Origin of the sequence: Prosthecobacter gellanilyticus (assembly GCF_007992435.1) — a bacterium.
In the GTDB taxonomy this organism is placed as follows: domain Bacteria; phylum Verrucomicrobiota; class Verrucomicrobiia; order Verrucomicrobiales; family Verrucomicrobiaceae; genus Prosthecobacter; species Prosthecobacter gellanilyticus.
Genome location: NZ_BKAG01000039.1, coordinates 1 through 57671, shown reverse-complemented (window position 1 = coordinate 57671; position 57671 = coordinate 1). Strand labels below are relative to the sequence as shown.

Sequence of the window (57671 nt, the reverse complement as noted above, 5' to 3'; positions counted from 1 at the left end):
GCGCCGAGCTTTTCATCTCCCGTCTTCTGCCAGGCGAGAAGCGCGGGATGCAAAGCACCGACATTGGCGATGACATCAAAGGCGCGATGCGGCTGCGGAGCGGCCTCGGTGGCGCTGAAGTAGAAGCTCTTGAACTGTAGATGGCCGCGCTCATTGCGGCCGGTCCAGACATCCCGCATGAAGTCTCCCATCTTCAGGCCCCACTGCGTCCACTTTGGGTTGTCCGGTTCCAGCACCATGAGGGGAACGAGGTTGTCCGTGGTGTCCTCGGCGGCATGCTCCACATCCGTGATCTCGGTGTTGAAGCCGCCTTTCAGATGCGGACGCGTGACGGCGGAGCGGGAGAACTTCAACTGCGCGGCGGTGATCTGAGGGTCATCAAAGCCTAACAAGACGGATGACCACCAGCGCCACATCTCGCAGTCGTCACCCCAGCCGCCGCCGAACTCGCCATTGTCACGCTGACGATGCGTGATCCACCAGCGGATGATCTCTGCCATGCGCTCCAGTTGCTCGCGCTGCAGCGTGGCCCACTCAGGTGCTCCGGCGACTTTCTCCGGAATGCTGCCCCAGGGCTGCGCCTCGCCGAGATACATGCGTGCGGCTTCGTTCTTCGGGAAGGCTTCGGTCACACGTTTGAAGGAAGCCACGGACTCGTCCTTGAACCACTTCGCCTCCTTCGGGTTCGTGCGCACGTTGCTGTTCTCGATCAAGTTCCAGGCGAGCATGCGGCCGCGATAAAGCTCACACAGAGGCTTTAAAGGCGAGTCTGCCGCCACGCCGAAATCATAGTCGCCAAGCGCGCGATAGGGCTTCCCGCGCATGGCCGCGCCGTAGAACTTCAGTCCGCTCTCATTCCAGCGGCGGGCAAAGTCCGCGAGTGACACCGCTTCCTTCTTCTGGGTGGCATCGAGTGATGGCAGCGCGGCCATTTTCTCCAACGTGGTCTGACGTTCGCGGTCATCATTGGCATTGCCGGCCTGTTTCAAAAGCTCCGCCGCGTCCTGCGGCAGACCTGCGAACACGGGGGACAAGAACAAGGCAAGGCAGGGGAGGAGTCGACGCATGGCTCGATGTGGGGGAGGAGGCATCTCAAAACGAAGCGAGCAGGGAATGTCCTTCCTGATCCCGGCATTTCGTCACCGTGGCAGGGGCAGTTCTGCGTTTGCAATTTCATCGGGCAGGAGCGACGCAAGTCCCATGGCCTTTCTGAAACGAGTCGAAGTCTGGGTGCTGCTGCTGCTGGGAGCCGGGGCAGCCGTGTGGGTGCTCATAGACCAGCCCAAGGTCGAGGGTGATCCTCTGCCGGTCGAAGCGCTGGACAATGTGGATCCCGCGCCGCTGGTCACCATCCACCGCTGCACGCTGGAGCGTGACTTTGGCAATGCACGGCTGGACATCGAGCTGCGTTACCGGAACACCTATCCGCGGGATCTGGTGCTGCAGCCGCCGGACGTGAAGCTGCTCACGGCGGACGGCAAGGAAGTGCCTCCCTTCATCCTCCCCGTGGAGAAGCCGCCGCAGATCCCCGCGCACACGGAGCAGAGCGTGAGGCTGCGCTACTGGCTGGAGGCGGCCCATCTGAATGGGGCGCTGACGCTGGACATCCGTGGCAGCAAAGCCGAGGTGAAATCCGCCGCGCCTCTGGACCTGCAAAAGCTGGAGAGCCATCAGCCCAAGGTCTGGCAGGGTGCCATCAAGTAAGACGGGCCTACTTCAGCATGGGCAGGGCCTGCACGAAGAGGGAGTAGAACTCGTTCTCCTCAGCGGTCTCACCATCCACTTCGAGGATGGCCTTGAGGATGTCACAGGCCTCCTGCTGCACCCCTTTGGAGGTGAAGAGGGCGGCGCGCTCATTGAGGTAGTCAAACATGGCCTCGTCACTGTCGGCGGCCTCACGGGCACGGGCGAAGGATTCGTCGATGAAGAGGTTCTTGGGATACTCGGACTTCCAGCCCTTTTTGACAAAGGCCTGCTTGAGAAGGTCCTCCTCAGCCAGCGAGACATGCGCGTCCGCATAGATGGAGAGGGAGAGGAGATCGAAAAGCGCTTCGCGTTGCGTCTGGGTCATGATGGGAGATATTTCATTCGAGCCGCTGCCAATTGTCGATGCCGAAAACATGACGTTTTTTAGCTACGGCAAGGCGGCGGCTGGTTTGCCGGCTCACTTTTGCCGGAGGTCACGGCGGAAGTCGGTGATGCCGTCCCGCAGGGAGAAAAGCTCCTTTTGCCATTCATCAAAAAGAGGGTGATGCGCCTTGAGGTCCGGGCATTCACAGAGCTGGTTGAGGCAGATCAGGGCCTCGTTCGCCCAGTTCAGGCAGCGCTTGGTGAGGGCCAGGGAGTGGCCGGTCTCGATGTCGATGCCCTCCGAAGGGCGGCGGCAGGCCATGGAGGTGGCGGAAGCCAGCTTGCCCGAGATCTGCAGCACATGGGTGATGAACCGGTCCAGCGGATCATCCGGGTCATTGCCCCGCGCCTGGCTCAGGCCCGGGGTGCGGAGCTGGTCAAAGAGGGTGTGCAGGAATTTCCGGGACTGGACGTTCAGCGGATGTTTATCGAGGGCATCGAACTCGTCACTCACGGCGTGCTCGGTCTCGCTGGCTGAGCCGGCGAAGGGATCTTCATGCATCGCTTCGCTGCTGGCATCGTCATCGCCCTCGCTCTCGGCCTGCTCTTCGCCCTCCTGGAGGTCGTTGCTGATCTCGTTCATCATTTCGATCCAGCGGCGGCGGCGCTTCTTTTCCGGCGGATCATCTTCAGACGGCTCCACGCCTTCCTGCGCATCTGCCATGTCCTCGATGATGTGGTCCCAGCCCATGACGTAGGCGATCTTTTCCTCGGAGTCCTCGTCCTCCTCGTATTTGTCATGCGCCTCCATGCTGGCGTCATTGAGGCGGTCGGAGGCCTTCAGTTGTTCCTCCCATTTTTCCTCGGTGAAGTCCTCCTGGCGCAGCTCGTCATCGTATTCGCCATCGTCCTCACGCGAGGGGCGCTGGATGATGTCTGCCAGGTATTCGCGCATGGCATGCATGCTGGCCATTCTCTGCGCGGCCTCGTCGTCCTCATCCATCTGCCACGCGTGTTCCGTGACCTCGATCTCAAAGTCAGCGCTCTCGATGATGCAGCGTCCGTGCTCCGGCGTGAACCACTCCAGGTAAAGGCTGTTGCGCATCTCGGTGGGCACCTCGCTGATGCGGTCCTCCTGATAAGCCTGGCGCCACTCCTCTTCGGGCACGGTGAAGACCTTCACCTTTCGCGAGGCGGTGATGTCTCCCACCACACCCTTTTGCACGCCGTGAAAAGGCGGGATGCGGCTCTGCAGCTTGGGATGCGGGTTGGAAAAATGAAAGCGGCTGCCTGCGATGTCACGCCAGGCATCACCTTCCAGATCGAGCAGCAAAGGCTCATCATGTCCCACGAGCTCCAGCCGCACTTGGACATGTCCTTGCTCGGTGTTGTCGAGTTCACCTCGGATGACAGCTTGATCAAATCTCCAGGCCATAATGAATGATATGCCGGAAGCTTTGAACAAGGCAAGGCTCGAGGTGTTGCAACTTTCAGATGCAAGCCCCCGAGATGAGGCGAGATTTTCATGTGCCTGCCCGGATCGAGCCCTTTCAAGACAGCCCCGCCGCCCGTGATGAACTGGTGCCGTTTTTGATGTCACAATTTCAAGGCGAGGGTGCCTGCACTGCGGAGCAATGGCTGCGGCGGCTGGCCTTCTGGTGGGATGAAAACCCCTTTGCCCATGCGCACTCCTGCCGTGGCTGGATCATGAAGGATGCGGACCGCGTCACGGGATATCTCGGCGTGATTCCGACCTTGTATGAGGATGCCGCGGGCAGTCCGGTGCCGGCGCTGATCGCCACCTCATGGGCGGTGGAGGAGGACTATCGCAACGCGGCGCTGCCCATGGGCATGATGCTGCAGCGCCTGGGCAAGGAAGTGCCGATCGTGGACACGACACCGAGCCCGGAAGTGCAGAAGCTGCTGGCACGCTGGGGCTGGACCGCCCGCATGGACGTGCAGCATGGCCTGCTCATGCGCGGCGCGGCGGGTGACATGCTGGCGAATGTGATGAGCTTTGTGCCCCCGGTGCTCGGCCGCACGTTGAAGATCGTGACGGATGTGGGCAGTGTCTCCAGCATCCGCGCCGCGCGGCCCGGGCGATGCCTGCAAAAGCACGTCACACCGGAGTATCTGCGCTGGTATCTCACGTCTCCGATGCGTGAGCATCGCTTCATCGGTGTGGTCGGGCCGGGGGGCATGCTTTCCTCCTATCTGATGGTGTGTCAGCGCTCCCTGAAAGGCCTGGCCGCCTGGGCTGTGGTGGACTGGTTCACGACCAGCAAGACCACGGTGGAACTCCACGCGCTGGTGACCTGGCTTCTCGAACAATCACTGGGCGAGGAGAGCCCATGGGCGCCCTTCATCAGCCTCACGTCATTTCCGGGCGAGGATCTGTGGAGCGGTCTGCCGCTGGCGCACACGCGTGAGGAGAAGATCTGTCATCATCACTGGCTGCCTCCGGCGCTCAAGGACGTGCCGCTCCGGCCTGTGCTGGCGGAAGGTGACTGGGGACTGTGAGCCCCAAACCGGTTCATGTAGAAAGATTGAGGTAGAAAAATTTTCTGAAATCTTTCTACCTTCATTTTTCTACATTCCATTCTTCGGCTCTGCTCCGGCCTGAAGCTGCTTATTTCACCAGCTCCAGCACATGCGCGGGAGTGGAGAAGGATTCGACGGTGATCTTCTCATCCGGGATGGTCACACCGAACTCCTGCTCCAGCGCCATCAGCAGGTCGATGGACTGCAAGGAATCCAACCCCAGCCTGCCGAGGTCAGCATCCATGGGCAGTGCCGCATCTGGCGGAAGCAGCCGGAGAAAGGGACGTAGAAGAGTGAGGAGGCGGGATTCAGCAGACATGTCAGGGCCGAGGATACGAGGAGGGGAAATATGTTAGGCGGAAAGTCGCGCGTGACCATGACGAAGCTGCCAGACCTCGACTTCCTGCCCGGCTTCATGCGCCACCTCCACTGGCGGTGGATGGCTGAGAAAGCCCAGCAGGCTGGCGGTGATGCCATAGGCGCCGACATTCGGAATGCCCACCAGATCGCCGACCTGCACGGGTGGTATCTTCAAGCCGCGCGCGAGGCTGTCCAGAGGCGTGCATAGAGGTCCCACAAGATCGGCGATCATCGGCGGCTCCTGAGTGGTGTCACGACTGAGGTTGAAAAGGCTCACGGCTCCGCGTTGCACACGTCCCAGTCCAGCCATGCCGCCGAGGTGGTGGATGCCCGTGTCGAGAACCACGAAGGTGCGTGTGGGGAAGGGTTTCAAATCCAGCACGCGTGCGATGAGCCAGCCACTGCTGGCGCAGAGCCAGCGACCAGACTCAAACCATAACTCCGCGCCGCGTGCCTTGAAGGCAGATGCATTCCAGGCCTCCGTGAGCGGGGCACGCAGCCCCTCGAGAGACGGTGGGGTGTGATCATTCGCATAGGTCCAGGGAAAGCCGCCACCCGCATTGATGATGCGGCATTGGAAATCCAGCGCGGTTTCCACGCGCCCGGCACATTCCAGGGCGCGGCGCGTGTTCGTCACCAGTGCCTCCACACCTGCCACCTGAGTGCCAAAGTAGATGTGAACTCCGATGATGCGCAGCCTGGGCAGCATGACCTGGCTGCGCACGGATGGGTTGAGCAATATGGGTTCGGCAAAGCCAAACTGGCTTTCCACGCCGGTCATGGCCAGACGTGCGTCAGGCGCCTCCTCCGGATTCACACGCAGCAGCACGTCCACCTCGATGTCATGACGGGCGCAGGCTTCGGAAAGAAGGCCGAGATCACGAAGTGATTCGCTGGAAAACATGCGCACGCCTGCGTTGATGGCGGCATCCAGTTCCTTGGCGGTCTTGCCGGGGCCTCCGAAGAGGATTTGCTCACCGCTGAAGCCCGCGTTGAGCGCGGCGATGAGCTCGCCTTCCGAGGTGATCTCCGCACGGCCGCCGCATTCGCGCACACGCCGTGCGATGGCGGGCAGGGGATTGGCCTTGAAGGAGTAGCAGATGGACGATCCCTCTGGCAGAGCTCCAAAGAGGTCGCTGCATTGAGCGCTCACTGCGGCGAGATCATAGGCATACAGGGGTGTGCCATGACGTGAGGTCAGAGTCTGTGCCAGCGCTGAGTTCATGCAGATGCTTCGGAGGTCAGCAGGGCGCGCAGAGCTTTGCGGTCAACCTTTTGGTTCGCGGTGCGCGGCAGGTCGTTGAGGTAGATGATGCGGTCGGGGATTTTGGCGCGTTCCAGAGTCTCGGCCAGTGCGGCCAGGATCGTGGCTTCTTGCGGGCGCTCGGCGGTCGTGGTGGTGAGGAAAAGGCAGAGCTTGTCGTGAAGCTCATCCTTGATGCATCCGGCAGCCGCGATCTCTGGTGAGCGGCAGGCAGCTTCCTCAATCTCCACCGGACTCATGCGATGACCGCGATGCTTGATCATGAAATCACTGCGCGCCTGGAAATGCAAAAAGCCATCCGCATCCACGGAGCCATAGTCACCGGTGATGAGCAGTCGCTCGCCACCAGGGAGCAGGCGATAGCGCTTCGCGGTCTCTTCCGGAGCGCGCCAGTAACCGAGGCCGACATGCGGACCTCTGACAATGAACTCGCCGATTTCTCCGGGCGGCAGTCGCGCACCTTCCGCAGACTCAGCCCAGACTTCCGTGCCATCCAGCGGTCGTCCCACACTATGCTCATGGGCATCGATCTCTTCCGGCAGCATGATGGAGACACGCTTGCACTCTGTGAGGCCATACATGGGGAAGATTTTTGCCTCCGGCAGCAGCTTCTGAAGCTGGCGGATGTGCGGGAGGGGCAGGTGATCGCCGGTGTTGCTCAGGAGACGGAGCTTGGGCAGTTCCACCGGGCGCCAGGACTGCATCTTGATCAGCCCGGCAAAGAGCGTGGGCACGCCGGGCAGCACAGTGATCTCATGACGGGCCAGGATGCGCGGCAGCTCGGGGCCGGACATCTCGGGCCGCCCAACCAAAAGTGCGGCACCGGTCATCAGGGCGTAGAAGATCTGATAGAGACCGTAGTCGAATGAGAGCGGCAGGAAGACGCCGATGCGGTCGTCTTCACGATACTGAAGGCGCGCCATGATGGCCTTCGTGACAAAGGCGATGTTCGCATGACTGAGCATGACACCGCGTGGCATGCCGGTGGAGCCTGAGGTGAAGACCAGCAGGGCCAGCGCATCATCACCCTTAGGCTGCGGCAGGTCGAGATGCCGACTCTGGCTGAGGGAATCAAAGTCCTGCTCGATCACCACCACCTTCGCCGTGCTGCAAAGATGCGTGAGCTCAGCGCGCCGGGACTCGAGGATGATCAAGCGCGGCTCACACTGCCGCACGATGCGCTCAAACGAGGATTCGGTGATTTGGGAAGACAGGACGGAGAACACGGCTCCGACCCGGGCTGCGGCCAGAATGAAGAACGGCAGTTCCAGACGGTTTTCTGAGACAATCAGCACGCGGTCACCCGGTCTCACGCTGAGGATTTGCAGGCCTGAGGCCAGACGATCCACCAGCGTGGCTGCCTCCGCGAAGGTATGACTTCGGTCGCCCTCCATCAGGAACGTCCGCTGCGGATGGTGGGCGGCGGCCTGAGGGAGCAAATCTGACAGGTGAAAGGAGGGCATTTTTTCGGGAGCCGACAATGAACGCGCTGCCCATTTTTGAATCAAGCCGCACGATGTGGCGGCGACCACCACAGCGCAAAATGAGCCGCTAGACTATCATCTTAGACCTGTGGCCTCACAGGAAAACTTTGACGCCTTCTTTGTTCGGCAAAAACTCAGTGCCGGCGGGGGGCGCGCCTGGCTTCCTGCTTGACGAAAAGAGGCTCCAGGTGCTCGCGGATCCAGGCGAAGGCGGCTTCCAATCCGTCCCGCTGATAGATCACGCCGATGTCTGCCTCCACCTTGGTGGGATTGCCCACGCAGTTCAGGAACTGGTTGCAGGTGAAGCGTGTTTTCATCTCCGCGTCCATCTTGCCGTGATGCTCGAGCACCCAGGACCTAACATAGAGTTCGAGCACGGCATCACCCACCCAGGCATTCTGGCGGAGGGTGTCGAGAGCATCAGGGAGGTCGGCCATGGTGTGCGGGGAGGTGGTCAATACCAACGGGTGAGCTGGCGGATGGCAAAGCGGCGCAGGCGTGCGAGCAGTGGCCGGCGCACGGGTGGTGCAGGCAGCAGAGCTGCACGGAGTGACTTCTCCAAAAGGTCCCAGCCGAGGTCATGCGGGCCGCTTTCATGCATGAGATAGAGCCTGTAGCAATGACCCGGCAGCATCTGCCAGGGGCGCCCGGCTTCCTCATGGCGGCGCACATCCTCGGCGAGCTCGATCAGCGGTTCATCCGCCACGGGTGTGCAGGCCACGGACTGGCGGAAACGGGCGAGCAGGCGGTGCAGGCGCTGCAAGGCGGGATCACCCTCCTCCAAACGTGTCTCCAGGATGAAACGTGGACGTGATGCCCAGTGGAGCGCTTCTTCCAGACGCGCGCTGAAGCTCGGGATGAGCTGCTCCCAGGTGCGTGTGCTGCGCAGCAGCTCGGCATTGCGACGACCTGCGGCGCGCACGAGATCGAGGTTCGCCTCACACCAGTCAAAGGCTTCCCGGAAGGCGGCGATGCTGCGCTCCTTCACGATGAGGCCGTTCTCACGGTCCTTCACCAGCTCGGGCACGATGCCGACATCGGTGCAGACGGGGAAGCAGCCTGCGGCCATGGCTTCGATGAGCGTCAGCGGCTCGCCCTCATGCGCGGAGGTCACGGCGATGATGTCGAAACGATTGTAGAACTCGTTCATCGCCTCATGGCTCATGGTGCCCTCAGCGAGTTCGAACTGATGACCCTGCGCGGCAGGCAGCAGGATCTCACCGTAACCTTTGACGGAGTCACCCTGGAAGCCGGCGGCGCCGATGCGCAGCGGGCCCGAGCGCTCGCGGGTTCGGCAAAACCGGTTAGGCTCATAACCGTTCGGCGCGTGGAAGACACGCGGGCGCTCACCCTTCAGCAGGTTCAGCAAACGCAGGGAGGTGGTGAGCACGGTGCCGGCCTGGTGCAGATGACGCCAGATGAAGTCATGCACGCTCAGCGGACCATGCTTCCCCGGATGCTGCCAGCGGTGGCTGGAGACGTATTCGACGACGCGGTTCGGATCAAAACCGCGATGACGATGCGCGGTTTCGGCCCAATAAAACACAAGAGCGAGATCATACGGCTCTGGACGCAGCGCGGGATCATCTGTGGAGTAGCGCACGCGGATGTCATACTCAGGCTCCAGACGGCGGATCATGGACTGCGCGGAGAAATCATAGGCCCACTCACGGCGCGGCACCATGAAGAGCACGCGTGGCTTGATCGGCGCGGCAGGAGCCTCGATGGCGCAGGGCAGGCCATTGGCCTCCAGCACGGCGCGCATCTCAGCGGCCAGTTCGGACCAGCGTGCGCTGAATCCAGCGAAGTCGCCCATGCGCTGCGGGCCCCACTCATGCACGTCATTTCGCGTGGCCTGACGGATGTCGAGGTAGGGCAGGTCCATCAAGGAGCAGAAGCCTTCCACACGGGTGTCATGCCCGACGAACCATGCAGGCCTGCCATAGGAGAGAGACAGCATGCCGAAGTGCAGTCGGAAGCCGCCGGTCCATGCCTGGTTCTGCGCGAACCACTCATAGACCTCCACGGACTCATGATCGTCATAGACGTGATCGAGATCATGCTCCCACACCAGCCTGCGTGCCTGCGCGAAGTCCGCCGGACCTTGAGCGATGAGGGTGGGCCTGTGCTTCTGGCAAAGGACCTCCAGCAGCGCTTCCTGCTTCTTTTCCAGAGGTTCCGCACCATGCAAAAAGGTCTGGCGCAGACTGACGGTCACGGGTCCGCTTTCGCCGATCTGAATCTCCGGCCGCTTCAGCGCATGGAAGAGCACGGGGCAGCCGGTGAGGCGCACATTTTGAATGCCGAGGCCCTGAAGGAAACGCAGGGTGATCTCATCACGCACGGAGCTCTGCGCGCAGCGGGAGTGCAGGCCGCGCACGATGGCGGCATCCGCCTCGTTCATGTGCGGCACACTGCCGGTGGTGGCGCTGGCGCCCATGCCGAGCGGGATCAGCGGGATGCGCAGTTGATCCAGGAAGCGCTGGTCGAGCGCGCACTGGAGCTTGTCTTGATAAAGGTTAGACCCGCAGAGGATGGCGGCATCATAGGCATTCAGCGCGCGCATCTCCTCCTCTGTCAGAGCACGACGGATGGTGAAGCGCTCATACGCCGCCGCTGGCACGAGACGCCGGATGGCGGACTCGATCATGGCATCGCCGACATTGCGGCTGCCGATGGCGGGCGTGAGCAGGGCGATCTTCATGCGGCTGCCCCTCCATTCTCACAGACCCACAGGCCGCCGCCCTTTCCCCAGTCGCGATAAGCACGCACCTTGGCGCCGGTTTGAGTGATGATCTCCTCCACCTCCGACCAGGAGAGGCGGCGGTTCCAGCCCTCGCGGAAAGAGCGCAGCGGAGCCCAGCCGCAGACACAGGAGAAGACGGTCCAGCGAGCCTCGGTCAAGGCCTGGCGCAGCAGGCGTGCGGGATGGGGCAGATACTCCAGCACACCGAGCATGAAGATCGCGTCATGCCGGCAGTCGGGCACGGTTTCAGAGAAATCACAGATCCTGGTGTCGGCGCTGCGGCTGCGGTAGTCATAGGGCGCATAGCTCCAGCCCTGCGGCAGCAGATTGCGTAGTTCCTGCTGGCCGCAGCCGAAGTCAGCCACCTCCAGCGCGGGTTCATTCTCCGGCATTTCCGTGCGAAACATCTGCCACGCGGTCTGCATCCGCTCCGGCCATGTACCGATCTCGGCGCCCGTGTTGCGCGCGCGAGCGGCATGCACGTTTTGGAGCCAGGAGAAGATCATCATGCGGGAAGATAGCGGGAGGAGAGGATAAGCTCGTCCTTTTTGGCAAAGGGCGGAGGCAATGCAAGGTAGCATTTCCCTAATCACCTCAAAGTGGGTAGCTGCCATCCTCCGCCTGACACGGCTGGTCACTCCCCGACCACGCTGATGACGATGCTGCGGGTGTGGGGCGCGCGGCGGTGCTCGAAGAGGAAGATGCCCTGCCAGGTCCCCAGGGCCAGACGGCCGTTCATGACCGGGATGACCTCGCTGGTGCGGGTGAGGGCCATGCGCAGATGGCTGGGCATGTCATCCGGACCTTCATAAGTATGAACGAAGTAGGGGGTGTCCTCCGGCACGAGGTGGTCAAAGAAGGCATGCAGGTCGGTCCGCGCCGAAGGATCCGCATTCTCAAAGATCACGAGGCTGCAGCTCGTGTGCTGCACAAAGATCGTGGCCGTGCCCGTCTGAATGCCCGAGGCACGCACGGCCTGCTGGCAGCGGTCTGTGATCTCATAGGTCCCCTTGCCCCGGGTGGTGATGGAAAAGCTGTCGGCGTGTGCTGGCATGGTTCTGGGTATGCCAGCGCTTCGTTAGGGTGGCAAGCAATGCGAAGTCCACGCGGACAGGATCAAGGCTCCAGCTTGATGCCGATGCCTTTGAACTTCTCCGTCATCTCGGCGGTGAGGCGGTTGTCATCGCGACCACCGGTGAGTTGCTTGAGCAGTTGCTCGCCTCTCGCGTAGTTATCCGCATTGCGCTCGACCTTCGGGGCGCTGAAGACCTCGCGGCAGTAGCGGTGCCAGGCCGCGCCGCTGCCATCGCCCTCCAGGTAGGCGAAGAAATACATCAGGAGCTGGCCATCCAGACGGTCTTCGTGCTGCTTCTGAAGCACACCGCCCACCGTCGGCTCCAGCCAGGTCTGGCGCATGTATTTCAGCATGCGTGGCAGATTGATCACGGCATTCGCGCCGGCGCGGACCTTGATCTCCTTTTTCAGAGCCGACTCCAGGCCGGTGTATTTCAGCGTGCCATTGTCCTGATAGGCCAGATTGCGCGTGAACTGCTCCAGAGCCAGTCCTGACCAGGGGTAAAAGACGCGGTCGTAGCTCTCGAGCATCACGTGAACCACCATGTTCGTCACCTGACCCGGTTCCTTCTGCTTGGCATCGTATTGATAACGCGCGCCGACTTTCTTCAGGCCCAGCGTGCGGAAACGGATGAGGCTTTTGCCATCGCGCGAGGTCGTGGAGGCTGAGCGGTCGTCACCACCGAGGGCGATGTAATCCTCATCGGTCTCGGTGAGGTAGATCTGGAAGAACTCACCTTGGGCCGGTGTGGGTTTGAAGCCCCAAGGGAGGGCTTGAAAGGCTTTCTCCACCAGCACGAAATCTGCGGCGACTTCAGACATCACGGTGCCTGCGAGAGGTGCGGTGCAGATGTATTCAAAGGAGCCGGTGGTGTAGTGATAACGGCGGGCTTTTTCATCCTGCTGTCCCTCTTTGACCTCGATGGTCTTGGGATCCACGGAGATCGGTGCCTTCGGCCAGACGAGAGGACCCGAAGCCGCTGGCGTGGCCGCCGCGCCTGCAGGAGTTTTCGGCAGGGTTCGCACATAGTCCTGATCCGACGGCGAAAGCGTGGCGAGGGCGATGGGTGTCTTGGCGCCGTTCTCGAGCTGGATAACCACATTTGCTCCAGACATTTCGACAAAGGCTGCCTTCACCGTTCGGCCTTGCTGGTTTGTCCAGGTGCGGACGGGCTGGTTTTGAGCCATGGCCGAGACTGCGGAGAGAGAGAGAAGGACGAGAGGCAGCAGTGACTTTTTCATGCGGGACGAGGCTACCTTAAGAAAGACTGAGATGAGGTGACAAGACTAATCGTGATCACCTGCGTCAACTGGCGCGGGTCATGTCTTGCATGGTGGTGATGAAACGACTTATGCTCGTGGTGAATGGCAGAATCAGCTCCCGGACCTCCCCATGAATGGCTACAGCACCTCTACAGTGCGGGGCAGTGGGAGCGGCTGGACAAGGTGGCGCTTGATTGTCTTGCCGCCGATCCTGAGGACAGCGATGCGCATGAGTATCGCGCCTGGGCCTTGCTCAAAATGGATCGGCTGCGCGAGATGGAGCCTCATGTGACCTTCCTGCTGGATCGAGACCCTGAGAATCTGTCCACGCTGGAGCTGGCTGCGTGCTGGCACATCGCCAGCACACGTCCGAGAAAAGCGCTGCCGTATTTGCAGACGGCGCTAGAGCTCGACCCAGAGGCCGGGCGACTGTGGTTTCTCGCGGCGAGTGCCGAGGCTCAGCTCGGTCATGTTAAAAAGTCCCAGGAGTACAGCTCACGGGCACGCCAGCTGGATCCGGACAACCCGGACATCGCGCGTCTGCACATCTCTCTGGGAAGCATTGAGAAGACAGATGCCCGGTCGGCCCTGGCGGACATCTGGGAGTATGAGCGTGCGCTGGCCCTGGATCCGGAGAGCGACTCGCTGCTCGCCAGCATCGCTGACGTGTATCTCGACGAGCTGGAGATGCCAGAGCGTGCGGAGGAATACTACCGGCGTGCGCTGCAGATCGACCCGATGGACAAGGACCATCAGCAGGGTCTTTGGCGCGCCATCCAGAAGCAAAATATTTGGTTTCGCACCCTGCGTCTGCCGGTGTCCGGCATTGAACTGGTCGCCAATGTTTTCCGTGGAATGATGATCAAGCCCTCGCTGATCTTCTATTTCATCATCGGCATCAAGTTCGTGCTCTGCTTCTTCGTGTGGCTGGCGCTGGCCTTCGTGGTCTTTGCACCGGCGTGCTGGTGTGTGGAGTGGCTGGTGATGGCAGACATCCAGCGTGCCCACGGCATGGCGGACAAGCTGGGTGGCTGGTGGCTGCGGTTTCATCAGCAGCCTTTCTGGGTTCGGCTCTCAGTCTGCATCACGCTGAATCTGGCGCTGTGGTGGGGCATGTTTTATGCAGTGGGTGTGTCACCACTGCATGGCTTTCTGTTCATCGCCGGTTTCTTTGCGCTGAACTTCATCATGCTGGCCGCCAAGATCGCCTCGCGTCGCTCCGAAGTGAAAGCGCAAACTCGCAAAGCCTCCTCACCGCCACCCTTGCCGAAGATGTCGCAGCCTCCACCCCTGCCCAGCATGCCAGGGCAGTCCGAATCATGACATCTAACTGGTTAGGCCAACATGCGCCTGCAACTCTGGAAAGAAGGCGCGGAAGTCTGCGCGGAAGGAGTCGTAGTGTCGCTCTAATACATGAACTGAAGGCGCGAGATCCACGGGGCGGCGAAAACGGCGGCTCAGGCGCTGCAGGGCTTGGGTGATGCCGGAGAGATGGCGATATGAGCCGAGCAGGTCACCGTGGCGCATGCGCCTGAGATCGAAGTGAATGTCCGCCGGAAGATGGGGACGCAGGGATTCGATCGAATCATAAAAACCGTGGGTGAACTCGGGCAAAGGTTCGTCCGAGTATTGGCTCCAGTCATTCGCCAGGAAGTGATCATAAAACACATCACAGAGGATGCCGCCAAACCTGCGGAAGGGCGCCTCGAAGCGCTGGATGCTCTGTTTGACGATGGGATGAGAATCTGTGAAGGCATCGATCCGGCGATGCTGCTGGATGCCGGGTTGAAACTGCTGAGGCAAGGCAGCGAGGGCTGGCATGGACATGAAGTCAGGCAGCAGATTCCCCACGCGAAACGCGGGGCTCTGCTCTGACAAATACACATGGGCCAGCCAGTTCATGGTGAAGGGGAACGAGCACTGACAACGAAAGGTTGGACGAGTGCTCGAAAAAGATGTGATTTCGAAATGCATGACGCTCGCCAAGCACGGTTTTGGCGAGCCGGAGGCTCGAGAGAGATTAGCCGGTGGTGAAGCGAGGAACGAGCGAGAACCACCGGATATGACCGTCGATATTCACGCAATCTCCATGCGCTCCGGCAGGTGCGCGAGAAGTTGGCGATTTCACCCATGGCTAATGATCGCCGGCTTCTCGCGCCACCTTCGGGGCGCGTGACTGGTCGGGGGGATGTCGTGGTTGAATCCGGTGGTTCCCGCTGCACCGCTTCGCGGTTTCGCTTCACCACCGGCTATCTTCTTGCAAGCCTCCGGCTCGCGATTCCTAAAACCATGACTGGCAGTCCTCATGATCGCTAACCGGCATTGGGGGCTAGGTGTTTCAACTCTCGAGCTCGCCGGTCTTCGTGTCCGGGGCCCACCAGATGACGATGAAGCCCAGGCCATAGATGAGCGCGCAGAGCGTGCCGACGCGCGGATAGTCCGCGCCGAGAGCGCTGAAAAGAAAGCCGGCTGCCAGCACGCCGAAGGCGGTGGCGAAGCGGCCGGAGTTATACGCCAGACCGCTGCCGGTGGCGCGAACTCGCGTGGGAAAAAGCTCCGGCAGATACAGCGCCAGCCAGCCGAAGAAGAGTGTGGCCACGAAGCCCTGCGTGAACACGATGGCGTGAAAGCCGGAGGTGAGCGGCGCGCTCTTTTGAAACATGAAAACGGTGATAGCCAGCGTGCAGACACTGATCAGCGCGTAGCTGAAGCGACGCCCCAGCCAGCTCGCGAGCTGGGCTCCGGCAAAACTGCCCAGCGTGGCTCCGAGCGCCCACCAGCCTTGGGTCGCGGCTTTGTAGCCGACATTCGTCGCGCCTGCGATTTTGTCCGACCATGGGATCATCCATTTGCTCGCGGACCAGGCCCCGATCATGGGGATGGAGCTGAGCAGAATGCCCACCAGCGTGAAGCGGATGAGCTGGGGCTGGAAGAGCTCGCGCAGAGGTGTGACCGGACCTTTGGCGAGGCCGCGTGAGGCCAGCCATTTCGGTGATTCCGGCAGCACCAGTAGCACAAAGATGCCGAGCAGGGCAGGGGCGCCCGCAAATTGAAACACCCAGCGCCAGGAATCCGGCGTGATGGGCCACAGCCGGGCGAGCTGCGAGAGCAGCAGGATGCCTGCATTCAGCCCCGCCATCATGGCACCTGACACCAGAGGTCGCGAAGCTCCTGACCAGCACTCCGAAACCATCGCGATGCCATTCGGCCACAAGCCACCGACTCCCAGGCCTACCAAAAAGCGTAGAATAAGCATCTGCTCCTGCGTTTGAGCATAGGCCCCCATGGCCGCAAAGAGGGAGTAGAACAAGATGCAGATCCCCATCGCCCGCTTGCGGCCGATGCGATCTCCCAAATTCCCCAGTGCGATACCGCCGATGGCCGCGCCGAGCATAAGCGCGGCCGTGAAGCGTGCGAACCACTCGCCACCCAGCTCCGCGGTGAAAGCCGTGCCCAACAAACTTTTCGACACCGAAAGCGAGGCCACTGGCATGAGCCCGAGTTCCACGCCATCAAACACCAGCGCGAGGAAGGCGGTGATGAGCACCAAGTAGCGTTGCGCGGCAGTCATGGTTTTAAAATAGCTTGGATCACGGCGCTGTTGTCGGCCTCGCCAAAACCGAGCGCGACGGCTTTCTCGAGCAACTGGCGATGCGTCTCGCTCAAGGGCAGGGGAATCGAGCTGGCCTGCAGCATCAGCCGCACATCCTTCAGGTGTTGGGAGAGCTTCGCCTGCGGTTCAAAGTCCTGGTGGATCATCTTCTCCCCCTTCGTGTCCATGATGCGCGAGTAGGCCATGCTGCGGCGCATCACATCCAGCGTCAGCGTGAGGTCGAGGTCCAGTTGCTGCGCAAAAGCCAGCCCCTCCGCCAGTGCCGCGCGGTTCAGCCCCAGCACCAGATTCGTCACCAGCTTCATCCGCGCCCCGCTCCCCCAAGTCCCGACATGCATGGTCTCCCGGGCAAAGCTGCCGAGCAACTCCCGGCACCTCTCATAGACCTCCGCCTCACCGCCCACCATCACCAGCACCTCCTTCTTCAAAAGCTGCGCACTGCTCCCCGAAACCGTCGCATCCAGATAGTGCACCCCTTGCGCGTGCAGTTCCCTCCCCAGCCCCGCCATCTCCTCCGGCACGCCGGTGCTCGTATCGATGACGATCTGCCCCGGCCGCAAAGCCGCCGCCCGAAGCGTGCTGGCGGCGATGTCGGAGTTCGGCAGACAGAGAAAGACCACCTCACAGGCATCAAAGACCTCCTGGGCTGTCTTTGCCCCCACGCAGCGGGTCGCATCCAAGTCCCAGCCCCAGGTTGCGCCGGTCATCTGCTGGACCGCCGACCCCATGAGCCCCATGCCGATGACGCCGCAACGTTCGGGGGAAAGGTTGGCGGAGGTGGGCATGAGCAGGTGGTAGAAAGATTAAGGGTAGAAAAATTGAAATCTTTCTACCCTTCATTTTTCTACCAAAACAGCTCGGCTGGGAAGTGGTGAGACCATTTTCATCGACTCACCGGTTGTTTTCCGGTCCATCCGGGGCATTGCTTGTTCTTCCCCGCGTCATGGCCATCAAAATCGACCCCGCTCTGCATCTGGACAAGAAACCGGACTGGATCCGTGTGAAGCTGCCGCGTGATCCGGTGTTCTGGAGCACGAAGGCGCTGATTTCTGACCTGAAACTGCACACAGTGTGCGAAGAGGCCCAGTGCCCGAACCGCTGGGAGTGCTGGAGCCAGGGGACGGCGACTTTCATGATTGCGGGTGACCGCTGCACGCGTGCCTGTGGTTTCTGCGCGGTGAAGACGGCGAAGCCCTTCGCGCTGGAGGCGGATGAGCCGGAGCGTGTGGCTGCGGCGACGAAGCGTCTGAAGCTGAACCATGTGGTGATCACGGCGGTGGCGCGTGATGATGTGAAGGACGGTGGCGCGGAGCACTTTGCCCGCACGATCGAGGCAGTGCGCGAGGCGGTGCCTGGCATCACGATCGAGATCCTGGTGCCGGACTTCAATGAGAAGGACGACGCGATCGAGGTGGTGATGAAGGCGCGGCCGCATATTTTTAATCACAACCTGGAAACGGTGGAGCGCCTGACGCCGCTGGTGCGCAGCCGTGCGAAGTATCACCGCAGTCTGAACGTGCTGAAGCGTGCGAAGGCGCTGGCGAACGAGATGGGCTACAAGTGCGCGACGAAGAGCGGGCTGATGCTCGGTCTCGGTGAGACGGAAGTGGAGCTCTTCCAGGCGATGGATGATCTGCTGGAGCATGATGTGACGGTGCTGACCCTGGGCCAGTATCTGCGCCCCTCCGCGCAGCACCTGCCGGTGATCGACTACATCCACCCGGACACGTTTGAGAACTACAAGCAGATCGCCCGGAACAAGGGATTCCGCCATGTGGCCAGCGCGCCACTGGTGCGCAGTTCCTACCACGCGGCGGATTTCAAGCCGGAGCTGGATCTGTAACCTGCCATAAATAGTGCTGTTCAGGCGGGATTTGTCAGCCTGTAGCGCAGATTGTTATTTGCAGGTGGCGGGCTGTCGGTCATGATGGGGCTGTATTTACATGGCAAACATCACGAACGAAGAACTCCTGGCGCATACGCAGTGGCTTGAAAGCGACGGCAAGAAAGGGCGCAAGATCGATGAGACGGGGATGAACCTCGCGGGATCGATTTTGAATGACCTTAATCTGGCCAAGGCACACTTCGTGGGCACGACCATGAACAAGGCGAACCTGGCTGGCAGCAATCTGACAGGCGCGGATTTCAGCGGTGCGAATCTGGACAGTGTGAACTTCAGCGGAGCGAATCTCAGCGGCGCTGATTTTGCCGGTGTGTCCATGCGCAACGCGATCCTGACCGGTGCGAATGTGCGTGGCGCGGATCTCTCCGGTGCGAATCTGCAAGGCTCCAACCTAACCAACGCTGATTTCACGGATGCGGATTTGATCGCGGCGAATCTCACGGGGACGATCCAGACGGGATTGATCATCACGGGAGCGAAGCTGGCGGACACGCGCGGGCTTCAGGGGTGAGTTGAGATTGCATCGCTTCCAGCGTCCCTCCGGGACGCGGTGATGAACACATTATTGGTTCGCGGAGTCCGGTGGTTCCCGCTGCACCGCTTCGCGGTTTCGCTTCACCACCGGCTATATGCCAGCGAGCCTCCGGCTCGCAATCAGTCGAATTTTTGCATCGTTAGTTAGGTGAATGCCGTTGAAGGCAGTCACTCAAAACGATAACCCGCGCCGTGCACGGTGCGGATGATGCGGGGGCTGGCGGGATCTTTTTCCACGCGCTTGCGGAGCTGGGAGATGTGCTGGTCCAGCGCGCGGCTTTCGGGGAAGTAGTCGATGCCCCAGACTTCGTCCGCGAGCTGGTTGCGGTCCACCACCTTGCCACGCTTTTCATGCAGCAGGCGGAGCACTTTCAGATCACGCGGGCTGAGCTGGATGTCAGCTGTGCCGCGGTAGGCACGCAGCTCAGAGGGGACGACGCGGAGGTCGTCCATCATGAACTGGTCCTCACCCTCTTTCTTGGCACTGCGGGCGGCGGTGCGGCGGGTGATGGCGCGGATGCGGGCGATGATCTCCTTCACGCCGAAAGGCTTGGTCATGTAGTCATCGGCACCGAGCTCGAGGCCGAGCACGGCATCGATCTCCTCGGCCTTGGCGGTGAGGAAGAGGATGGGCACCTCGTCATCGATGCGGCGGATCTGCTTGCAGGCCTCATAGCCGTTCTGGCCGGGCATCATGACATCCAGGCAGACGAAGTCAGGTCGGGTGGCACGGAAGAAGTCCACGGCCTGGAGCCCATCGCTGGCAGTGACTACTTCATAGCCTTCCATGCTCAGCACTTCACGCAGGGCTTCGCGGGTATGTTCGTCGTCTTCGGCAATCAGGATTTTCATGGAGATGCGGGAGGTTGAAGGCGGAAGAGAGAATTGTCAGGATTTTTTTGCTTGAAGAGGCAAAGTCAGGATGAAGCGCGAACCTTCCTTGTAATTGGGGCAGACGTCCAGGCTGCCTCCATGAAGTTCGGCAAGTTCGCGGGAGATGGTCAGGCCGATGCCGGTGCCGCTGACGCCCTCATTGAGGTCAGAGCGCAGGCGCTCAAAGGGCTCAAACACCATGTTGCGTTTGCTGAGAGGGATGCCGGGACCCCGATCCTCCACGATGACACGGGCCACACTTTTCTCCACATCCTGCTCGGTGCGGACGGCGATGTATTTCCCGTAGGCGGCGTATTTGTCGACGTTGGAGATAAGGTTCCCCAGGATTTGCTCGATGGCGTCCGGATCTGCGGTCATCTCATTGGGGCCGACGAGACGGGTATCGAGCTCGAAGCCTTTGCGCTCCAGCAGGAGGCGCCAGTGGTTCACCGCGCGCTCGACCACATGATCCAGCGAGATAGGTCGCGGCTGGACGTTGAGCTTGTCCCGCTGCTGGCGGGCATAGATGAGGACGTTTTGGATGAGGCGGTCAAGCCGGGCGACCTCCGTCTCCACCACACCAAGGTGACGCTTGCCAATGGTGTCCCCGGCCTGCTCGATGCGGTGGGAAGCCATCTCGGTGTAGAGGCGGATGTTTGTGAGCGGGGTCTTCAGCTCATGGGAGATCTGATTTACAAAGCTCACGCGCTGCTGGGCCACGCGGATCTCGCGGGCATTTTCGCGGAAGAAGGTCCAGGCCAGAGCCCAGACCAGCAGGCAGCCCGAGCCGACACCGAGCATGATGGGGAAGAGGTAGGGCTTGGGGAACTCATGGAGCGTGGGCGTGTAGGAGAGCTGCCACTGGTTCAGCGGGGCCGAGCAGAGGCGCCGGGACGCGGCCAGTTCCGGACCCGCCAGGGAAAGCCCCCAGCCATGCAGAGGGATGCCTGTGGTGGTGGTCAGGGTGAGCCTGCCGGCGTAGTTTTCCATGCCAGGGAGGGGGAGCCGCGCGAAGAGGGAGGGGCCGAGCTTGCGACCGTCCACACGTGCGCAGAGGATCTCGTCCCCCACGAGACGCCAGTAAATGAAGTCGCCATCACTGACATGCCAGCCGCTGGCAAAACTCGCCTCGATCGGCAGGCCGCTGTCGAGGTGATAGTTCAGGGATTTGATGGCGGTCTGCCACACACCTTTGCTGATACGGGTGGAGCTTTGGTCGGGCGGTGTGTTGATATGGACAAAGGGCTGGGGATTGGTGGAGATGACCGGGCCGGCGATGTCGTTGATCCTGAGCTGGTCACGCAAGGCGGCTGAAACTGGAGCTGCCTGGGCTTCCGCCGTTGGCGTGAGGGTCTTCTTGTCCACGACCGTGGTGGGGACTGCGTCAGGTGCGCTGATCCACACTTCCGCCACCCAGGCATGCTCGCCAACTTGCCGGGCCGCCTCGGTCAGTGCAGTTCCTTCCGCCACGCCGAAACGGTCAAGCTCATCGGTGAAATGACGCAGGTCATGGAGAAGCTGATGGTCCGCCACGATCAGGCGTTCCTCCAGGATGGCCTCGCGAGCACTATCCGTGCTGCGTGCGGCATCCCGGATCAAATACGTCCCCAGCCAGACCAGCAACGCCACAGGCGTGATGACTAGCAAAAAGAGGGTGACAGAAGAACGGCGGGGCTGAAGAGACATCCTGAAGAAGGACAAAAGGTAAGCTTTCCCTGAATGCTAGCACTAAAATTTTCATAAAATCTATATTTCATGGATAATATGGGAAGGTCGGTCCATTCTGACCGCTCAGCTTCCTGATTACCTCGGAGGAGGAAATCGGCTTCAGCAGGGCTCTATTTGACACCATTAACACCTTCAAGGCTTGCCGAAGGGGGATTTTTGTGGCCATGCCAGCCATGGAGTGGCGTAACCGGCCCGCCGACACGACAAAGCTGCGCCTGCGGGGAAAATGGCCCCCCTGTCTGAGCTGCATCTGGCGACTTTGGTTGGTTTAGATTTAGATACTAATTCTAATCAAAAGTCTGTTATAAATATGGATTTGGATAGATTTGATGATTGAATCATTGATCTTAAGGGGTGAATAAGCTCGATCAAATGTGTTTAGAGACTGCCACTACTAAGAAAATAATGTGTAGCATATAGCGCCACAATGGAGGTTTGGATGAGCCTGACTCCGAGTCGCAATGGCGATCCTGACTTTTAATATGTCTAAAGTGATCGCGGCTGCATAAGCCCTTGATCTTCAAAGTTTCAGCGGTTGGGAAGTGTGGCGGTAAAACCGTGCCAGAGTGTAAGATTTTTCTTGGCAATTGCCCTTCACAGGTGTTTACATCTGGTCTCCAACCTTGAAATGACTTTAATCGTCAGCCGTCGCCCAACCAATATTGCTGTTGAAACAATCTCTGGCGCGGTCTGTGGAAATCCTTCCACCCTGTTGGTTATCCCCTGTGTATCAGGAGTTTATGACCTTTTCCAGCCGTAGGCCAGTCATCGTGAGACATGCGCTGCCGCCATCTGTTCAAGATGGCGGTTCGTTCGTTTTCGATTTTTCCGATTTTTTTGCCGAACCGATCTGCCGCTGAGTTGTTTCCCTGCCCGCTTTACCTTTCCCGCTATTTTCGTTCCCCTGACCCTTTTCCTGCCATGAAGAACAGTCACCCAACCAACTCCATTCCAGAGCGCCTGACACGGACCCTGCGCCAGCCTCTGTGGAAAAAAATGGTCTCGTCCGTTCTCCTGGCGCAGCTGGCGCTTTGGAGTGTGCAGGTCCGTGGTGCTGATTTCACCTGGGATGGCAATGCCGGAAACTGGAATACCTCCAGCCCACAATGGAATGGTGGTGGCCTCTGGACCAATGGCAATAACAACATTGCCATCTTCGGAGGCACTCCTGGAACCGTCACTTTGACCGAAGCGATCACGGCTGGCGGGCTGATTTTTAACACCACGGGTTACACCCTCGCATCAAACGTGCTGACCTTGGGCGGAATCGGGGAAATCAAAGTGACGGAACTGGGGGATCGGGCGACCATCAGTTCACAGATCTCGGGAACATCAGGTTTGTACAAGACGGGCAATGGTGTGCTAGTGCTCAGCAACAACTCCAATAATTATTCCGGCACCACGCTTGTGAACCAAGGAGGTTTGGTTGTCACCAATCAGTTACAGCTTGGCAACAGCAATCTGATTGCGGTCAATGGCTATGGCGCGGCTGGCTATTCGGGCGGGCAGTTGATTCTTCAGGGCGGTCTTGGGAGCATGACCTTCAATAAAAACCTCGCCCTTGCAGGCCGTGCGCTGAACTACGCGAACTCCTCCACGGCCGCACTGGTCAACATTGGTTACAACAACACGATTTCGAGCAACTTTGCCTTCGCAAACGGTTCGGCCGCCAACGTTGCCAACAACTACGGTAACCTGACCCTTTCCGGCACCCTGGGCATCCCCACAGGCAACTCTTTTGCCACGGTCGGCAATGGCAACTTTATCGTCAGTGGGCTGGTCACCGGCGGCAACGTGTCCACAGACCGCTTTATCAAGTCGGGGACTAACATTGGCACAACCCTGTGGCTGCAGAACCCCAACAACAACTATGTGAGCGACACCCGCATTGATTCCGGCACGATCCGTGTTTCAACGAATTCCGCGCTGGGCCTGAGCACCTCAACAACGGCGATCGACCTTGTGGGCGGCACTCTTGAAATCAACACCGACACCCCTGACTTCAGCACGCGCAACATCCGTTTTCGTGACAATAACACGGGCGGGATCTTTGTGAACCGTGCGCTGGGTGGCAGCGGACTGAATCAGACAGTCACTTTTGGCCGTGCCATCGCCAACCTCGGTGTGACATTCAACCTTTCGGGTCGTGACGGATACAACACGACGATGGGTGACGGCGTCAACACCTTCAGCGGCGGCGGCGCCAACGGCGTCACCATCAACAACAACTCCAGCGGCCTGCTGACGATCAACGCGCCGACCATGTGGAGCCAGGGCGACGGCACCACGCGAACCTTTGCGATTCAGGGCAATGCGGACTCGCTCCTGAGCGGCAACTTCCTGCGCACGGGTGGTGGCGCGCATATTTTCACCAAGGGCGGCACAGGAACGGTGACCCTTCAGGGCACAGCGGGCACTTTCACCGGCAGCGCGAACGTCACAGGCACGGCGATCATCAATTCTTACGGTGTCTTCAACACCACGACGGCGAGCGGCGCGGTGCAGCTGAATGCTGGTGCTGTCAGCTATCTTGGCACTTCCGGCACCGGTGCTGGTGAGACCCTGACCAAGGTGATCAATCTTAGCGGCACCACAGGTGCTGGCGTTCTGCTCGGCAATCAGGCTGGCACGGCGCCGACCGCGCTTGTCGTGAGCAGCAACGTGGCGGCCGGCGGAGCTGGCCTGAAGACGTTGTTCCTTGGCGGCAGCGCTGGCGCAGCCATTGTGAACACGGTCAATGGTGTCATCCAGAACAACACCACCGCCAACCCCACAAACTTGGCTAAGATTGGCAGCGGCACCTGGCTTTACAGCCCGGCAGCTGCCAACTACGCGGCGGGTGGTGCCATCAACAGCGGTGCCGCAGCAAGCGCGACGAATACCGGAGTGATCCCGATGTCCAGCACGACCGGGCTTGTTCTGGGACAGTCCGTCACCGGCACGAACGTTCCCGGCGGCTCGGTGATCACGGCCATCACTCCTGGTGTCAGCATCACCATCAACAACAACATCAGCACGGCTGTTGCAGCGGCCACCTCGCTCACCTTTGGCGCAGTGACAAATTTTACCGGAAATGTCACGGTTTCGGGCGGTCTTCTGCAGGTCAAGCCAAGCGCGGGGAGCGGCAATGGTCTGGACGTAATCAACAATGGAAGCGCGGTCGGCTTTGCTCCGGATGCGCTGAACTTGAATAACTGGGCTGGCGGCGTTCTTGAGTATCAGGGCTTCTCTACGGGAAGCACAGAGCAGGTCGGGCCTCTGAACTTGGTGGCTGGCCAGGGCACTATCAAGGTGACGCCAGGCGCGAGCGGTTCCACGATCCTGAACTTCGCATCGCTGGGTTCAAGTATTGCGACGACGGCGGCCTCCAGTGCCTCCAGCACGATCACCGTGGCGAGCACCGCAGGATTGTCAGTCGGCATGGTCTTGGGTGGCGGCAGCGCGGCAGCAACCATCACTAGCATCACCAACGGCACCCAGTTTGTGGTGAGTGCGGCGCAGACCATTTCGAGCGGAGCGACCCTCACGTTTTCCCGGCCGACGGGTTCGACGGTCAATTTTGCACCGGGCACTGGCACTGGCATCCAGTTTGCCACACCGCCTACAGGAGTGAACGGCATCATTGGTGGCTTCGCCTACATCACCGATCCGGTGAGCGAGGCAATTGACTTTGCCGCCACCCCTGCTGCCAACACGAACATCACGGCACTTGGTTCGAGCACAGCATTCCCGACGGCGACCGGTTCAGCGACCACCAACTATCTTCTCAATGCCAATACCACGACCACGGGAGCCGTGGCTGCGAACTCGATTCGTTTCGCGGACGGAGCCAGCCTGACGCTCGGCACCGGTAACCTGACCATCACCTCCACAGGAACGACTGCGGTGGGCGGCATCCTGCATGACAACGCCAATGGAGCCTCTGTCATCAGCGGCCAGAACATTCTTGTTTCCGCAGCGAATCAGGAGCTCGCCATCATCACCGGTGGCAAGGGTGCGGCAGCGAACACACTGACCATCAGCTCTGTGATTACCGGCAACAACACCACCACCGCCGGCACGGGTGGCGTAACCAAGGCAGGCACTGGAACTTTGATCTTGAGCGGTGCAAACACCTACACTGGCACCACGACCATCAATGAAGGCACCGTCCGGCTTGGCAACGCCAATGGCCTCGGCGGCACGAATGCAGGCCTGATGATGCGCCAGGGGACCACTCTGGATCTGAACGGCTTCAGCGTTGGCAGCGCAGGCGCCAGCAGCGGTCTGAACGCCTTCAACGGCGCCGGCATTATCACCAACAGCGCGGCCAGCGGCACAGCGCTTCTGCGTTTCGGCAACAACAACACGGGCGGTTTGTTCACCGGTCTGATCACAGATGGAGCCACCGCCAAGATTGCGCTGGTCAAGGCTGGCACCGGCACCTCGGTGCTTAGCGCGGCAAACACTTTCACCGGACCTGTGACCATCCTCGGCGGCAACCTGGACCTGCCAAACATCGCAAACATCGGCGTGGCGAGCGGCATCGGCGCTGGTGACGCCACCGATGCCACTAGCAACGCGGCAAGCCTTGTCTTCAATGGCGGCAATCTGCGCTACGTGGGTACAAACAGCGGTGGCGCTGTCACCGCCACGCAGACACCGTCGGTCAGCACCAACCGCCTCTTCACACTTGCAGGCAGTGGCGGCATCTACTCGTTCGGCAGTTATGGCAACATCACCGCTGCCCGCGCGGGCAACAACGCCGCTTTGATTTTCAACAACACGGCGGACCTGGCTTTTTCCGGTGCCGGCGTGCGCACCTTCACATTGGGCGGTGACTCAACCGGCGACAACGAGATCCGCATCCGTCTGCGGGATAACCCCAACGCCAACGAAGCGCTGTCGCTGACCAAGGCAGATGCGGGCCTGTGGATTCTGAATCCGCTGACCTCCAACACTTACTCCGGTGCCACCACCATCTCCGGCGGCGCATTGCAGGTGGCGCCGCAGGGCGCGGCTGTCCAGGGCTTCTCGGCCAACAGCAATCTTGTGCTCAGCGGTGGTGTTATCCAGACCAGTGGCAGCTTTACCAAGACCATGGGCACCGGCGCCAACCAGGTGCAGCTCACAGGTGGCGGCTTTTCCGCCAGCGATTCCAAGCTCACCGTCAACCTTGGCGGTGGCACGATCAATCTTGGCACCGCTCCGACAGCCGGTAGCACCATAATCCTCAGTTCCACCTCGGCCTTTGCGGACGTGGAACTGCAAAACGCAATCAACCTGGGCACTGCGGCGCGCACCATTCAGGTGGATGACAACGGCAACACCGGGCTTGATTTCGCTTACGTGTCCGGCGTGATCAGCGGCGGCACAGGCGGAACGCTGAACAAAACCGGCAGCGGAACGCTCATTGTCGGCGCAGCAAACACCTACGTGGGCGGCACCACCATTACTGCCGGTAACCTCTTCGTGCAGTCCGTTGGTGCTGCTGGCGACACAGCCACCAGTCTGGGCACCAACGTCGGTGGCGGCGCGCTCACCCTTGCGGGCGGCCAGTTGTTCTATGTGGGCACGGGTGAGCAGACCACCCGAAGCATCAGCCTCACCGCTAGCGCGACCATCGACGCCGGTGGCAGTGGCCCGCTTGTCCTTACCAATTTCTCCAATGGCAATACGACGGCGAAAACGTTGACGATCCGCGGTATCAGCATTGATGGAAACACCATCACCAGCAATTTGTTGGACAATACCGGGGCACTCTCCGTGACCAAGGCCGACGGCGGCGTTTGGGAACTCACCGGCAACAACACCTTCACCGGCAACCTGTCCATCAACGGCGGTCTGATTGGTGTGAACGCCGCCTCCGGCCTGGGCGCGCCCGGCACAGGAGCCATTGTGGTTAGCAATGGTGGCATTTATTCCACCAATGCTTCCTCGACACTCACAATCGCGCGTGCGCTCCAGATCGCCTCAAACACGCAGGTGGCTTTCACCGGCTCCAACCCGATCTCGGTGTCCTCCACCATCACGGGTAACACTGGCAACCCGTGGACCATCAACAACACCATCACCAATCCTGCCGGGCTGACCATTTCAGGAGCTTTCAACAGTGCTGAGACCAGCACAACACGCACATTGGCGATCACTGGCACAGGCAACACGACCGTGAGCGGCATCCTGCAGGGAGCTGGCGGCGGCGGCGGCACGGTTGGTTTGGTGATCAACACCGCCAGCTCGGCCACCACCACGCTTACGGGAGGATCGCCAAACCTTCTCGCGGGCAGCGGCGAGCTGCGCCAAGGCATTCTGGTCTTGGACAAAGCTGGCGCCTTGGGCACCGCTCAGACATTTGACCTCAATGGCGGTGAATTGCGTGCCACAGCGACAGTGGGAAGTGGAACCTTTGCCGGCACAGCCCGTGTGAATGGTAGCACAGCCATTGTCAATGGCAGCAACCCGATCACTTTCTCCGGTTCTCTGGGCCAGTTGGGTGGCAACCGCACCCTCCAGAATGACATTACAGCCGGAACCGGCCTGACCATCTCTGGTCCAGTCAACCTCTCAGTGGACGCCACTATCACAGCCCGCACCCTGACTCTCAGTGGTATTGGCACCACAAACATCTCTGGCATCATCCGCAACGATGCCGCTGCTGGTTCCACGGCGAGCAATGTGACTTACAGCGGCACGGGCGCGCTGAACCTGAACGGCGCTGCGGCGAACTCCTGGACAGGCACGGCGATCTTCCAGGGCGGCACTACCACAGTGAGCAATGGGGCTACCATCGGCACCACTGGCGCGGCAACCGTCAGTCAGGCGATCCTGACACTGGACAACGTTGGGACGAACGTTCTGAACCGTCTCGGCAACCGTGCACTGACACTCAACGGTGCTACACTGAACTTGACTGGCAACACCGCCGGCACCGCAGAAGCTAACACCAGCGGCCTGACGATCGGATCGGGTGGCAGCACCATCAACATCACCAACAACGGCGGCACCAGCTCCCTGAGCTTCAGCACGCTGACGATGACGGCCGCCGGTGCCGCGCTCGATGTCACCGGTGGAGTTGGCACGGCGACCACTAAGCTGCTGTTCACCACGGCCCCGACTTTGCTTCCGGCGACCACAGGCATCCTCCCACGTGTGACGGTTAGCGGCAGTGACTTTGCCACCTACGGAGCGAATGGCATCGCGGCCTTCACCGGCTATGTGACCCCGGCCAACATCAATTCGGCGGGCACGACCGACACGCTGAAGCTGGACGGCACCACGACGGTTGGTGCTCTCACCGCGAGCAGGACCATCAACGCCCTGGCGTTTGACACGGGCGCTCCCACCGTGAGCAATGGCGGCAGCAGCAACGGCTCCGTGCTGACCATTACCTCGGGCGGGCTGCTGGTGAAAGCCGGCACGCAGACCCTTGCCGCCCGCACCGCGCTTGGTGCGGAAGGCCAGTTCCATGTGGCCAGCGGCACGACTTTGAATGTCACCGGCATTCTCACCGGCACTGCGGGCCTGACCAAAAACCTGCCCGGCGCGATGAACATCACAACGCCGCAGTTCTACGCTGGCACGACCACGTTGAACGGAGGCACGACCACGCTCAGCACTAGCAACAACACCCTCTTCCTGAACCAGACGCTGGTCGTCAACCCAGGCGCCACTCTCGACCTCAATGGCGGCAACCAGGTGGTCGGCGCCTTTGGCGGGGGGAACATCCCCGGTTCCGGCGGGACCATCACCAGCGCGGCTGCGGCGGTCTTCTCGAACAACGGCAACGTGGCCTACGGCGGTGGGATCACCGGTGCGATCACGATGAACAAGTTCGGCGGCAACACGCTGACGGCAGAAAGCCCTCTGGCCTACACCGGCGAAACCTGGGTGACGGGCGGCACGCTGACCCTGCGTGACAACGCCACGCTACTCAACACCTCGGCCATCAACGTCAATTTCGCGACCCTGAACCTCGACAGCAATGCGAGCCTCCAGATGGCGAATAACAACCGCGTCAACGACGCGGCACCCATCACGCTGCGTGGCGGCACCATCACCTACCAGGCACGGTTCGGGGTTGGCTCGGAAACGCTTGGCGCCATCTCGCTTGTCGAAGGGGCGTCCACCATCAACGTCAACGCTGCGAACAATGCGGGCAGCAACTTGTTCAACCTGGCGGCGGATCTCACGATCGCAAGCCTGACCCGGGCGGCCGGCACAACGGCCAATTTCACTGTCAACCAGGGCTTCGGCACCAGCGGTAATAACAACCACCTTTACATCACGAGCACGCCGACCACGCTCTCCAATGGCATGCTTGGAGCGTGGGCGATTGCCAACGCGACGGACTTTGCCACCTATGATCCGATCACGGGAATGGGAGCTTTCGGCTACGCGTTGGCGCGTGGTTACGACACCACCTTTGCTCCGGGCAACGTCACGCAGTTCATCAACAATGCTGCGCCGACCTCGCAGCCCATTTCCGCCAACACCACCACCGGCGCGCTGCGCCTCGGAGGTGTCTCCAACAATGACATCACGTTTGCAAGCGGCAGCACCATGCTGACCTTGGAAACCGGCGGTCTCCTCCGCAGCAACCAGGCGGCGGCCACCACCATCGGCAGCTTTGCCACCCGTGGCGTTCTGACCGCCGGGACCACGGCCAGCCCTGCAGAGCTGGTCATTTACAGTGCAAACACTACGGCTACCGCTCTGGCTGCGACGGGCTCTACAACGGCGGGATCTCCAGTCGTCACCGTGCCCTCCAACGCGGTCTTCTCCCCCGGCATGACGATCACAGGCACCAACATTCCCGCCGGCTCCTATGTCGTGTCGGTTGACAGCGCAACGCAGGTGACGATCAGCCAGAATGCCACAGCTACCGGCGGCAGCATCGCCTTCACACCTGGAACGGCCAACGTCATTGTCCACTCGGTAATCACCAACAACGCCGCCGGCGGCGCGGTGACACTGGTGAAATCTGGCGCTGGCACGCTCAATCTCTCCGGCAACAACACCTACACAGGCGGCACCATTTTCAACCAGGGCACCGTGAACTTGGTGGGCTCGGGCGTCGTCATTCCGACGGGCGGCGTAACGCTAAGCGGCGCGACGCTCACGATGAACACGAACGCGGGCCAGATCGCCGCGGGCAACTCGGTCACCCTGAATGACAGTTCGACACTGAACCTTGTTGGCAACAACTCCCTCGTCAGCCTGAACTTTAACAACACCGGGGGCACCGGCACGCCTACGGTGAACACCGGCGGCAGCCTGACCCTGACCGGCGCCACGCCGGTCACCGTGACGAGCAACAACCTCGGCTCGGTGCCCACGATCGCAGGCACGGTGACGCTGTCCGGCACCAAGACCTTCAACATCGGTGCCATCCAGGTCGGCTCTGAAGTGCTCAGCAGGATTAGCCCCTCGATGAACATCTCCGCCGTCATCAACAGCACCGGCAGCACGACCCTCGTCAAGACGGGAGCTGGTTTGCTGCAGTTGTCAGGTGCCAACACCTTTTATGGCAGCCTCGACCTCCAGAACGGCGGGCTTCTTGTGGGCACCAGCAGTGCTCCGACCCAGGGCGGCGCAGGGCTGACAAGCGGGCCTTTCGGCAATGCTTCAATCACGGCGGCCGCAGGCACCTATTTCGTCACGGACGCCAGCCGCAGCTTTGGCAACAATGTGGCCTTTGCAGGCACTCCGATCTTTGACAGCACCGCCAGCACCGTGTGGACGCTGACCCTCAACGGCACGCTCACTGGCGCCGGTCTCGCGGGCCCCACCCCGACGATCCAGGTGGACAATCCGTTCCTGACCGTGGCCCTGCTTGGCAAGATCCCGAACATCGGCAGCATCACCAGCTTTAACAAGACCGGCCCCGGCACGCTGATCTTCAACGCCACTGGCTACACGGGTGACTTCAATGCGTCCGCGCTGGGCAACCAGAACCAGGTGCAGCTGCTCCACGACGGCGATGGCACTGGCTCCGTGCAGAACATCGCGCTCCCGGGCAATGTGATCTTTGATGCCGGCATCGTGCCAAACATCGTGGTGAACCGTGCGGGTGGCGCGATTCCGTTCCCGACTCCGGCGAACAAGATCATCACACCGGCCAGCATCTCCAACATTGGCACCGGCCTCACTGTGACGAACACCAATGGTTACGGCCTTGGCTACGCAGGCGCGGTGGCCTTCGGCAGCTCCCCGGTCTTCAATGTGGTGAATGCCACGAACTCCAACGTGACGCAGGGCCTCTACCTGAGTGGCAACCTCACGGGCACCGGCTTCACCAAGTCCGGCGCTGGCACGATGGTGATCAACAACGCCACTCCGGCCAACAACACGTTCACCGGCAACATCAACATCACCCAGGGCGTGGTTTCAGTGAACGCTGACGCACAGCTTGGCAATGCCGCCAACCTCGTGGTGCTGAATCCCTCCACCGGCACCTCCACACTGCGTGCCACGGACACCTTCACCCTGAACCACACCATCCAGTTTGCCGGCACGGCGAACACCCGGACGATCGAAGTCAGCAACGGCAAGACGCTGACGATTGGCAGTGCATTCGACCTGAACTCCGGTGCGGGCAACGCGGCTGTGCTGACCAAGGCGGACATGGGCACCCTGGCTCTCAATGTTAACAACCCAAGCTGGACGGGCGGTATCAACATCACCCAGGGCGCGGTGTTGCTCGACAACAACACCCTCACCAATGCTGCAGGCACAGGCACGATCTCCGTCGCGCCTGCGGCAGCGGCGATCGGCGCGGCTCTCCAGCTCGCTGGTGGCGTCACCATCAGCAATCCGCTGAACCTGCAGGGCACTGCCAACCAGCTCTATGCAGGTATCAACTTCGGCGGCCAGCTGGAAAACGTGTCCGGCACGAACACCTATTCCGGCGGCATCGCCATGCCATTCGACGCCACGATCGGCGCGCGCACGGGCAGCACGCTGAACATCACCGGCCTCATCACCGCCACCGGCTCGCACCGCCTGCAGTTTAATGCGGAAGGCAACATCAACGTGACGGGTGGCGAAACCGGCATTCTGTTCGGCTTTGACAAATACGGCGCGGGCACCCTGACGATCAACACGGCGGCCTTTGGCGGCGTGATGACCACCGGCGGTGTGCAGGTGCACCGCGGGACGCTGGTGCTCAACGGCGCGGGAACAACCAACTCCGCAGGTGCGGTGAACATCGTGCAGAGCGGTGCGACGATGCGTCTGGACAACAGCGGCACGAACACCGCGAGCCGTCTCACCGGACGCGCGCTGACCCTACAGGGCGGCAACTTTGACTTCATTGCCAACAATTCGACGGAACTCGCGGGCGCCCTCATTTACGACCAGGGTGGAAACACCATCAACAACGGCGGCAGCGGCACCTCTTCGCTGACTTTCGCAAGCTTCGCAGGCGCCGCAGGCGGCACCCTGAATGTCACAGGCACCTTTGGCACGGCGACCAACTTTGTGAAGTCCACCGCCGCAGTCACCCTGACCCCGGCGACAACGGGCATCCTGAACCGTGTCACCGTCAATGGCAATGAGCTGGCCAGCTACAACGCAACCAACGGCATTGTTGCCTTCACCGGCTACTCCGTGGCGACGAATATCCTCAGCGCGACGACGACGTCGACCTTCAAGGCGACGCCCTCCACGCTGAACTCCCTCACTGGCAACGCGACACTCAACGCCCTGACCCTGAACGGCACTGCGGCGGTGGGTGGCCTGGGCGGCAACCCACCCAGCGCGTTGACCCTGACCAGCGGCACCATCCTTGCCAACGGCACCGGCGGCGCCTTCCTCAATGTCCCCATTGTGACTTTTGCTGCGAACGAGGCCATCATCCACGTGCAGAGCGGCCAGACGCTGACGGTGAACAGCGGGATGAACGGCTCCGGCGGTCTCTCCAAGAACCTGACCGGCAACCTGATCTTTAACGCCCCGCAGTTCGTGTCTGGCACGACCTATGTGAATGCTGGCATGCTGACTCTCTCCGGCGGCAACAACACGATGCTCTTCAACAATGGTGTGGCGGTGAACAACGGCGGCACCCTTGAACTGAATGGCAACAGCCAGTTCATGGCGGGCCTTTCCAGCGCCGCGGCTGGTACGGGCGTGGGCGTCGTGGGGGGCACGGTGACAAACAGCTCCGGCACCCAGTCCACGCTGACGATTAACGGCAACACTAACTTTGGTGGTGTGATCGCTGGCAACATCTTCCTGAACAAGACCGGCACAGGATCGCTCAACCTACAGCAGCCGCAGACCTACACCGGCCCGACCTTGATCACCGGCGGCTCGGTCACTCTCAGTGACTTCGCCACCCTGCCAAACACCAACCAGCCGATCGAGATCCGTTATGGCGCGCTGAACCTCACCAACAACGGCACCAGCTTCGCGGACCATGGCAACCGCGTGAGCGACACGGCTCCGATCACCCTGGTTGGCGGGGCGATTGCCATCACGGGGCGTCAGGCCTCACTCTCCTCCGAAACCCTGGGCTCGATCACCCTCGCCGGTGGCCAGAACATCCTCACCACCAGCGCTGGCGGCACCAACATCAACTCGATTGACGTCACCATCGCCTCACTGGCCCGCACGGACAACACCTCCACCATCCGATTCAACGCCACCGGCGCGCTAGGCAGCAGCAACCGCCTGTTTATCACGGCCAATCCGACCCTGACGAACAACATCATCGGCGCCTGGGCCATCTCCGACCGCGAGTTCGCCAGCTACGATGTCAACTACGGCGTCGGCCGCCTGAACGACACAGGTTACGCCGGTTACGCAGGCAATGGCCTGAACAGCAACCCGCTGGCCACGGACAACGTGCGCTTCACTAATGCAGGCACCACCACGCTTCTGGGCAACACCACGGCGAACACGCTGGCCTTTGCCTCGCAGTCCACCGCCACCGTCCTGAACCTGGGCGGCAACACCCTGATCCTCCAGGGCGGCGGTTTGCTGATGGCCCAGGGCACCGATAACATCGACCACTCCATCACCAACGGTAACCTGACCAGCGGCACGCTCAACAATCCGAGCGACTTCTTCATCCACCACGCGAATTTAGGCGGCGCGGGACGCACCGTCACCATCGGCGCTGCGATCACCAACAATGGCACTGGCGCGGTGCGCACCATCTTTGGCTCCGGTCAGCTGGGTGAGACTGTGGCCACGGGCGCGGTGACCCTGAACGGCACCAACACCTACACCGGTGGCACGGTGATCAACTCTGGCGCCATCACGCTGGGCGCCACCGGCACCCTCGGCAGCGGCGGCCTGACGGTGAAGAACGGCATCTTCACACAGACGGCGGGCGGTGTGATCCCTTCACAGGCGCTGACCCTCGGCGGCGGTGCTTCCGTCACACTGGCGGGCAACAACTCGCTGACCACCCTGACGATTGATAATAACGGTGGCTCGGCCCCGACCGTGAACCCCACCGGCATCCTCACTCTCACGGGTGCGGGCGGCATCACCGTCACCACCAGCAGCCCTGGCACGATTGCCACCATCGGCACTGGCACATTGGATCTGAACGCCAACGCGACTTATCCGATCTCCATCGGAGCCGCGGTGGTGAACGGTGTGGATACCGCGCCATGGCAGGCTGGTTTTAACATCAGCGCGCTGCTCCAGAACGGCGGCATCGTGAAGTCCGGCCCCGGCCTGCTCCAGCTGAGCAATGCGTCGAGCACCTTTGCCGGCGGAGTCAATGTGAGCGCAGGCGGTCTTGTGATCGGCGCGAGCAGCATCGGAGCGAACTTGGGTGATGCTCTCATTAGTGGTCCGCTGGGCACGGGCACAGTGACCATGGCTGCGAACACCACCCTGGTTTCCACGGGCGCCTTCGCTGTGACCAATGACTTTGTGTTCCAGGGGAACACCACCTTCAACGGCACGAACAACCTGACCTTGAACGGTAACACCATTCTGCCTAGCACCTGGAACGCCACGGTGACTGCCCCGCAGACGATTGTTACGATCGGTAATGTGATCAACTCACTCGCCAGCGACGTGATCAACAAGGGTGGCCTTGGCACCCTGAACGTTGGCAACTATAACGGCACCATCAACATCGCTGGTGGTTTGATCTTCAGTGCAGACGGCAACCAGCTTGGAACTCCCCAGAGCCTTGCCCTGGGTGGCAATCTCAACCTGACTGCGGACACGGCGATCACCGTCAATCGTTCCGGCGGTGCGCCGAATGCCCGCAACAAGACGCTGCAAAAGGTGAATCTGATCAACAACGGCAGCATCCTCGCCGTCAATAACCTCAATGGCTACGGTCTGGAATTCACCGGCACCACCAGCTTGACGACGGGTGCCTCACACTTCTCCGTCACCAACGCTTCCGCGTCCAATGTGGTCGCGGGCCTCACCCTTAGCGGCGTTGTTTCTGACACCAGCGGCTTCAGCATGGTGAAGTCCGGCCTTGGAACTCTGGCGTTCACCAACAGTGGAAACACCTTTGGCGGTGTGGGGGCAACGATCGACGTGCTCAACGGCGTCCTCGCGGCCGACTCAGACGGCGCCCTCGGGAATTCTGCGAACACCATCACGCTTGACGGCGATGGCGCTCTGGGAACGGCTTTCCGCGCCACGGGGACCTTCACCACCGGCCGCACTTTCATCTTGAACACCGTGAACAACGCGTTTGAAGTGACCGTGGGCAACGTCCTGAGTCTGACGGCTCCGTTCTCACTTTCTGCTCCGACCAACACGCTGATCAAGAACGACAACGGTGTGCTGGCCATCAATGCGAACAACAGCACCATGACTGGCGCGGTGACCATCAATGCCGGCGCCATTCGCGCGCTGAATAACAGCGCCCTCGGCTCGGGAACCATCACCATCGCCAATGCCACCGGTGCGGCCCTGCAACTCTCCGGCGGTGTCACGGTCTCCAATCCCTTCACCCTCACCGCCACTTCCACCGGCATCAACAACGGCGGCATCATTGAGAGCGTGAGCGGCGTTAACACATACTCCGGTGCCATCACCCAGACTAGCGGTGCTGCCGCGACTTATGGCGCCCAGTCAGGTTCGACGCTGAATCTTACCGGCACTTACAACGCGCCGGGTGCGAACTCCATCACGTTCGCTGGAGCTGGCACGGTCAACCTGCAGACGGCTCTGAACAACGGCGGTACGTTTAACAAGCTTGGCAACGGCATCCTGAACATTAATGTGGCCAATCCCGCCCTTGCTGCGTCGCAGACCGTCAATCTCTTCGGTGGCACCACTACTCTCGCTGGACCAGGAACCCTGGGACCAGTGGGAGCCGCCACGGGGACCCTGACCGTGGACGTGGGGGCCACCCTGACGCTGGACAACCGTACGGCCGCCCTTGGCGGCACTGGTATCAATGTTAACGACCGTTTCGGCACCACTCGCAACATCACGTTCCGTGGCGGCAACTTTAACCTCGTCGGCAACGAGACCGTCAACACCACGGAGACCTTCGCAACGCCAACGATGGCCCGCGGCCTCTCCGTGATCACGGTGACCGCCCAGACCGGTGCCCAGGCAAACCTGCTCTTCACCACCTCTTCCCAGAGCACTGGGTTCGCGGCCGCCCAGAACAACGGCACGGGACCGACCGGCACCTCGGTGCTCTTCCGTGGCACCAATCTGGGACAGGCAGCGGCCAACGGCGTGGCCACCGTCCGGAACTCGGGCTCGACCAACGGCTTCCAGTTCAACGGTCAGGGCGGCGCCAATGGCAGCAACACCAAGGGCATCCTTCCTTGGGCGCTGATCGACTCGAGCGCCACTGGCAGCGGCACCTCCTTCGCCACTGGCGACGGCACAGCCTTCACCACCGCCATCCTGCGTCCCCTGGCAGCGGGTGAATACGGCACGGCCAATACCATCACCGCGAACCAAAACGTGCTGCTCAATAGCGGCGCGACCACGAACATCTCCGCCACCATTGCTCCAAACTCGCTGACCATCGATGCAAGTGCGAACACCGGCAGCACCAATCCGTTTGCCCAGCTCAGCTTGAGCAGCGGCGGCATCTTAGTGCGCTCGGGCAGCACCTCCACCATCGGCGGTGCGGTCATCAACCAGCCCGCAGGCAACTCTCCGCTGAACATCTGGACGGTGGGGGATCTCTCCATCACCAGCTCGCTGATCGGCGGCAATGGTACGGCCAACGGAGCCGTCGGCTTTGTCAAGGCGGGCGCTGGCACACTCACGCTCAGCACACCGACGACGACCACCACCGGCCTCGCGGCGCTGACCGGGCTGAGCACTGGCATTAATAACTATTCTGGGCAGCTGGTCATCAACCAGGGCACCCTGAAGCTCAATGGCGGCACCAACACCATCCAGGCCAACAACTTCATGGCCATCAATGGCGGCACGCTCGACTTGAACGGCAACACCCAGCAGATCCTGAGCCTGTTCACGGATGGCACGGTGAGCGGCGCGGGGGGCATTATCACCTCCAGCACCGGCACGGGCAACTTTGTTGTCAATCAGGACGCCACGAACCGCAACTGGGCTGGCTCCATCCAGGATTCGGTGAACTTCGTCCGTTCCGGCCAGGCCATCCTGACGATCTACTCGCCGCAGACCTACACCGGCACGACGGTGATCAACGGTGGTGCCACCACGCTGCGCGACGACGCCAGCTTCTCTGGAACTTCTGGCATCGATATCAACTTTGCGAGCCTGACGCTCGACAACAACACAAGCACCACGGACCTTTCCAACCGTATCAGGGACGCGGCGGCCATCACCCTGCGAGGCGGCACGCTCGCCTTCCAGGGACGTGTGCAGACCGCGTCCTCGGAACAGGTCGGCGTGGTCACCCTGGCACAGGGCAACTCCTTCCTCAACTCCACAGTGGGCGGCACGGGCATCAACTCCGCCGACCTCATGCTGGCAGGCCTCAATCGCACGACGGGTGGCGGCACGGTGAACTTCACAGCGGCCACTGGTGGCCAGATCGGCAGCAGCGCGCGCATCATGATCTCGGAAATCAACGGTGTCTCGACTGCCACGCTGGGCGGCGGTCTGGTCAATGAAATTATTGGTGGCTGGGCCGTCATCGGCACCAGCGATTTCGCCACCTACGTGCCCGGCTTGGGCGTTGCTGCCATGGGGGCCACCGGGGCGCTACAGTATTCCAATCCTACCTCTGTTCCCTCGACCATCGCCACTGCGGCCACGACTGACAATGTTAGTATCAACGCTCCTGTCACTGGCAACATCCTGTCTGTCCCGAATGATCAGATGATCAACAGCCTGCGCGTTGGCAATATTGCCACCCAGACCGTGAACATCGCTGCTGGCAAGACCCTCACCCTGTCCAGCGGCGGCTTGCTGTTCTTCAGCACCGCACAGCAGAACATCGGCAGCGCTGTCAACCAGGGCAGTCTGACCAGCGGCGGTCCCGAGCTCTTCGTCTATTCTCAGGGCACGGGCCCGCATGTGATCAACAGCGTGATCACCGGCTCCGGCATGACGCTCATCAAGAGCGGTGCGAACACTGTGACACTTGCCGGCACCAACACCTACACCGGTGGCACGGTGGTGAACCAGGGCGTTCTCAATGTGGCGACGACCAGCCTCATTCCGCTGGCCACTATTCCGGCCAACGGCCTCGTCATCAGCGGCGGCACTGCCACAATGAATGCTGCGGGCGCCATCGCCGCTGGCAACATCGTCACCCTGAACGGTGGCGGCAGTGTCTTGAACCTCTTTGGTGACAACACCATCACCGGCCTTGTGTTCAACAACATCGGCGGTGGTGCCAGCAACGTGCAGATCAACACCTTCGCCCAGCCAGCGACGGGTGGTTCCGGCGCCACGGGTGTCCTCACCATCGGTAGCGACGGCATCGTGGCGACCTCGGCGAACGTGACCAACTCCAACATCATCGTGGGCCGCGTGGATTTCGGCACCACAATGAAGACGCTGAACATCGCGCCGATCACCGTCAACGGCGTCCAGCCCGCTCCGCTTCTTGCTAGCCTCGCCCTGCAGAGCATCGTGGGTAGCACCGGTGGTATCAACAAGACTGGCAACGGCGTCTTGCAGTTCAACGCGCAGGCGCACTACTCAGGTCCGACGCAGGTCACCACTGGCGGTATCCGCACGGGTGTCACCAACGGCGGCTCCCGCCTCTCTGCCCTGACGCTGGGTGCTGGCACGCACTTCAACCTCAACGGCCTCGCGACCACTTGGGGATCCCTGGCAGGATCCGGCACTGTCTTTAACAGCAGCACGACGGCGGCGACGGTGACTTTCGGATTTGACAATACTTCGACCACGTTCTCCGGCCAAATCGCCCGCTTCAGCGACGCGGTAGTCGGCTCCACGGCGCTGCAAAAGATCGGCACTGGAGTTATGTCCATGACCTCCGCGCAGAGCTTCGCCACGGGCTCTACGGGCGCCATCACCATCAATGGTGGTGAGCTGAACTACACGGGCGCAGGGAAGGCCTTCGCAGGCACCGCGCAGTCCGGCGGCGGAACCTTCAATGTCAACGTTGGCGGCACCCTCCGCGTCAACAACAGCCTGGCCTCCGCCAGCAATGTGAACAACCGCCTCGGCCTGAATGTGGCGGGCACTCTGAACCTCCAGGGCGGCTCCCTTATCATCGATGGCAACGGCAACGACGCCAGCAACACAGTGGAAGTCATCACCACGCTCGACTTCACCAACGGTGGCGGCGTCATCACTCTAAACGCCAACGCTGGATCACAGTTGAACCTGACTGTTACCACCCTCGCTGCCGAGGACGGCACGGGCTCCGGTTTGATCCGCGGCATTGGAGGCACTGCCGCAGCCGCTGGCAACGCCACGCTGACCATCACCACGCCGAGCCTCCTGGGCAGCCAGGGAACAGGCGCAACCGGCACCTCCACCATGGCTGTCCGCCGTGACATCCTGGCAGATGCCTCCGCCACTGGCGTCGGCACCGGCTTCCTCGTCCGCGACACCGTCACTGGTCTGTATCGAGCGCTCGGCGGTGCCGCAGGTCTCGCCTCCACTGAATACAACCTGACGCAGGCCACCTGGGCCTCAACTCAGAACGCTGGCATCAATGCAGCGACGACCGCCCTCCCGGCAAACCGGGCGGCCAACACCCTCACAATAGGTGGTGCGAGCACCCTGAGCTCCGCCTTGGACAGCACCACCTTTGGTTCGTATGGCCCGAATGGCGGTCTCCTTGCTCTCAGCCTGACGATTAACGCCGCGCTAGCTCTCGACGGGTCTGTCGCCGATGTGAACATTGGCACGCTGAACGGCACGGCCGGCACGGCCTGGGCTATTCACACAGTTGGCACCGCGGTGATGAATCTGAACGGCCGCTTTGGTCTGAACAACACCGCCGGCATCCTCAAGGCCGGTGCGGGCACCCTGAACTTCAACAATCAGACGCTGTTCACCGGAACCTTGGCGGTGAATGACGGCACGGTGAACTTGAACTCTGGCGCGGAAAACACCTTGGTGGTGACACCCACCACAGGGGCGGCCGCGACAAACTCTCTTAATGTGAACGGCATCGGCGCGGTTGTCGATCTGAAGGGCAACAACCAGGCGGTTAACGTGCTTTTGGCCGTCAATCCTCTGCCTGGCAACGGCGGCACGGTCACCAACTCCAGCGTCACTGCGGCCACGCTGACTTCCATTGGCGGCGGCACCTTCAGCGGGCAGATCTCCGGCAATCTGGCCTTTACACGTGCGGGGAACAACACCACCACGCTGACCACCGCCAGCACCTACACAGGTGTCACCGTTGTCCGCGGCGGCACCTTGCAACTACGTGATTCAGGCAGCATCGCCAGCACGGCGGGTCTGAGCCTGAACTATGGCACTCTGAACTGGGACAACTTCGGCCTCAATCCGAATGGCAACCCGAACCCGGTGCGTATCGCCGCGAACAACCCCGTGACCATGCTGGGCAGTTCCTTCAACATCAACGGAGCTGGCTCCACCGACACCACGGTGGCTCTGAACTCCATTGCGGTCACCGGCGGCAACAACACCATCAACGTTCTGCCTTATATCAATGAAGGCAGCACCGTGAAGCTGACCATTGGTGCCCTGACCCGCGACAACACGAACCACAGCGGTATCAACTTCAACGGCTTCACCACCAACAACTCCTCCGGTGTCTCCACCATCGGCGGCCAGGGTCTGACCCAGAACGGCCAGGTGGTGATCAACTCCATCGGTCAGACTGTTGCAAGCGCGGTGACCACCGCTGGCAGCAACATTGTCACGGTGCCTTCCACCGCTGGTCTCTATGTGGGCGGACTGGTGACGGGCACCGGCTTGCCTGCCAACTCGCGAATCACGGCCATCACCAGCGCGACGACCTTCACCATCACAACCGGCACGGGTGTCACGGCCCAGTCTTCCACGACTCTCACTGCTAGCAGCCCCATCATTAACCTGTCCCTCACTGGCGGTGTGACCACCGCTGGCAGCAACATCGTCACCGTTCCTTCCACGACCGGATTATTTGTTGGCGCTCCAGTGACCGGCACCGGCATCCCGGCGAACTCGTTCATCACCGGCATCACCGGTGCGACGACCTTCACGATCACCACCGGCACGGGCGTCACTGCCCAGTCCGCCACGACGCTGACCTTCAACAACCTGCAGAACAACTTGATCGGCGGCTGGGCCGTGGCGGATGGCAACACCTTTGCCACCTACGTCAGCGGCAACGGCGTCTTCACTAATAACGGTGTATCCGTCATGAGTCAGACGACGCAGGGCATTGTGGCCCCGGGCTTCACTGGCACGGACCTCAGTGCCGCCCTTGTGACTACGGGCAACTACAGTGATGGCGGAACCACCCGCACCCTTGCAGCAGGCGCCCAGACCGCCAACTCCATCCGCCTCGTTCCCGGAGCGGCTCAGACCATCACCATGCCGACGACCAGCACCTTGGCGCTGAACGTAGGCATGATTTCTAACGCGGCCTTCCTGAGCACCATCGCGGCAACGGATGCCACGAACACCATCTCTGGCACTGGCACGGATCTGTATTTCTTCGTCAACCAGAACGTTCTTCAGATCAATGCCGCCATCATCGGCAGCGCTGCGCTGGTGTCCAATGGTCCGGCCACCCTCCGGCTGGCCCCCGCGTTTGCCAGCAACACCTACACAGGCGGCACCTTCGTCCAGAACGGCACGATGACCCTCCAGGCCACAAGTCCCTTCATCGCCATCCCTGGCAATCTGACGATTAACAATGCCGCGGTAACGATGAGCACTACACCAAACCAGATCGCTACGACGAGCGTGGTGTCGATCAACGGCGGCGGTAGCCTCACTCTGGCCAACTACACCACCGGCCCGACGCAGACCCTCGACAGCGTGATCTTCTCCAACGAAGGCGGCATTGGCAATCCGACTCTGTCGCTCGGCACACCGACGACTGCCACGAGCACCCTGGTGCTGAGCAGCGCCACGCCTATCACGGCCAGCAACAACAGCCTCGCCACAGTGCCGACGATCAGCACTGGCGCTGCCACGCTGACGGCCCTTCAGTTCAGCAATGCCAATCCGGTGATCATGGTGAACCAAGGTCTCGGCCTGACCGGCCTGACCATCATCGCGCCGATCACCCAGAACGCGGGCATGACCGGAGCGATCTCCAAAAGCGGTCTGGGTGCCCTCGCCCTCAGCGGCCAGAGCACGTTTACCACAGGCCTCACTCTCAACCAAGGCAGCCTGATCCTGGGTGCCAACTCGACGCCGACCACTGTTGCTACGCCAGTGACCAGCGGACCTCTGGGCACGGGCACCTTGACGATTGCTGGCGGCACGACACTTCTCAGCGACGGCACGGCCCGCACCGTTTCCAATCCGATCACTGTTAGTGGTGACTTCACGGTCGGCGGCATCGTGGCAGGCAACGGTGTGGTTCTCAATGGCACCGTCGACCTCGGTGCCACCGGCCGCACCATCACCGTCACCAGCCCGGCGGTGAATGCGACCCTCGCCGGTGTCATCAGCAGCACAGCTACGGGCACGGCCCTCACTAAGGCGGGCGCAGGCACGCTGACCCTTTCCAACAGTTCCAACGTCCTCGGCGGTGCGGGCATCGCGGTCACGGGCGGCATCCTGAAGCTGGGCGTTGACAACGCGATCCCGAACGCCAGCCCGCTGGCCATCAGCGCTGGCGCTGGCTTTGACCTGAACGCCTTCAACGAGGCCATCCAGACGATCAGTGGCACGGGCTTCATCACCAACTCCGGTGTCGCCAAGACGCTGACCGTCGGTGGCACGAGTGCCACTGACACGACGACGCCTAACACGGTGAACAGCACCTTTGCTGGAGCCATTGTCGCCGCGACGCCCGCAAACCTTCTGCTGACGAAGTCCGGCTTGGGCAATCTCACCCTGACTGGCAGCGGCCTGTCCACCTACGCGGGTGCGACGACCGTCGTCGCAGGCTCGTTGATCGGCGGTGCTGACAATGCATTCTCACCGAACAGCATCGTGACCGTTGGCAACACCACCACTGGGACTGCAAACTTGGTCGCCACGCTGGACACTGGCGCCTTCAACCAGACCATCGCCGGCCTCGTTGCTGCGACCCAGACGGTCGGGAGCAGCTCCACGATCAATGTCGCTTCAGGCAAGACCCTGACGGTGAATGGCAACGTGACCCTTGGCTCGAACACCTCAGCGACGGACACAACCAATGTTAACTTCACTGGCGGCGGCAACCTTGTGGTGAGCGCAACTGCAGGCACCTTCCAGGTCGGCGGTGCCACCGGCGGCACCAACACCAACGCTGCGATCGTCAACATGTCAGCTCTGGCTTCCTTCACGGCAAATCTGGGCAGCGGTGGAACCTTCCGCATCGGAGACGCGGCGAACACGACGGCTGTCTCCACATTTGGCTCATCAATCCTGACGCTGGCTCCGGTCAGCTCCATTGCGGCAGGCACCCTCAATATCGGTGAATCCACCGCTCAGAACATCGTCCAGACCCTCAAGCTGGGCAGCACGTCGAATGCGCTCAATTTCAACACGATCAACGTGGGTGCCAACACCAATCGCGGTATCGGCAACCTGAGCTTTGCCACCGGCACTGGAACGGTGACTGTGCGCGCGTTTGACGGTGTCAGCAGGGCCGTGATGAATCTGACCAACGGCAGCGGTGCCACCGCCAACCCCCTGGCCAGCACGGTGGATCTGAGCGGACACAATGCGGATCTGCTCCTGAGCACGCTGACTCTCGCTGCCCGCAGCGGTGGCACGACCGGCGGAGCCACCTCAACCTTCACCTTTGACACTGGCACGCTCGACGTGACCAGCACTGTGATGACGAGCCGCACGGGAGCGACCCTCACCACGGGAGCCCTTGCTTCCACGATCAATCTCGGGGGTGGCACGGCAAGCCTCGGTGCGGTGACAATGGCCATCAACAGTGTTTCGATTGCCAGCACCGGAGCCGCCACCGCGACTCTGAATATCAGCGGTGGCAGTGTCACCGCAGCCTCGATCAACATGGCCAACGCGGGCAACACCGGCGGCACCAAGGTGTCCACTTCGACGATTAACATCACCGGCGGCACGCTCACTATGGGCGGTAACATCACACGCACAGGCGGTGCGGGGACAGAAAACACCACCTTGACCCTTAATGGCGGCACCCTCGACATGGCTGGCTTTAACATTGGCAGCGCCACCTTGATCGGTTCTGGCTCAGGCTCGCTCAATTTCCAGAGCGGCACCTTGAAGAATGTGGGCCAGATCAACAACGGTGCCGTCTTGACCAAGACCACGGCTGGCACGCTGATCATGGAGGGTGCCAATACTTACACGGGCGGCACCGCCATCAACGGCGGCACGCTGCAGGTGAATAGTGCTGGTGCCATTGGCAGCACTGGAACGGTCAGCTTCGGCGGTGGCACACTGCAATACACCACGAACAACACCACCGACTACTCCAACCGCTTCAGCACTGCCGCCAGCCAGGCAGTCAGCATTGACACCAACAGCCAGGCCGTGACCTTCGCCACCGCTCTGACCAGCACGGGTGGCTCGCTCACGAAGTCTGGTGCGGGAACCCTGACCACCACGGCTGCGAACACCTACTCAGGCGCAACCACGGTGAACGGTGGTGTGCTCCAGGTTGGCACCACGGCCACCGCTGGCACTGCCGCCCTCAGCGGCGCGGGTGCTGTGACAGTGAATGCGGGCGCGACTCTGACGGGCACGGGCAGCGTGGCTGGCGCAGTCACGGTGCAGGGTGCGGGCACCAACATCGCGGTGCTGACTCCTGGTGACAACTCCGGCGCCACGAATGCCCGCCTGAACCTGGGCAGCAGCCTGAGCATCGGTGCGAACGGCCAGCTGCAGTTCCAACTCACCTCAGCGACCTACAATGAGGCGGGTAACCTGGGTGGTTACGCGAATGCTCTGGCCTTCATCACCGACGGGGCCAATTCGAGCCAGGTCGGACTTTGGAATGCGGTGCCGACCCTGGGTAACAGCGACTTCATCAACGTCGCTGGCGGCTTGACCATCAACACCAGTGCCAATCCGGGCACCATTGGCACAGTCCGCCTCATCAACAATGGTTATACACCTGCCTACGGGGACGTGTTCAACCTGATCGACTGGGCTGGTGCGATGGGCGGCGGCTTCAATGCTGGCACGGGCTTCACTAGCGGAGGCATCTTGGGTGACTTCGATCTTCCGACTCTGTCTGGTGGCTTCGCCTGGGATACCAGCGCCTTTGTCCAGTATGGTGTGGTCGTGGTGGTTCCTGAGCCGGGACGTGCGTTGCTGATGCTGCTCGGTCTGATGGCCCTCTTCTTCCGTCGCCGCCGTCGCGACTGAGGGTGAGCTGCTTCCTCCATTGAAATCTGAGAACCACGCCTGACCGGGCGTGGTTCTTTTTTGATGAGGAGAGCTACCCCTGTTGTTCGGCTGCTGCCGGCTTGACGAGCATCCGGGCTGTAAACATGGATGGGGGTTGATCTTTGGGGCATGTGCCGCCATCGGTCTCTCTTCTTTCCCGCCCTCCTTTCGTTACCGAGCTTGTCCGCTTTCCTCTGCAATGGATTACAGTCCCATCATCGCCACCAAACGTTCCCGCTTTCAGCTTCTGGAGGACTTGATGGGGCAGCCAGGCTTCTTTGATGATCCGAAGAAGGCTGGGGAGCTGACGCGTGAGCACCGGCGGCTGGACATGCTTTTGAAGAATTGGGACTTGTATCAAAAGCAGATCGAGGAACTCACGGCCAGTCGTGAGATGTCCACCTGTGGTGATCCTGAGCTGGAGGCCATGGCGCTGGCGGAGATTCCGCTGGTGGAGAAGCAGGTCGAGGAGCTGGAGAATCGTGTGCAGGTGGCTGTCCTGCCGCCGGATCCGCTGGAAGGTCGTGATGCGCTGATCGAGGTGCGCGCAGGAACGGGGGGTGATGAGGCCTCGCTGTTCGCGGCAGACCTGGTGCGCATGTATTCGCGCTTTGCGGAAACGATCGGTTGGAAGGTGGAGACGCTGGAGTCGAGTCCTTCGGACGTGGGTGGCTTCAAGGAAATCGTGATGAAGGTGAGTGGAGATGAGGTGTTCCGCCGTCTACGTTATGAGAGCGGGGTGCACCGCGTCCAGCGTGTGCCTTCCACGGAGGCGCAGGGGCGCATTCATACCTCAACGGCCACTGTGGCGGTGCTGCCGGAGGCTGAGGAGGTGGACTTTGAGCTGAAGGCGGATGAGGTCCGAATCGAGGTCTGCCGCTCATCCGGCGCGGGAGGGCAGGGGGTGAACACGACGGACTCCGCGGTGCAGGTGATGCACATTCCCACGGGCATCATCGTGCGCTGCCAGGACGGGCGCAGCCAGATCAAGAACAAGGACAAAGCTCTCGGCATCCTGCGCTCACGTCTCTTGGAGAAGAAGCAGCAGGAAGAGGCGGCAAAGTATTCGGCACATCGTCGGGATCTCATCGGCAGTGGTGGTCGTGAGGAGAAGATCCGCACGTATAACTTTCCGCAGAACCGGGTGACGGATCATCGCATCGACCTCACGCTTTATAGCCTCGATACCTTCATCGAAGGGAAGATCGATGACATGATGGACCGTCTGCTGGCGGATGATCTGGCGGAGCGTCTGGCCGAGGCCGGGTTGCGCTGATGTGAGGTGATGCGATGTGGAAGGTGCGAGCTGCGGAATAACAAATTTTACTTATGAAGTCACTCCTGGAGGTTCTCACGAGCGGTGCTGCTTATCTGCAGAAGCACGGAGTCGATGAGGCGCGGCTGAACATGGAGCATCTGCTAGCGCATGTGCTGGGCTGCCGCAGGCTGGACCTGTATCTGAGGTTTGAGGAGAGGTTGCATGAGGAAACGCTGGTGCCGATGCGTGATCTGCTGAAGCGCCGTGGCGAAGGGGTGCCGCTGCAACATTTGTTAGGAACGGTGGACTTCCTGGGGCATGAGCTGGTGTCAGATCATCGCGCCTTGATCCCGCGGCCGGAGACGGAGCATCTGGTGGACTGGCTGATCCGTGAGGTGAAGGCGAACCGCATGCCGAAGCCTGCCAGTGTGCTGGATATGGCGACGGGTTCGGGCTGCATCGGGCTGGCCTTGGCGGCGGCCTGGAAAGAGTCGCGTGTGCAGCTAGCGGACATCTCTGAGGATGCGCTGGATCTGGCGAGGCTGAATGCCTCACGTCTGAAACTCGATGCGGTGCACATGGTGCGCAGTGACCTGTTTGAGAAGGTGCCTGGGCGCTTTGATTTTATCGTTTCGAACCTGCCTTACATTCCCACGGCGGAGGTGGCGACACTGAGCCGGGAGGTGCGGCAGGATCCGGTGCTGGCACTGGATGGCGGGCCGGATGGTTTGGATATCGTGCGCCGCTTTTTAGATGAGGTGCCGAAGCACCTGACGCCGGGCGGTGGCATCGCGCTGGAGGTCGGGGATGATCAAGGTGCCAGGACGGCTGCCTTGGCGGAAGCGGCGGGGTTTTTGGAGGTTCGGGTGATTCCGGACCTGGCAGGGATCCAGCGGTTTGTGCTGGGGGTGCATCCGGGGGTGCCTGAGGAGCCGGTGGAGGAGGTGTCGGCGGAGGTGGCGGAGAGTGTAGAAGCCTGACGAGGAGAGGTTTCCGCGTTCATGGCACCGCACTTTGGCAAGTGCGCCTACGATGGTGCGTGCGCGATGTCGTGATGGAATGAAGATACTGGGTGCGCGCGAGCGGTGTCGACGAGGCACGGTGGCTCGTGCCTCTCTGCCACCGCACTCCGGGACGCTTCGCGACTTCGCGGGTCAACTCAGGGGACGAGCTTGCTGTCTTTGAGCCATTCCATGAAGCGGTTGGGCCATTGGCCGGCGGCGGTGGTGGTGCCGGGGCGGTAACCAAAACCGTGACCAGCTTCGCTGTAGATGTGCAGCTCGGCTTTCACGCCGGCGGCTTTGTATTTGAGATAGAGGGTGGCCATGCCTTCGGCGATGTCGGGGCGGTCGCCGTAACCGCAGGCGATGAAGAGCGGCGGCATGCCTTTTTCAGCGGAGAAGAGGCCGGAGGTGCCGGGGTAGATCAGGGCCTGGAAATCGGGGCGTGAGCTTTCACGCTCGATGCTGTCCGCGGCGTCGGGCTTGCCAGGATCGCTCTTCATGGCGGCGAAGGCGGCGAGCTCGCCACCGGCGGAGAAGCCCATGACGCCGAGGCGGTCGGGGCGGATGTTCCACTCCTTGGCGCGGCTGCGGATCAGGCGCAGGGCGCGGCGGGTATCGGCCATGGCATGATCCTGGATGGTGTAGGTGGAGCCCTTTTCGCGGGCGAGACGGTATTTGAGCACGAAGGCGGCGACTCCGTGCTCCTGGAACCATTCGGCGAGCGCATAGCCTTCATGGCCCAGGCAGAGTTTGGAGTGACCACCGCCGGGGGCGATGAGCACGGCGGTGCCGGTGGCATCCTTAGCGGGGATGAAGGGCGTGATGGAGGGATTGTGGACGTTCACCACGTTCGCGCCTTCTTGTTTCTCGGCCTCGTCTTTGCGGGCTTCGGAGCCTGGGGCTCCTTGAGGCCAGAGGGAAATGGCTTGGGGCTGGTCGGCGGCCTGGAGTGTGGTGGCGAGAAGGAGAAGGGCGAGGAAGCGCATGGCGGTGGGGCAGCTATCGGAGCGTGATGATGAGGGGAGGCAAGGAGGAAAAGGTTGTCTCGCGGAGGTGGTCAGACCTTGTTCGTGGAACGGCTGCGGTGGAAGACCATGACGATCAGTGGCAGCGCGATGCCTAGAACCATGGCGGTGATGCCGGAGTAGAGGGCGTAGTTGGCCAGGGTGAAGGAGTTCTTTGCCTTGGTGGTCATCTTCTGGATCTGGGCTTCAGTCATTCCCTGGGAGGAGAAGTGCGCCTGGGTCTGGTGAACCATCACCTCAGACCATTCTGGATGGACGACTTTGACGTAGCCGATCTGGGCCATGGTGGAGATGATGACTGACACCAAGGCTGCCACGGCTCCTGCCTTGACTCCTTCCAGGTAGGTCAATGCAGGATTCCTGCGCCTCACCGCACGAAGGCAGAGAACGAAACCTGTGATGGTGATGATCAGCCACACCAGCATGGCGAACTGGAAGGTCATGACACCGCTGGTGTGAAGGCCCAGATAGTAGGCCATGTAGAGCCAGACGAGATTCGCCAAGCCGATGTACAGCCCCCACTTGACGGCGGTTTGAGTGGTCGGTTTCATGTTGGTGATGTTTCAGGTTAGGCCAGTGGGTGCCTGCGCCGCGCGATTTTCTATCCTACGTCCAGGGGCGTGTCTTGAGCTGTCGGGGTGATGCCGAAAGATGGGGCGGCGCGCGGTTCTGTCGAGCCTTGGCGAGAGAGAGGATCAATCTCCCTGCTGTTTGCGGAACTCGGTGGTGAGCATGCCGGCGAAGCCCCAGTTCTCAGGCTCGACCTCGTCGATGACGATGTGGGTGTGCTCGGGCTTCTTGCCGAGCACGCGCTGCAGCGTCTGGGTGATCTCGGAGACGATCTGCGCTTTTTGTTCGGCGGTCACGCCGTCCTTGGTGATGCGAACGTTGACGTAGGGCATGGGGATGGAGTTGTCGGAGGTTCCTGGGCCGTTGGCCCAGGCTGGTATGGGACGGGCCTTTGGCCCTCACTTTTTGACGAGGGTGCTTTGTTTTTTTTGGCGAGGCTTTTCCAAGCCCCTCGTTCTGGTGAGCGAGCCTACAAAAAAGCCGCCGTGAGCAGGACTCACGGCGGCAAAGGTTTGAAGAGGTTTTAGTTAGACCTCGGAGAAGCTTACTTGCCGGGAACGCCGAAGACCTGCACTTCGCAGTAATGATTCATCTCGTTGGAGGTGTTGCCATTGCTGGTGAGGCGCACGTAGCGGGCCTTGGTGTTCTTGGCGTCGATGACGCGGCCGTGGTTGGTCTCGATGTAGGCGGGGTCAGCACCGGCGCCGAGCTTCAGGGTGTCGTCATGATCGGAGTTGAAGAGGGTGGTGACACCGGTCTTGAACTCTTTGTCGTCAGACACCTGGACAACGACGTCCACGTAGGCCTGGGCCTGCTTGTGGTAATGCCAGACGGCGATCTTGTTCAGCGTGGTGGCGGCGCCGAGGTCGATCTGGACCCACTGAGGACCAGGGGCGAGTTCGACGAAGCAGCCATCGGAACCGTCGGCGTCACCATCGGTCACGAGGGTGAGCTCACCGATGATCGGGGCTGGATCGCTGGAGGTCACTTCCTTGCCCTTGGCGAGGTTGACGGTGCCTTTAGGAGCCTGGAAGGACTTGATGATCTTCGTTGGATCAGGAGTTTCGAGGTTCGGCAGCTTGGCTGGAACCGGCGTGCCGATGAACATCGGCTTCGGGAACTCAATCTTGATCTCTTCCGTGTCCTGGGCGGAGACGGCGGTGCTAAGAGCCGCGAGGGCGGCGATGGCGAGGGTGGTTTTGTTCATTGGGGTAAGAATGGGGGCGGATTAGACGGGCTTCGGAATGGAATATTGCAAGCTGTGAACCGAAAAGTGCAAATTAGCTTAACTTGTTCCCGGCTCGCTGCTCTCGGTTTCCGGTTGTTCGTGGCGGGGAGGTTTTGTGGCCTCCCCGGCCTTGGATTTTGTTAGGCGACCTCGAAGTCGGCAGGGGTGAAGTTATACTTCTGGCCGGTCTTGAGGCACTCGTAGGCTTTGAGCACAGTGACGCAGGACTTGAAGGCCTGCATGACGTTGCAGGTCAGGTGGGCCGGGTCCTTCTTCTGCACGGACTCGATGAAATTCGCCACGTGCGGGGTGTGCGGATACACGTCCAGGATGACCGGGATTTCCCACGGATCGAGAGCCTTGGACTCGCGCGCATCAGCCACAGCCTTGGCGGTGCCGGTGACGTTGTAGGACTTCGGTGCAGGCTTGGCCCAGGCGCGGGGATGCTCCCAGAACTTGTTCTTCACGTTGTCCGGGGCCTTCACCAGGATCGGGTTGTCGCCGGAAGCATACTGGCTCCAGTCGTTGGAGGGCTCGGCATAGACCTGGTTGTAGGTCGGGCTTTCGGAGATGATGGCGGAACCCGAGACACCCATGTGCTTCTCATAGTAACCCTGGGAACCCGTGGTGGTCAGCACCTGGTAGTAGGCGCGCATGATGCCGGCAGGGGTGTTGTACTCATAAAGGCACATCACGTTGTCCGGCAGTTCAAACTTGGCCTTGGGCTGGCCGTCAGGGCCGGGGGTGCCATCATAGTAGTCCACGCCACCGGTGGCGTAGAGGGAGGTCGGGGTCTGCTCATACATCCAGTTGAACATGTCAATCTGGTGGGCGCCGAGGTCAGAGATGGGGCCGCCGCCGTACTTGGCGAACCAGCGCCAGTTGCGGAACTGTTCCATGCTGTCGAAGCCATACTTCGTGAGCATTTCCTGCGGGATGGTCTGGTTCTTCGGAATGCCGAGAGGCTGGGAGGCGGCGACACCGCGGTTCCACTGGCCGTAGCAATGTGTCACGCGACCGAGCAGACCCTTTTTGATGATCTTCTCACGCAGGTGGATGTAGCGCGGGTTCGAGTGGCGCTGATGGCCGATCTGGAAGATGCCGTTGTTCTCCTTGCCGGCCTTCACCATGTCACGCGCACCTTCGATGGTGTTGGACATCATCTTCTCACAGTACACGGACTTGCCCTTCTCCAGGCACATGCGGGAGAATGGAGCGTGCAGGTGGTCAGGCGTGGCGATGAAGACGGCCTCAATGTCAGGCTGCTTCTCCAGCATTTCCTCGATGGTCTCATACTCAGCGACCGGGCCTTCGACCTGGTGCTTGTTCTCATACGCCATGCGGCGTGCGGTGGGAGTGCGGTTGTATTTCCAGATGTCACACACGGCCACCCACTGGATGCCGCTCATGATTTTGGAGGAGGCCACGCGGAGGCGGTCGCCCTGGGCGCCGCAGCCCACGAGGGCGCATTTGATCTTGCGGCCGGCGGTCTCGCCCTGGGCGATGGCGCTCTTGCTGGTGGCAAGGTAGAGGCTGCCGCCGGTCACCGCGCTGGTGCGCAGGAAGGAACGGCGGTCCATGAATTTGGCGAGCCCGCTGAGGGGCTTGGGGGAAGGGGAATCTGGGCTCATAAGCTAACTAAGCTTGGCTTTGTGATAGCGGGAGAAAGAGCGTTCGATCAGGAGATCGCCTCGGTGGTTTTTTCCGGGTGGCTGTGGCAGCTCTTCTTGCGGAAGAACAGACCGTCCAGGGAGAGCCAGCCGTGCTTCACGGTGCTCAGAGCGGCGAAGGTGATGATGATGCCGATACCGATGTTCGTGCTGAGCTCGGTGTCATCTGGAAGGGCGGCGAGACCGAAGCCGAGGGAGAGGAAGGTCAGGCCGGCAGCCAGGAGGGAGATGCGGCTGAAGAGACCGATGGCCACCCAGGCACCGACGGCGAGCAGGATGTAACCGATGCTGTGGGCATACTGGTCGATGGCGGTCGGAGGAAGGATGGAGGGCAGGAAGCTGTTGTCCGACATGAGCTTGGCGATGAGGCCGCTCTTGGTGTCGTAGTTGACGGAGTTGAAGGTGGCGGCAGCGCCGTCGCCCGCGCGGAATTTGTCCACACCAGCCATGAAGAGACGCATGCCGACCCAGAGACGGGTGATGAGGTTCGCGGCGGCGAGATCAAAACGTGGGCACGAGTGAGAAGAACAGGCTTTGTCGGACATGGAGTGGTTGGTGGTTAGAACTGTAACGGATCGGGGGAAGGGGAGGGAGTTTGAATGGCCCCGTTATGGAAATCCAGCGGAATTTCGGGGCGGAGGGCCGGGGATTCTCAGGGATGGCGGGTGGGAGGGGAGACGCTGACGGTGGTTGACGGTTGTTTACAGTTGTTGACGGTGGTTTTCAGAAGCAGGGAACCGGGGAAGACTGGGAGACGCGGAGATTTTTAACCGCTGATAAGACGCTGATGCTGAGAAGCAGAGATGTGGGTGCGGTGTCCAAAGGGTCCGCTTGGGTCACTTTTCGGGAGGGACAGGGCGGGCGAGATTGCGGGGCTATGAATGCGCTTTTTTACAGGAGAATTGGAGTTTTGGAGGGGGAGGGATGGCCTACGGAACCCATGGAAGACGCGGAAGGGGCGGGAGCCGTTTACGATTGTTTACAGTGGTTGACGGTTGTTGACGGTGGTTTGGGGGAGAGGAGAGCCGATCCGAGTCAATCCGACCGGATCCGACCTGCTGGGGATGGGGAAAGGGGAGCTGGCGGTGGGTTCACCTTTCGGAGAAAGGCGGCCACTTTGGGGGCGATCCAGCCTGATCAAGGTAGATCGCGGCTGGTGCAGATAGCGGGGCTGGGTTCCTTGTTCTGGCGAACGAGCCTACGGGGGATCCAGCCTAATCCAGGTAGATCCAGGTTGTTTGTGGTGACAGGTGGGGCGGGGGATGGCGTTTGGAGGTGTGCTATGCGTTTTTGTTTTCTACTCACTTTGACGGTCGTTGTGCTGGAGTTGCTTGCGACAGGCGGCAGTCAGGCGGCGGAGCGGCCGAACATTCTGTTCATCTTCAGTGACGATCACTCTTACAAGACGGTGTCGTGTTACCCGGAGGCGCTCCCGGGGGCGAAGACGCCGTCCATTGATGCGCTGGCGAAGTCGGGGGTGCGCTTCACGCATGCCTACATGGGGGCGTGGTGCATGCCTTCGCGGGCGAGCTTGCTGACGGGGCGGCACCCGCATGGGATCGAGTCGATGCGGATGGAGGGGAAGTATCCAGCGAGTGAGTATGATCCGCAGCAGTGCCCTTTCTGGCCGGCGATCTTTAGATCCAAAGGGTATCACACGGCGCACATCGGCAAATGGCACACGGGGACGGATGCGGGGTATGGTCGTGACTGGGACTACCAAATTGTGTGGAACCGGCCGAAGCATCCGGACAACGCGGGCAACTACTACGAGGACCAGATGCTGGGCTTCAATGGCGAGGATCGCCTAACGAAAGGTTATTCAACGGACAACTACACGGACTGGGCCTGTGACTACATCCGCGGGAAGAACCGTCCTGTGGACAAGCCGTGGTATCTCTGGCTCTGCTATGGCGCGGTGCATGGGCCCACGACCCCCGCGAAGCGGCACAAAGGCACGCACAAAGGTGATGAGGTGAAGGTGCCGGCGGACATTTTACCGCCGCGTCCCGGCAAGCCGGATTATCTGAATGAGACACAGTCCTGGGCCAAGGATGAGAGTGGCGATATCGTGGCCGGGAAGAGCGGCGAGTCCTTTGGCGACGTGAGCAACAGCAAGAAGAAGCTGACCTATGAGGCCTACATCCATCAGACACTGGAGTGCGTGGAGGCGCTGGATGAAGGTGTGGGCCGTGTGCTGGCCACGCTGAAGGAGAGCGGGCAACTGGAGAACACGCTGGTCGTCTTCACAGCGGACCAGGGCTTCGCGATGGGCGAGCATGGCTTCCGCACGAAGCTGGCGCCGTATGATGCGAACTACCGCAGCCCGCTGATCATCTCACGTCCGGGCACGCTGCCGGAGGGAAAGGTTTGTGCCAAGCCGGTGAATGCGCCGGATCTCATCGCCACCTTCAGCGCCACGGCGGACATCAAGATCCCGTGGGAGGTGCATGGTCGTGATCTCACACCGCTGCTGAAGGATCCCGAGAATGCAGCCTGGCCTTACCCCTGCTTCTTTGAAGGCACGGGTGATCACTATGGCAGTGCGGTGACGAAGGTGGTGAAGGAAACGCCGGCCGAGGCGGAGCATCATCATGTGCCGTGGTATGCGGCGCTGAATGACGGGCGCTTCAAATACATCCGCTATTTAAAACCCGGTGTGCCTGAGGAGCTCTATGATTTGCAGAGTGATCCGGAGGAACTGAAGAACCTCGCGACGGAGGCTGGTCATGCTGCGGATCTGGAGCGTCTGCGGGCTGCGGCTGTGGCGGAGCTCAAGCGCACGGGTGCCGGGTATGCGGATCAGTTGCCGCCGCCTTGATGAGATGGCCTCCAAGGAGCGCGGATCTCCTGAATCCGCAGCCGCCGCGAACGCAGAGACAGGCAAAGAACGCAGCTACGCGTTGTGCGATTCAAACGCCAGTCTACGAGTTGAAGTCATTGCTATGAGAGGCTTGGCTGGGTGAGGCATCCACCCGGCTGCGGATTCGGAGATCCGCGCTCCGGCGCTGGCGCGCGTAACGAGCATGGGGTTCCGGGGCGATGTTGAATTTGACTTGTCCATCCCCTCCCTAACTTTCCTCCATGTCTACCTTCGCCACTCCCGTTGTCTGTGCCATCATCGAGCAGGATGGATTGATCATGGTGGCGCAGAGGCCGCCGGGGAAACGACTGGAAGGATGCTGGGAGTTCCCAGGTGGGAAGATTGAGATGGATGAACTGCCGGAGGAGGCTCTGCATCGTGAACTCTTCGAGGAACTCGGGTGTCAGGTGGAAATCATCCAGACCGGACGGCCGGTCTCGCATGTGTATGACTGGGGTTCGATCATGCTGCATCCGTTCCGCTGCTCTTTGGTGGAGGGCAGCCAGCAACCTGTGGCGTATGAGCACAGCGCGCTGCAGTGGCTGCCCTTGGCAGAGCTGGGTGGACTGGAGCTCGCACCTGCGGATCTACCGGTGCTGGAGTGGCTGAATCAGGAAGCCGCAAAAGCTGAATGAGCCTTCTGGGATAGCTGAATGAAGAATGCGGCGGAGCGGAGTTTGTTCATGCACTCCTTCATGAACCGACGTCGCTTTCTCCAGTCCATCGCCGCGCTTGCCGCCGCACCTGCCTATTCTGCCGAACCTGCCTGGAAGCTGAACTACATGCTGGCCTCCAGCATGTATGGAAACCTGAAGCTGGCGGAGATTCTGCCGGAGGTGAAGAAGACCGGGGCCACGGGCATCGAGCTCTGGCCGAAGAAGCACGGCACGCAGCGTGAGGAGCTGGACGAGATGGGCGTGGAGAAATTCGCAGCGCAGCTTAAGGAGCACGGCCTCACCTTTGGCGGCACCACGCGCTATGACCTGGGACCCATGAAGCTCACCAGCGAGATCAAGGTGGTGAAGCAGCTCGGAGGCAGCTTCATCGTGGCTGGTGGCAAGGGTGACTACAAGGTGAGCCCCGAGCAGTTGAAGAAAAACGTGCAGACCTTTGTGGAGCAGATGAAGCCGCATGCAGCGCTCGCCGCCGAGAACGGCGTGAGCATCGGCATCGAGAACCACATCAACAACCTCATCGACTCCCCGGACTCGCTGCGCTGGCTGGCGGACGGCATCCGCAGCATGCCGGGCATCGGCATCGCCCTGGCGCCCTATCACTTGCCGCAGGAGAGCGCGCTGCTGGCGGATCTCATCCGTCATATCGACCAGAAGATGACGCTCTTTTATGCCTGGGAGCATGGCATGGGCTGCTCCAAGCCGATGCCAAAGGAGGAAGAGCTGAAGCAGATGCCGGGAAGGGGGCCTCTGGACTGGAAGCCGCTGCTGCAAGCCCTGAAGGACACGGGATTCAAGGGACCGACCGAGATCTTCATGCATCCCACGCCACGCGGCTTCCCCATCCTGCCGACGGCGGCGGAGACCACGGCGGAGATTGTGAGGGGGAAAGAACACCTGGACGCGATCGTGGCGAAGCTGGGGTGATCTGGCTTCAACGGGGCGCGGATCTCCGAATCCGCAGTCGGGTGGAACGCAGGTCTGACCTGAGGACGCTGCCGCAACACTCTTCGCCACCCAGGGCCTTCGGCTTGAAGGTGCGAGAGTCTAAATCGCCCCCATGAGAGCGAATGACCC

General features: G+C 61.2%; 33 protein-coding genes (1 of these 33 running past the window's edge). 11 read left to right on the top strand and 22 right to left on the bottom strand.

The features are described from left to right. A protein-coding gene (locus tag BGE01nite_RS21210) for a hypothetical protein (RefSeq protein ID WP_146853433.1) crosses the window boundary here: on the bottom strand, positions 1–1067 show its 5' portion. The gene continues 1009 nt to the left of window position 1, outside the view; 1067 of the gene's 2076 nt are visible here — the first part of the coding sequence; it begins with the start codon at positions 1065–1067; the stop codon falls past the left edge of the window. A 133-nt stretch (positions 1068–1200) separates the two neighbouring features. Here BGE01nite_RS21210 and BGE01nite_RS21205 point away from each other — a divergent pair, with 133 nt between their 5' ends. Then, complete coding sequence (locus tag BGE01nite_RS21205) at positions 1201–1704, top strand: hypothetical protein (RefSeq protein WP_146853431.1); 504 nt, start codon at positions 1201–1203, stop codon at positions 1702–1704. A 7-nt stretch (positions 1705–1711) separates the two neighbouring features. On the opposite strand, the gene BGE01nite_RS21200 is transcribed toward BGE01nite_RS21205, so the two are convergent. Together BGE01nite_RS21200 and BGE01nite_RS21195 are read right to left on the bottom strand one after the other, a co-directional pair. Then, on the bottom strand, positions 1712–2071 hold the full coding sequence (locus BGE01nite_RS21200) for a hypothetical protein (protein ID WP_146853429.1): 360 nt from the start codon (positions 2069–2071) through the stop codon (positions 1712–1714). 93 nt (positions 2072–2164) lie between these two features. Beyond that, positions 2165–3505, bottom strand: a complete 1341-nt coding sequence (locus BGE01nite_RS21195) for a hypothetical protein (RefSeq protein WP_146853427.1) — start codon at positions 3503–3505, stop codon at positions 2165–2167. 92 nt (positions 3506–3597) lie between these two features. On the opposite strand from BGE01nite_RS21195, the gene BGE01nite_RS21190 reads away from it, so the two are divergent. Beyond that, positions 3598–4590 carry a hypothetical protein gene (locus tag BGE01nite_RS21190; protein ID WP_146853425.1) on the top strand — a complete coding sequence of 331 codons (993 nt, stop codon included), beginning with the start codon at positions 3598–3600 and terminating at the stop codon, positions 4588–4590. Between the two features lie 109 nt (positions 4591–4699). Here the strand turns inward: BGE01nite_RS21190 and BGE01nite_RS21185 are convergent, their stop codons facing one another. The 8 genes from BGE01nite_RS21185 to BGE01nite_RS21150 form a co-directional block, all read right to left on the bottom strand. Then, entirely contained in the window at positions 4700–4930 is a 231-nt protein-coding gene (locus BGE01nite_RS21185; RefSeq protein ID WP_146853423.1) for a phosphopantetheine-binding protein, read from the bottom strand. A 33-nt stretch (positions 4931–4963) separates the two neighbouring features. Next, positions 4964–6196, bottom strand: a complete 1233-nt coding sequence (locus BGE01nite_RS21180; protein ID WP_146853421.1) for a type III PLP-dependent enzyme domain-containing protein — start codon at positions 6194–6196, stop codon at positions 4964–4966. Continuing rightward, positions 6193–7698, bottom strand: coding sequence for a class I adenylate-forming enzyme family protein (locus BGE01nite_RS21175; protein WP_146853419.1), 1506 nt, complete (start codon positions 7696–7698; stop codon positions 6193–6195). Before BGE01nite_RS21175 ends, BGE01nite_RS21180 begins: the two co-directional genes overlap by 4 nt. A gap of 155 nt (positions 7699–7853) precedes the next feature. Then, positions 7854–8156, bottom strand: coding sequence for a ribonuclease III domain-containing protein (locus tag BGE01nite_RS21170; RefSeq protein ID WP_146853417.1), 303 nt, complete (start codon positions 8154–8156; stop codon positions 7854–7856). A gap of 17 nt (positions 8157–8173) precedes the next feature. Next, on the bottom strand, positions 8174–10423 hold the full coding sequence (locus BGE01nite_RS21165) for a glycosyltransferase (protein ID WP_146853415.1): 2250 nt from the start codon (positions 10421–10423) through the stop codon (positions 8174–8176). Then, complete coding sequence (locus BGE01nite_RS21160; RefSeq protein WP_146853413.1) at positions 10420–10974, bottom strand: class I SAM-dependent methyltransferase; 555 nt, start codon at positions 10972–10974, stop codon at positions 10420–10422. The genes BGE01nite_RS21165 and BGE01nite_RS21160 overlap by 4 nt, the downstream gene beginning before the upstream one ends. A 125-nt stretch (positions 10975–11099) precedes the next feature. Further along, the gene (locus tag BGE01nite_RS21155; RefSeq protein ID WP_146853411.1) at positions 11100–11519 is read right to left on the bottom strand and encodes a secondary thiamine-phosphate synthase enzyme YjbQ; all 420 of its coding nucleotides are present in this window, start codon (positions 11517–11519) and stop codon (positions 11100–11102) included. Between the two features lie 62 nt (positions 11520–11581). Beyond that, positions 11582–12781 (bottom strand): SHD1 domain-containing protein, encoded by a 1200-nt coding sequence (locus tag BGE01nite_RS21150; protein WP_146853409.1) that lies wholly within the window; start codon positions 12779–12781, stop codon positions 11582–11584. 123 nt (positions 12782–12904) lie between these two features. Here BGE01nite_RS21150 and BGE01nite_RS21145 point away from each other — a divergent pair, with 123 nt between their 5' ends. Further along, on the top strand, positions 12905–14125 hold the full coding sequence (locus BGE01nite_RS21145) for a tetratricopeptide repeat protein (protein WP_146853407.1): 1221 nt from the start codon (positions 12905–12907) through the stop codon (positions 14123–14125). 3 nt (positions 14126–14128) lie between these two features. Here the strand turns inward: BGE01nite_RS21145 and BGE01nite_RS21140 are convergent, their stop codons facing one another. The 3 genes from BGE01nite_RS21140 to BGE01nite_RS21130 form a co-directional block, all read right to left on the bottom strand. After that, positions 14129–14704, bottom strand: coding sequence for an acyl carrier protein phosphodiesterase (locus BGE01nite_RS21140; RefSeq protein ID WP_146853406.1), 576 nt, complete (start codon positions 14702–14704; stop codon positions 14129–14131). A 436-nt stretch (positions 14705–15140) separates the two neighbouring features. Then, positions 15141–16373, bottom strand: coding sequence for an MFS transporter (locus BGE01nite_RS21135; protein ID WP_146853404.1), 1233 nt, complete (start codon positions 16371–16373; stop codon positions 15141–15143). Beyond that, entirely contained in the window at positions 16370–17200 is an 831-nt protein-coding gene (locus BGE01nite_RS21130) for an NAD(P)-dependent oxidoreductase (protein ID WP_146853402.1), read from the bottom strand. The genes BGE01nite_RS21135 and BGE01nite_RS21130 overlap by 4 nt, the downstream gene beginning before the upstream one ends. Before the next feature lie 158 nt (positions 17201–17358). On the opposite strand from BGE01nite_RS21130, the gene lipA reads away from it, so the two are divergent. Next, positions 17359–18258 carry a lipoyl synthase gene (lipA, locus tag BGE01nite_RS21125; protein WP_146853400.1) on the top strand — a complete coding sequence of 300 codons (900 nt, stop codon included), beginning with the start codon at positions 17359–17361 and terminating at the stop codon, positions 18256–18258. A gap of 100 nt (positions 18259–18358) precedes the next feature. Further along, entirely contained in the window at positions 18359–18829 is a 471-nt protein-coding gene (locus tag BGE01nite_RS21120; RefSeq protein ID WP_146853398.1) for a pentapeptide repeat-containing protein, read from the top strand. Between the two features lie 191 nt (positions 18830–19020). Here BGE01nite_RS21120 and BGE01nite_RS21115 read toward each other — a convergent pair whose 3' ends face one another. Further along, positions 19021–19704 (bottom strand): response regulator transcription factor, encoded by a 684-nt coding sequence (locus tag BGE01nite_RS21115; protein ID WP_146853396.1) that lies wholly within the window; start codon positions 19702–19704, stop codon positions 19021–19023. 36 nt (positions 19705–19740) lie between these two features. Further along, complete coding sequence (locus BGE01nite_RS21110; protein ID WP_146853394.1) at positions 19741–21411, bottom strand: sensor histidine kinase; 1671 nt, start codon at positions 21409–21411, stop codon at positions 19741–19743. A gap of 963 nt (positions 21412–22374) precedes the next feature. Here BGE01nite_RS21110 and BGE01nite_RS21105 point away from each other — a divergent pair. From BGE01nite_RS21105 to prmC, 3 genes are all read left to right on the top strand, one after another. Then, the gene (locus BGE01nite_RS21105) at positions 22375–46281 is read left to right on the top strand and encodes an autotransporter-associated beta strand repeat-containing protein (protein WP_170266951.1); all 23907 of its coding nucleotides are present in this window, start codon (positions 22375–22377) and stop codon (positions 46279–46281) included. A 220-nt stretch (positions 46282–46501) separates the two neighbouring features. Next, positions 46502–47578, top strand: coding sequence for a peptide chain release factor 1 (prfA, locus tag BGE01nite_RS21100; protein WP_146853390.1), 1077 nt, complete (start codon positions 46502–46504; stop codon positions 47576–47578). A 53-nt stretch (positions 47579–47631) separates the two neighbouring features. Beyond that, positions 47632–48540: a peptide chain release factor N(5)-glutamine methyltransferase gene (prmC, locus tag BGE01nite_RS21095; RefSeq protein WP_146853388.1), complete on the top strand. Its 909-nt coding sequence runs from the start codon at positions 47632–47634 to the stop codon at positions 48538–48540. 179 nt (positions 48541–48719) lie between these two features. Here prmC and BGE01nite_RS21090 read toward each other — a convergent pair whose 3' ends face one another. The 6 genes from BGE01nite_RS21090 to BGE01nite_RS21065 form a co-directional block, all read right to left on the bottom strand. Beyond that, positions 48720–49550 carry an alpha/beta hydrolase gene (locus BGE01nite_RS21090; protein WP_146853386.1) on the bottom strand — a complete coding sequence of 277 codons (831 nt, stop codon included), beginning with the start codon at positions 49548–49550 and terminating at the stop codon, positions 48720–48722. Positions 49551–49621: 71 nt separating this feature from the next. Further along, entirely contained in the window at positions 49622–50140 is a 519-nt protein-coding gene (locus tag BGE01nite_RS21085; protein ID WP_146853384.1) for a DUF4199 domain-containing protein, read from the bottom strand. 144 nt (positions 50141–50284) lie between these two features. Next, positions 50285–50491, bottom strand: coding sequence for a tautomerase family protein (locus tag BGE01nite_RS21080; protein WP_146853382.1), 207 nt, complete (start codon positions 50489–50491; stop codon positions 50285–50287). Between the two features lie 212 nt (positions 50492–50703). Then, complete coding sequence (locus BGE01nite_RS21075) at positions 50704–51366, bottom strand: discoidin domain-containing protein (protein ID WP_146853380.1); 663 nt, start codon at positions 51364–51366, stop codon at positions 50704–50706. Positions 51367–51527: 161 nt separating this feature from the next. Continuing rightward, on the bottom strand, positions 51528–52967 hold the full coding sequence (locus BGE01nite_RS21070; protein ID WP_170266950.1) for a Gfo/Idh/MocA family protein: 1440 nt from the start codon (positions 52965–52967) through the stop codon (positions 51528–51530). Positions 52968–53065: 98 nt separating this feature from the next. Continuing rightward, positions 53066–53602 (bottom strand): DoxX family membrane protein, encoded by a 537-nt coding sequence (locus BGE01nite_RS21065; protein ID WP_146853376.1) that lies wholly within the window; start codon positions 53600–53602, stop codon positions 53066–53068. A 737-nt stretch (positions 53603–54339) separates the two neighbouring features. Here BGE01nite_RS21065 and BGE01nite_RS21060 point away from each other — a divergent pair. The 3 genes from BGE01nite_RS21060 (at position 54340) to BGE01nite_RS21050 (ending at position 57521) form a co-directional block, all read left to right on the top strand. Further along, positions 54340–55878, top strand: a complete 1539-nt coding sequence (locus tag BGE01nite_RS21060; protein ID WP_146853374.1) for a sulfatase family protein — start codon at positions 54340–54342, stop codon at positions 55876–55878. Positions 55879–56141: 263 nt separating this feature from the next. Continuing rightward, entirely contained in the window at positions 56142–56555 is a 414-nt protein-coding gene (locus BGE01nite_RS21055) for a (deoxy)nucleoside triphosphate pyrophosphohydrolase (RefSeq protein WP_146853372.1), read from the top strand. Positions 56556–56615: 60 nt separating this feature from the next. Continuing rightward, positions 56616–57521 (top strand): sugar phosphate isomerase/epimerase family protein, encoded by a 906-nt coding sequence (locus BGE01nite_RS21050; RefSeq protein ID WP_146853370.1) that lies wholly within the window; start codon positions 56616–56618, stop codon positions 57519–57521. The last annotated feature ends 150 nt before the right edge of the window (positions 57522–57671 follow it).

Excerpts from the sequence above, each read along its gene's own strand:
- BGE01nite_RS21205 (WP_146853431.1), top strand. The coding sequence starts at position 1,201 with ATGGCCTTTCTGAAACGAGTCGAAGTCTGGGTGCTGCTGCTGCTGGGA.
- BGE01nite_RS21200 (WP_146853429.1), bottom strand. The coding sequence starts at position 2,071 with ATGACCCAGACGCAACGCGAAGCGCTTTTCGATCTCCTCTCCCTCTCC.
- BGE01nite_RS21195 (WP_146853427.1), bottom strand. The coding sequence starts at position 3,505 with ATGGCCTGGAGATTTGATCAAGCTGTCATCCGAGGTGAACTCGACAAC.
- BGE01nite_RS21185 (WP_146853423.1), bottom strand. The coding sequence starts at position 4,930 with ATGTCTGCTGAATCCCGCCTCCTCACTCTTCTACGTCCCTTTCTCCGG.
- BGE01nite_RS21180 (WP_146853421.1), bottom strand. The coding sequence starts at position 6,196 with ATGAACTCAGCGCTGGCACAGACTCTGACCTCACGTCATGGCACACCC.
- BGE01nite_RS21175 (WP_146853419.1), bottom strand. The coding sequence starts at position 7,698 with ATGCCCTCCTTTCACCTGTCAGATTTGCTCCCTCAGGCCGCCGCCCAC.
- BGE01nite_RS21170 (WP_146853417.1), bottom strand. The coding sequence starts at position 8,156 with ATGGCCGACCTCCCTGATGCTCTCGACACCCTCCGCCAGAATGCCTGG.
- BGE01nite_RS21165 (WP_146853415.1), bottom strand. The coding sequence starts at position 10,423 with ATGAAGATCGCCCTGCTCACGCCCGCCATCGGCAGCCGCAATGTCGGC.
- BGE01nite_RS21160 (WP_146853413.1), bottom strand. The coding sequence starts at position 10,974 with ATGATGATCTTCTCCTGGCTCCAAAACGTGCATGCCGCTCGCGCGCGC.
- BGE01nite_RS21155 (WP_146853411.1), bottom strand. The coding sequence starts at position 11,519 with ATGCCAGCACACGCCGACAGCTTTTCCATCACCACCCGGGGCAAGGGG.
- BGE01nite_RS21150 (WP_146853409.1), bottom strand. The coding sequence starts at position 12,781 with ATGAAAAAGTCACTGCTGCCTCTCGTCCTTCTCTCTCTCTCCGCAGTC.
- BGE01nite_RS21145 (WP_146853407.1), top strand. The coding sequence starts at position 12,905 with ATGGCAGAATCAGCTCCCGGACCTCCCCATGAATGGCTACAGCACCTC.
- BGE01nite_RS21140 (WP_146853406.1), bottom strand. The coding sequence starts at position 14,704 with ATGAACTGGCTGGCCCATGTGTATTTGTCAGAGCAGAGCCCCGCGTTT.
- BGE01nite_RS21135 (WP_146853404.1), bottom strand. The coding sequence starts at position 16,373 with ATGACTGCCGCGCAACGCTACTTGGTGCTCATCACCGCCTTCCTCGCG.
- BGE01nite_RS21130 (WP_146853402.1), bottom strand. The coding sequence starts at position 17,200 with ATGCCCACCTCCGCCAACCTTTCCCCCGAACGTTGCGGCGTCATCGGC.
- lipA (WP_146853400.1), top strand. The coding sequence starts at position 17,359 with ATGGCCATCAAAATCGACCCCGCTCTGCATCTGGACAAGAAACCGGAC.
- BGE01nite_RS21120 (WP_146853398.1), top strand. The coding sequence starts at position 18,359 with ATGGCAAACATCACGAACGAAGAACTCCTGGCGCATACGCAGTGGCTT.
- BGE01nite_RS21115 (WP_146853396.1), bottom strand. The coding sequence starts at position 19,704 with ATGAAAATCCTGATTGCCGAAGACGACGAACATACCCGCGAAGCCCTG.
- BGE01nite_RS21110 (WP_146853394.1), bottom strand. The coding sequence starts at position 21,411 with ATGTCTCTTCAGCCCCGCCGTTCTTCTGTCACCCTCTTTTTGCTAGTC.
- BGE01nite_RS21105 (WP_170266951.1), top strand. The coding sequence starts at position 22,375 with ATGAAGAACAGTCACCCAACCAACTCCATTCCAGAGCGCCTGACACGG.
- prfA (WP_146853390.1), top strand. The coding sequence starts at position 46,502 with ATGGATTACAGTCCCATCATCGCCACCAAACGTTCCCGCTTTCAGCTT.
- prmC (WP_146853388.1), top strand. The coding sequence starts at position 47,632 with ATGAAGTCACTCCTGGAGGTTCTCACGAGCGGTGCTGCTTATCTGCAG.
- BGE01nite_RS21090 (WP_146853386.1), bottom strand. The coding sequence starts at position 49,550 with ATGCGCTTCCTCGCCCTTCTCCTTCTCGCCACCACACTCCAGGCCGCC.
- BGE01nite_RS21085 (WP_146853384.1), bottom strand. The coding sequence starts at position 50,140 with ATGAAACCGACCACTCAAACCGCCGTCAAGTGGGGGCTGTACATCGGC.
- BGE01nite_RS21080 (WP_146853382.1), bottom strand. The coding sequence starts at position 50,491 with ATGCCCTACGTCAACGTTCGCATCACCAAGGACGGCGTGACCGCCGAA.
- BGE01nite_RS21075 (WP_146853380.1), bottom strand. The coding sequence starts at position 51,366 with ATGAACAAAACCACCCTCGCCATCGCCGCCCTCGCGGCTCTTAGCACC.
- BGE01nite_RS21070 (WP_170266950.1), bottom strand. The coding sequence starts at position 52,967 with ATGGACCGCCGTTCCTTCCTGCGCACCAGCGCGGTGACCGGCGGCAGC.
- BGE01nite_RS21065 (WP_146853376.1), bottom strand. The coding sequence starts at position 53,602 with ATGTCCGACAAAGCCTGTTCTTCTCACTCGTGCCCACGTTTTGATCTC.
- BGE01nite_RS21060 (WP_146853374.1), top strand. The coding sequence starts at position 54,340 with ATGCGTTTTTGTTTTCTACTCACTTTGACGGTCGTTGTGCTGGAGTTG.
- BGE01nite_RS21055 (WP_146853372.1), top strand. The coding sequence starts at position 56,142 with ATGTCTACCTTCGCCACTCCCGTTGTCTGTGCCATCATCGAGCAGGAT.
- BGE01nite_RS21050 (WP_146853370.1), top strand. The coding sequence starts at position 56,616 with ATGAACCGACGTCGCTTTCTCCAGTCCATCGCCGCGCTTGCCGCCGCA.